The 53962-nt window shown below is 66.7% G+C and carries 61 protein-coding genes (2 of these 61 cut by a window edge); 37 read left to right on the top strand and 24 right to left on the bottom strand.

The window, feature by feature from the left end; genetic code table 11:
- A protein-coding gene (locus ACNKW1_RS08105; protein WP_418364071.1) for a primosomal protein N' crosses the window boundary here: on the top strand, window positions 1–789 show its final stretch. Its footprint begins 1392 nt before the window's first position; 789 of the gene's 2181 nt are visible here — the last part of the coding sequence; its start codon lies off the left edge, out of view; its stop codon occupies window positions 787–789.
- Window position 790: 1 nt separating this feature from the next.
- Here ACNKW1_RS08105 and ACNKW1_RS08100 read toward each other — a convergent pair whose 3' ends face one another.
- Window positions 791–1705, bottom strand: coding sequence for an ROK family protein (locus tag ACNKW1_RS08100; protein WP_418364094.1), 915 nt, complete (start codon window positions 1703–1705; stop codon window positions 791–793).
- A 13-nt stretch (window positions 1706–1718) separates the two neighbouring features.
- On the bottom strand, window positions 1719–2366 hold the full coding sequence (gene can, locus ACNKW1_RS08095; protein ID WP_418364070.1) for a carbonate dehydratase: 648 nt from the start codon (window positions 2364–2366) through the stop codon (window positions 1719–1721).
- 214 nt (window positions 2367–2580) lie between these two features.
- On the opposite strand from can, the gene ACNKW1_RS08090 reads away from it, so the two are divergent.
- The 9 genes from ACNKW1_RS08090 to ACNKW1_RS08050 all read left to right on the top strand — a co-directional run bounded on the left by ACNKW1_RS08090 (window position 2581) and on the right by ACNKW1_RS08050 (window position 10410).
- Window positions 2581–3570, top strand: coding sequence for a YcjF family protein (locus tag ACNKW1_RS08090; protein WP_418364069.1), 990 nt, complete (start codon window positions 2581–2583; stop codon window positions 3568–3570).
- A 125-nt stretch (window positions 3571–3695) separates the two neighbouring features.
- The gene (locus ACNKW1_RS08085; protein ID WP_418364068.1) at window positions 3696–4163 is read left to right on the top strand and encodes a hypothetical protein; all 468 of its coding nucleotides are present in this window, start codon (window positions 3696–3698) and stop codon (window positions 4161–4163) included.
- 15 nt (window positions 4164–4178) lie between these two features.
- The gene (locus tag ACNKW1_RS08080; protein ID WP_418364067.1) at window positions 4179–4541 is read left to right on the top strand and encodes a PepSY domain-containing protein; all 363 of its coding nucleotides are present in this window, start codon (window positions 4179–4181) and stop codon (window positions 4539–4541) included.
- Window positions 4541–5203, top strand: coding sequence for a response regulator transcription factor (locus ACNKW1_RS08075; RefSeq protein WP_418364066.1), 663 nt, complete (start codon window positions 4541–4543; stop codon window positions 5201–5203). Before ACNKW1_RS08080 ends, ACNKW1_RS08075 begins: the two co-directional genes overlap by 1 nt.
- 5 nt (window positions 5204–5208) lie before the next feature.
- Window positions 5209–6591, top strand: coding sequence for a sensor histidine kinase (locus ACNKW1_RS08070; RefSeq protein WP_418364065.1), 1383 nt, complete (start codon window positions 5209–5211; stop codon window positions 6589–6591).
- Window positions 6592–6676: 85 nt separating this feature from the next.
- On the top strand, window positions 6677–7279 hold the full coding sequence (locus tag ACNKW1_RS08065) for a TetR/AcrR family transcriptional regulator (protein WP_418364064.1): 603 nt from the start codon (window positions 6677–6679) through the stop codon (window positions 7277–7279).
- Window positions 7276–8475, top strand: a complete 1200-nt coding sequence (locus ACNKW1_RS08060; RefSeq protein ID WP_418364063.1) for an efflux RND transporter periplasmic adaptor subunit — start codon at window positions 7276–7278, stop codon at window positions 8473–8475. Before ACNKW1_RS08065 ends, ACNKW1_RS08060 begins: the two co-directional genes overlap by 4 nt.
- Complete coding sequence (locus ACNKW1_RS08055; RefSeq protein WP_418364062.1) at window positions 8472–9683, top strand: ABC transporter permease; 1212 nt, start codon at window positions 8472–8474, stop codon at window positions 9681–9683. The genes ACNKW1_RS08060 and ACNKW1_RS08055 overlap by 4 nt, the downstream gene beginning before the upstream one ends.
- Before the next feature lies 1 nt (window position 9684).
- Window positions 9685–10410, top strand: a complete 726-nt coding sequence (locus ACNKW1_RS08050) for an ABC transporter ATP-binding protein (RefSeq protein WP_418364061.1) — start codon at window positions 9685–9687, stop codon at window positions 10408–10410.
- Window positions 10411–10463: 53 nt separating this feature from the next.
- Here the strand turns inward: ACNKW1_RS08050 and ACNKW1_RS08045 are convergent, their stop codons facing one another.
- The 8 genes from ACNKW1_RS08045 to ACNKW1_RS08010 all read right to left on the bottom strand — a co-directional run bounded on the left by ACNKW1_RS08045 (window position 10464) and on the right by ACNKW1_RS08010 (window position 17656).
- Window positions 10464–11006, bottom strand: a complete 543-nt coding sequence (locus ACNKW1_RS08045) for a hemerythrin domain-containing protein (protein WP_418364060.1) — start codon at window positions 11004–11006, stop codon at window positions 10464–10466.
- 52 nt (window positions 11007–11058) lie between these two features.
- On the bottom strand, window positions 11059–12336 hold the full coding sequence (locus tag ACNKW1_RS08040; RefSeq protein ID WP_418364059.1) for a TRAP transporter large permease: 1278 nt from the start codon (window positions 12334–12336) through the stop codon (window positions 11059–11061).
- Window positions 12333–12833: a TRAP transporter small permease gene (locus tag ACNKW1_RS08035; protein ID WP_418364058.1), complete on the bottom strand. Its 501-nt coding sequence runs from the start codon at window positions 12831–12833 to the stop codon at window positions 12333–12335. Before ACNKW1_RS08035 ends, ACNKW1_RS08040 begins: the two co-directional genes overlap by 4 nt.
- 102 nt (window positions 12834–12935) lie before the next feature.
- On the bottom strand, window positions 12936–13916 hold the full coding sequence (locus ACNKW1_RS08030; RefSeq protein ID WP_418364057.1) for a TRAP transporter substrate-binding protein: 981 nt from the start codon (window positions 13914–13916) through the stop codon (window positions 12936–12938).
- Between the two features lie 55 nt (window positions 13917–13971).
- A complete protein-coding gene (gene maiA, locus ACNKW1_RS08025) occupies window positions 13972–14610 on the bottom strand; it encodes a maleylacetoacetate isomerase (protein WP_418364056.1) in 639 nt (212 codons plus the stop codon).
- 8 nt (window positions 14611–14618) lie between these two features.
- Window positions 14619–15812, bottom strand: coding sequence for a 3-hydroxybenzoate 6-monooxygenase (locus ACNKW1_RS08020; RefSeq protein ID WP_418364055.1), 1194 nt, complete (start codon window positions 15810–15812; stop codon window positions 14619–14621).
- Window positions 15813–15872: 60 nt separating this feature from the next.
- Window positions 15873–16583, bottom strand: a complete 711-nt coding sequence (locus ACNKW1_RS08015; protein ID WP_418364054.1) for a fumarylacetoacetate hydrolase family protein — start codon at window positions 16581–16583, stop codon at window positions 15873–15875.
- Between the two features lie 32 nt (window positions 16584–16615).
- Complete coding sequence (locus tag ACNKW1_RS08010) at window positions 16616–17656, bottom strand: cupin domain-containing protein (protein ID WP_418364053.1); 1041 nt, start codon at window positions 17654–17656, stop codon at window positions 16616–16618.
- A gap of 167 nt (window positions 17657–17823) precedes the next feature.
- On the opposite strand from ACNKW1_RS08010, the gene ACNKW1_RS08005 reads away from it, so the two are divergent.
- The gene (locus tag ACNKW1_RS08005; RefSeq protein ID WP_418364052.1) at window positions 17824–18744 is read left to right on the top strand and encodes a LysR family transcriptional regulator; all 921 of its coding nucleotides are present in this window, start codon (window positions 17824–17826) and stop codon (window positions 18742–18744) included.
- Window positions 18745–18756: 12 nt separating this feature from the next.
- Here ACNKW1_RS08005 and ACNKW1_RS08000 read toward each other — a convergent pair whose 3' ends face one another.
- From ACNKW1_RS08000 to ACNKW1_RS07985, 4 genes are all read right to left on the bottom strand, one after another.
- Entirely contained in the window at window positions 18757–19479 is a 723-nt protein-coding gene (locus tag ACNKW1_RS08000) for a uracil-DNA glycosylase family protein (protein ID WP_418364051.1), read from the bottom strand.
- A gap of 3 nt (window positions 19480–19482) precedes the next feature.
- Window positions 19483–19806, bottom strand: coding sequence for an AzlD domain-containing protein (locus ACNKW1_RS07995; RefSeq protein ID WP_418364050.1), 324 nt, complete (start codon window positions 19804–19806; stop codon window positions 19483–19485).
- On the bottom strand, window positions 19806–20609 hold the full coding sequence (locus tag ACNKW1_RS07990) for an AzlC family ABC transporter permease (RefSeq protein ID WP_418364049.1): 804 nt from the start codon (window positions 20607–20609) through the stop codon (window positions 19806–19808). Before ACNKW1_RS07990 ends, ACNKW1_RS07995 begins: the two co-directional genes overlap by 1 nt.
- Window positions 20610–20701: 92 nt before the next feature.
- Window positions 20702–21988, bottom strand: coding sequence for an AmpG family muropeptide MFS transporter (locus ACNKW1_RS07985; RefSeq protein WP_418364048.1), 1287 nt, complete (start codon window positions 21986–21988; stop codon window positions 20702–20704).
- 154 nt (window positions 21989–22142) lie between these two features.
- Between ACNKW1_RS07985 and ACNKW1_RS07980 the strand changes: the two genes are divergently transcribed.
- Window positions 22143–22460: a hypothetical protein gene (locus tag ACNKW1_RS07980; RefSeq protein WP_418364047.1), complete on the top strand. Its 318-nt coding sequence runs from the start codon at window positions 22143–22145 to the stop codon at window positions 22458–22460.
- A 57-nt stretch (window positions 22461–22517) separates the two neighbouring features.
- On the opposite strand, the gene metW is transcribed toward ACNKW1_RS07980, so the two are convergent.
- Both metW and metX read right to left on the bottom strand, forming a co-directional pair.
- Window positions 22518–23105, bottom strand: coding sequence for a methionine biosynthesis protein MetW (metW, locus tag ACNKW1_RS07975; RefSeq protein ID WP_418364046.1), 588 nt, complete (start codon window positions 23103–23105; stop codon window positions 22518–22520).
- Window positions 23106–23185: 80 nt separating this feature from the next.
- Complete coding sequence (gene metX, locus ACNKW1_RS07970) at window positions 23186–24313, bottom strand: homoserine O-succinyltransferase MetX (RefSeq protein ID WP_418364045.1); 1128 nt, start codon at window positions 24311–24313, stop codon at window positions 23186–23188.
- 194 nt (window positions 24314–24507) lie between these two features.
- Here metX and thiS point away from each other — a divergent pair, with 194 nt between their 5' ends.
- The 9 genes from thiS to ACNKW1_RS07925 all read left to right on the top strand — a co-directional run bounded on the left by thiS (window position 24508) and on the right by ACNKW1_RS07925 (window position 32443).
- Window positions 24508–24711: a sulfur carrier protein ThiS gene (thiS, locus tag ACNKW1_RS07965; RefSeq protein ID WP_418364044.1), complete on the top strand. Its 204-nt coding sequence runs from the start codon at window positions 24508–24510 to the stop codon at window positions 24709–24711.
- A 124-nt stretch (window positions 24712–24835) separates the two neighbouring features.
- The gene (locus tag ACNKW1_RS07960) at window positions 24836–25621 is read left to right on the top strand and encodes a thiazole synthase (RefSeq protein WP_418364043.1); all 786 of its coding nucleotides are present in this window, start codon (window positions 24836–24838) and stop codon (window positions 25619–25621) included.
- Window positions 25618–26424, top strand: coding sequence for a tRNA (guanosine(46)-N7)-methyltransferase TrmB (trmB, locus tag ACNKW1_RS07955; RefSeq protein ID WP_418364042.1), 807 nt, complete (start codon window positions 25618–25620; stop codon window positions 26422–26424). Before ACNKW1_RS07960 ends, trmB begins: the two co-directional genes overlap by 4 nt.
- A 30-nt stretch (window positions 26425–26454) precedes the next feature.
- A complete protein-coding gene (sppA, locus tag ACNKW1_RS07950) occupies window positions 26455–28296 on the top strand; it encodes a signal peptide peptidase SppA (protein WP_418364041.1) in 1842 nt (613 codons plus the stop codon).
- Between the two features lie 55 nt (window positions 28297–28351).
- Entirely contained in the window at window positions 28352–28984 is a 633-nt protein-coding gene (locus tag ACNKW1_RS07945) for a YbhB/YbcL family Raf kinase inhibitor-like protein (protein WP_418364040.1), read from the top strand.
- On the top strand, window positions 28984–29919 hold the full coding sequence (locus ACNKW1_RS07940) for a cobyrinic acid a,c-diamide synthase (protein WP_418364039.1): 936 nt from the start codon (window positions 28984–28986) through the stop codon (window positions 29917–29919). Before ACNKW1_RS07945 ends, ACNKW1_RS07940 begins: the two co-directional genes overlap by 1 nt.
- A gap of 16 nt (window positions 29920–29935) precedes the next feature.
- Complete coding sequence (locus tag ACNKW1_RS07935; protein WP_418364038.1) at window positions 29936–31075, top strand: toxic anion resistance protein; 1140 nt, start codon at window positions 29936–29938, stop codon at window positions 31073–31075.
- 23 nt (window positions 31076–31098) lie between these two features.
- Window positions 31099–31896, top strand: coding sequence for an alpha/beta fold hydrolase (locus tag ACNKW1_RS07930; RefSeq protein ID WP_418364037.1), 798 nt, complete (start codon window positions 31099–31101; stop codon window positions 31894–31896).
- A 118-nt stretch (window positions 31897–32014) separates the two neighbouring features.
- Entirely contained in the window at window positions 32015–32443 is a 429-nt protein-coding gene (locus ACNKW1_RS07925; RefSeq protein WP_418364036.1) for a BLUF domain-containing protein, read from the top strand.
- 192 nt (window positions 32444–32635) lie between these two features.
- On the opposite strand, the gene hemW is transcribed toward ACNKW1_RS07925, so the two are convergent.
- From hemW to ACNKW1_RS07900, 5 genes are read right to left on the bottom strand one after another with little or no spacing between them, the layout of a single operon-like run.
- Window positions 32636–33859, bottom strand: coding sequence for a radical SAM family heme chaperone HemW (gene hemW, locus ACNKW1_RS07920; protein ID WP_418364035.1), 1224 nt, complete (start codon window positions 33857–33859; stop codon window positions 32636–32638).
- 10 nt (window positions 33860–33869) lie between these two features.
- On the bottom strand, window positions 33870–34475 hold the full coding sequence (rdgB, locus tag ACNKW1_RS07915; RefSeq protein ID WP_418364034.1) for an RdgB/HAM1 family non-canonical purine NTP pyrophosphatase: 606 nt from the start codon (window positions 34473–34475) through the stop codon (window positions 33870–33872).
- A gap of 26 nt (window positions 34476–34501) precedes the next feature.
- A complete protein-coding gene (rph, locus tag ACNKW1_RS07910; protein WP_418364033.1) occupies window positions 34502–35233 on the bottom strand; it encodes a ribonuclease PH in 732 nt (243 codons plus the stop codon).
- Window positions 35234–35244: 11 nt separating this feature from the next.
- A complete protein-coding gene (locus tag ACNKW1_RS07905; RefSeq protein WP_418364032.1) occupies window positions 35245–36162 on the bottom strand; it encodes a PP2C family protein-serine/threonine phosphatase in 918 nt (305 codons plus the stop codon).
- A gap of 12 nt (window positions 36163–36174) precedes the next feature.
- Window positions 36175–37122 carry a serine/threonine protein kinase gene (locus ACNKW1_RS07900; protein WP_418364031.1) on the bottom strand — a complete coding sequence of 316 codons (948 nt, stop codon included), beginning with the start codon at window positions 37120–37122 and terminating at the stop codon, window positions 36175–36177.
- A 92-nt stretch (window positions 37123–37214) separates the two neighbouring features.
- Between ACNKW1_RS07900 and ACNKW1_RS07895 the strand changes: the two genes are divergently transcribed.
- From ACNKW1_RS07895 to ACNKW1_RS07880, 4 genes are all read left to right on the top strand, one after another.
- The gene (locus ACNKW1_RS07895) at window positions 37215–38081 is read left to right on the top strand and encodes a YicC/YloC family endoribonuclease (protein WP_418364030.1); all 867 of its coding nucleotides are present in this window, start codon (window positions 37215–37217) and stop codon (window positions 38079–38081) included.
- 75 nt (window positions 38082–38156) lie between these two features.
- A complete protein-coding gene (gmk, locus tag ACNKW1_RS07890) occupies window positions 38157–38771 on the top strand; it encodes a guanylate kinase (protein WP_418364029.1) in 615 nt (204 codons plus the stop codon).
- Window positions 38772–38773: 2 nt separating this feature from the next.
- The gene (gene rpoZ, locus ACNKW1_RS07885; RefSeq protein ID WP_418364028.1) at window positions 38774–38989 is read left to right on the top strand and encodes a DNA-directed RNA polymerase subunit omega; all 216 of its coding nucleotides are present in this window, start codon (window positions 38774–38776) and stop codon (window positions 38987–38989) included.
- A gap of 17 nt (window positions 38990–39006) precedes the next feature.
- A complete protein-coding gene (locus ACNKW1_RS07880; protein ID WP_418364027.1) occupies window positions 39007–41214 on the top strand; it encodes a RelA/SpoT family protein in 2208 nt (735 codons plus the stop codon).
- Window positions 41215–41242: 28 nt separating this feature from the next.
- On the opposite strand, the gene ACNKW1_RS07875 is transcribed toward ACNKW1_RS07880, so the two are convergent.
- Window positions 41243–42937 (bottom strand): diguanylate cyclase, encoded by a 1695-nt coding sequence (locus ACNKW1_RS07875; RefSeq protein ID WP_418364026.1) that lies wholly within the window; start codon window positions 42935–42937, stop codon window positions 41243–41245.
- 194 nt (window positions 42938–43131) lie between these two features.
- Between ACNKW1_RS07875 and ACNKW1_RS07870 the strand changes: the two genes are divergently transcribed.
- Both ACNKW1_RS07870 and ACNKW1_RS07865 read left to right on the top strand, forming a co-directional pair.
- Window positions 43132–43320, top strand: a complete 189-nt coding sequence (locus ACNKW1_RS07870) for a DUF3460 family protein (protein ID WP_418364025.1) — start codon at window positions 43132–43134, stop codon at window positions 43318–43320.
- A gap of 56 nt (window positions 43321–43376) precedes the next feature.
- A complete protein-coding gene (locus tag ACNKW1_RS07865) occupies window positions 43377–44825 on the top strand; it encodes an exonuclease domain-containing protein (protein ID WP_418364024.1) in 1449 nt (482 codons plus the stop codon).
- A 25-nt stretch (window positions 44826–44850) separates the two neighbouring features.
- Here ACNKW1_RS07865 and ACNKW1_RS07860 read toward each other — a convergent pair whose 3' ends face one another.
- Complete coding sequence (locus ACNKW1_RS07860; protein ID WP_418364023.1) at window positions 44851–45546, bottom strand: Crp/Fnr family transcriptional regulator; 696 nt, start codon at window positions 45544–45546, stop codon at window positions 44851–44853.
- Window positions 45547–45846: 300 nt separating this feature from the next.
- On the opposite strand from ACNKW1_RS07860, the gene narL reads away from it, so the two are divergent.
- The 10 genes from narL to ccmI all read left to right on the top strand — a co-directional run bounded on the left by narL (window position 45847) and on the right by ccmI (window position 53728).
- Window positions 45847–46491 carry a two-component system response regulator NarL gene (narL, locus tag ACNKW1_RS07855; RefSeq protein ID WP_418364022.1) on the top strand — a complete coding sequence of 215 codons (645 nt, stop codon included), beginning with the start codon at window positions 45847–45849 and terminating at the stop codon, window positions 46489–46491.
- A gap of 72 nt (window positions 46492–46563) precedes the next feature.
- Window positions 46564–47190, top strand: coding sequence for a cytochrome c biogenesis heme-transporting ATPase CcmA (ccmA, locus tag ACNKW1_RS07850; protein WP_418364021.1), 627 nt, complete (start codon window positions 46564–46566; stop codon window positions 47188–47190).
- Entirely contained in the window at window positions 47184–47852 is a 669-nt protein-coding gene (ccmB, locus tag ACNKW1_RS07845; protein ID WP_418364020.1) for a heme exporter protein CcmB, read from the top strand. Before ccmA ends, ccmB begins: the two co-directional genes overlap by 7 nt.
- A 57-nt stretch (window positions 47853–47909) precedes the next feature.
- On the top strand, window positions 47910–48698 hold the full coding sequence (gene ccmC, locus ACNKW1_RS07840; RefSeq protein ID WP_418364019.1) for a heme ABC transporter permease CcmC: 789 nt from the start codon (window positions 47910–47912) through the stop codon (window positions 48696–48698).
- Complete coding sequence (gene ccmD / locus ACNKW1_RS07835) at window positions 48698–48931, top strand: heme exporter protein CcmD (protein WP_418364018.1); 234 nt, start codon at window positions 48698–48700, stop codon at window positions 48929–48931. The genes ccmC and ccmD overlap by 1 nt, the downstream gene beginning before the upstream one ends.
- Entirely contained in the window at window positions 48928–49371 is a 444-nt protein-coding gene (gene ccmE, locus ACNKW1_RS07830) for a cytochrome c maturation protein CcmE (protein WP_418364017.1), read from the top strand. Before ccmD ends, ccmE begins: the two co-directional genes overlap by 4 nt.
- A gap of 1 nt (window position 49372) precedes the next feature.
- Complete coding sequence (locus ACNKW1_RS07825; RefSeq protein ID WP_418364016.1) at window positions 49373–51355, top strand: heme lyase CcmF/NrfE family subunit; 1983 nt, start codon at window positions 49373–49375, stop codon at window positions 51353–51355.
- Window positions 51356–51376: 21 nt separating this feature from the next.
- Window positions 51377–51970 (top strand): DsbE family thiol:disulfide interchange protein, encoded by a 594-nt coding sequence (locus ACNKW1_RS07820; RefSeq protein ID WP_418364015.1) that lies wholly within the window; start codon window positions 51377–51379, stop codon window positions 51968–51970.
- A gap of 40 nt (window positions 51971–52010) precedes the next feature.
- Entirely contained in the window at window positions 52011–52505 is a 495-nt protein-coding gene (locus ACNKW1_RS07815) for a cytochrome c-type biogenesis protein (protein WP_418364093.1), read from the top strand.
- The gene (gene ccmI / locus ACNKW1_RS07810; RefSeq protein WP_418364014.1) at window positions 52502–53728 is read left to right on the top strand and encodes a c-type cytochrome biogenesis protein CcmI; all 1227 of its coding nucleotides are present in this window, start codon (window positions 52502–52504) and stop codon (window positions 53726–53728) included. Before ACNKW1_RS07815 ends, ccmI begins: the two co-directional genes overlap by 4 nt.
- 51 nt (window positions 53729–53779) lie before the next feature.
- Here ccmI and alr read toward each other — a convergent pair whose 3' ends face one another.
- Window positions 53780–53962 carry the 3' end of an alanine racemase gene (gene alr, locus ACNKW1_RS07805; RefSeq protein ID WP_418364013.1) on the bottom strand. Its footprint extends 879 nt past the window's final position, so 183 of the gene's 1062 nt are visible here — the last part of the coding sequence; its start codon lies beyond the right edge, outside the window; the stop codon is at window positions 53780–53782.

The following is a 53962-nucleotide window of genomic DNA, read 5'->3' as shown; positions in this document are numbered from 1 at the left end:
GACGGGCCCATCCCGCATGTCTGCCCGAGTTGCGGCAATCAGGACATCCAGCCCTTTGGCCGCGGCACGCAGCGCATTGAGGCGCGCTTGGCCGAGCTGTTCCCGCAGGCGCGCGTGTTGCGGGTTGACCGAGATGCCGCGCGCACCCGCGCGCAATGGGAAAAACTGCTCGACACCATCGCTGCCGGCGAGGCCGACATCCTCGTCGGCACGCAGATGATGGCCAAGGGGCACGATTTCCCCAAGCTGACCTTGGTGGGTGTGATTGGCGCCGATGCCTCGCTGCATGCCGCCGATTTCCGCGCCCCTGAGCGCCTGTTTCAGCAGTTGATGCAGGTGGGTGGGCGTGCGGGCCGGGGTGCCCTGCCGGGCGAGGTGCTGATCCAGACCGAGTACCCGCTGCAGCCGCTCTATCAGTATCTCGCCCGCCACGATTTCGACGCCTTCGCGCGCATGGCGCTGCAGGAGCGTCGCGCGGCGGGCTTCCCGCCTTTCACGCACCAGGCCATGCTACGCGCGGATGCGCCGGCGCTGGAGGAGGCGGTACAGTTCCTGCGTCATGCCCGCCGCCTGGCGGAAGAGCGTGCGCCGGAAGGGCTGCGCATCTACGATCCAGTGCCGATGCGCATGACCCGGCTCGCGCGGCGCGAGCGTGCACAGCTGCTGCTCGAGGCAGATGGCCGCGGTGTGCTGCAGAACTTTCTTGCCGACTGGGTAGCCGTGCTCTATCGACAGCGAACTGTGCGTGCGCTGCGCTGGCAGCTCGACGTCGATCCGCTGGACGTCTGACTCAGGCGCCTGCTGCCGGCCACAGCCAGGCTGCACCGCGCACACCCGAGGCATCCCCGTGCCGTGCCGGCAGCAGGCGCGTGTCCACGCGGTCGGAAAACACATGCACGCGCCACTTCTCCGGCACATTGCGATAGAGCCGCCCGATGCATGACAGGCCGCCGCCCAGCACGATTACGTCCGGGTCGAGCAGGTTGATCACCCCCGCCAGCGCGCGCGCGAGCCGGTCCTCATAGCGGGCGAGGGTGGATGCGCACAGCCGGTCGCCGGCTTCGGCGGCGCGAACGATTGTGGGCGCATCGAAAGCTTCGCCGCCATGGCGCAGATGATCGGCCGCCATTCCCGGTCCGGAGAGATAGGTTTCGATGCAGCCCCGGCGCCCGCAATAGCAGGCGGGCAGGGGGAGGTCGTCGCCGGCAGGAAGCGGCAAGGGATTGTGCCCCCACTCGCCGGCGATCGCGTTCGCACCGGTGAGCAGCCGCCCATCCAGCACGATGCCGCCACCCACGCCTGTGCCGAGAATCACCCCGAACACCGTGCGGAGCCCGGCACCTGCCCCATCGGCAGCTTCGGACACCGTGAAGCAGTTGGCGTCGTTGGAAAGGCGCAGCGGACGGGCGAGCAGGGCTTCGAGGTCCTGCTGCAAGGGCCTGCCGTTGAGGCAGGTCGAGTTGGCATTGCGGATCCGCCCGTCTACCGGGGAGGGCGAACCGGGGATGCCGATGCCGACGGTCGCCCTCCTGCCCGTGCTGTGCTCGGCCTCCTCGACCAAGGCGGCGATGGTCCGCAGGGTCGCGGAGTAGTCCCCTTGCGGCGTGGGAACGCGCCTGCGCCAGCATGGCTCGCCGTCCTCACGCAGGACGACGATCTCGATCTTGGTTCCGCCCAGATCAATGCCGATGCGCGCGGGCCGCATGTTCAAGGTGCCCTCAGCAGGAGGAGGCGGAGATCTCCGCGTAACGGTCCATCGCCTCTTCCCTGCTGCGCGAGGTCACACCCAGATCCCGCACCAGGCCGTCCTGCAAGCTGTAGCACCAGCCGTGCACGCTGACGTCCTGGCCACGCTGCCAAGCCTCGCGGAGAATCGAGGTCTGACATACGTTGACGACCTGGTGCATGGCGTTGAGCTCACACAGGCGGTCGGCACGCATCGCGCTGTCTTCGATCTGGCCCAGCTGGTCGAGATGGCGGTCACGTACATCCTGGATGTGGCGCAGCCAGTTGTCGGTCAGGCCAGTGGAAACGTCGTTGATCGCTGCCTTGACGCCACCGCAGCCGTAGTGGCCGACGATCAGGATGTGCTTTACGCGCAGCACGTCGACCGCGTAGTGGATCACCGACAGCGCGTTGAGATCGGTGTGCACGATCACGTTGGCGATGTTGCGATGCACGAACACCTCGCCCGGCGCCAGTCCGACCACCTGGTTTGCAGGTACGCGACTGTCCGAGCAGCCGATCCACAGGTACTCGGGTGATTGCTGCTTGACCAACCGGCTGAAGAACTCCGGATCTTCCTCGCGCATGCGCTCGGACCATTGCTTGTTGTTGGCGAAGAGGTGTTCGATCGTCTTGGGCATCTCGGGCTCGGAGAAACGCGGGTGAATTGGGTTATTCATAATTATGAAGAAGTCGCTGTGGTCTTGCCAGCCAGCCGTGCCGGATCCGTGGTGCCGGAACGGATCTGCACCTGGCCCGGTCCATGACCGATAACGATGGTTCACATTGCTCACTGAATGCGCGAAAGTGCCTACCCCTACCCCTTTCCAGAACACGTCACCCAGGAGCCTACGCATGAACATCCGACACGCCCGTTCCCTCGTCGCCATCTGCCTGATGGCGGCCTTTGCCGATGGTCGACAGGACACGGGTGAACGCGAACATGTACGCAAGGTGGCAGAGTCGCTCGGTCGTGACATCGAGATTGATTTCATTTCCTTGTATCAGGAGGTGCTGCTTGGCCGCGTGAGTTTGGAAGATGTCGTGGCCGAGCTGGACGAACCGGGGTTGCGGCAGCTCGCGTTCGAGCTCGCGGTGGGTGTGTGCGAGGCGGATGGCCGCCACAGTGCAGAGGAAACCGCTTTCCTTGGCCGCCTGTCCGCGGCGCTTGGACTGGCGGCCGGCAGCGCCGAGGCTTTCATCCACGAGGCCGAGGCGGTGGCCGAGGCGCCCGAAACCGGGGCGTTGATCGAGCTGCCCGGCTTCGACCTGCAGGTCAGGCCCGATGCTGAAGGAGCCGGACCACGCGTCGCCGCTGCCGACGCGCCCGACGAGGCCGAACTGGACCGCATGATCCTCAACGCCGCCATCCTCAATGGCGCACTGGAGCTGCTGCCGCAGTCCATGGCCTCAATGGCGATCATTCCGCTGCAGGTCCGGCTCGTGTACCGGATCGGGCAGGCGCACGGTCAGGAACTCGATCGCGGCCATATCAAGGACTTTCTTGCCACCATTGGCGTCGGCATGACCGGGCAGTACGTCGAGCAGTTCGGCCGCAAGCTCATCGGCGGCCTGCTCGGCAAGGTGCTGGGTGGTGCAGGGCGCGCGATCGGTAGCCAGGCGACCGGTTCTGCGTTCTCCTTCGCGACCACCTGGGCGATCGGCAAGGTGGCGAGGCAATACTACGCTGGCGGGCGAACCCTGGACGCAGCAGGGCTCAAGCAGTCCTTCGCCGACGTGTACGCGCAGGCTCGGTCGCTGCAGGCGCGCTACGCGCCCGAGATCGCACAGCGCGCGCGCACGCTGGACCTCGGGCAGCTGACCGCCGAGCTGCGTGGACGATAACGCGGCCTGTGCTCGATCCGTTCATGTCCTGTTCAGATGCGGAGGGCTATATTCGAGGCAGGTGATCGCGGGTGGCTTCACGGCCGCCGTGATCGTGACGTGTAGCGATTCATGAGGAGTCGATCATGCTCAGAAGAACCATTGGATTGTCTGCGCTGCTCGTAACCCTGCTGGCTTCGGGTTCGAGTGTGCTGGCTGCCGAGCCAGTGCCCGAGGCGATGTTCGGTAGCCAGCTGATGACCGAGCAGGAGCGCACCGTGTATCGCGGGCGCATGTGGGCGGCGCAGAGTGACGAGGAGCGCGCAGCGATCCGTGCCGAGCACCACGAACAGATGCGTGCCCGTGCCGCAGAGCGCGGTGTAAGCCTGCCGGAAGTGCCGCCCGCGGTCGGCGCCGGAATGGGGCCCGGGCGTGGCGGCCCGCAGGGCCCCGCGCGCGGGCCGGGTCGGGCTGCAGCGCAAGGCGTTGATCCGGGTGCCGGAGCAGGTGTCGGCCCTGGCCGAGGCATGGGGCCGGGGCAGGGCATGGGACCTCGTCAGGGCGCTGGTCCCGGGGATGGCAGAGGGCCGATGGGGCCGGGTCGCAGCCGCTGAACACGGACGCCGCTGATGCCGCATCCGTGGGTACGCAGTCGAGCCCTGCACGGGACGTGCGCGGCCGCCTTCGCGGCGCTTCTGCCGTGGGGTGCGCTGTATGCGGGCGATGATGACCATGAGCGCGCTCGCCAGGCCTTCGAAGCGGGCGAGGTGATGCCGCTGCGCGCCGTGCTCGAGCGGGTTGAGGGCGCTTATCCGGGCGAGATCCTTGAGGTCGAGCTCGATCGTGAGGAAGGCGTCTGGGCCTACGAGATCAAGCTGCTGCGCAAATCCGGTGATGTGCTCGAACTCGAGCTCGATGCGCGTGATGGGCGGGTCTTGGGGGTACGTGGACGCGACGTGCGCCCGGGTGACAGAAACCGGAACGACGACTGATGCGCATCCTGGTTGTCGAAGACGAACCGACGTTGGCCGTGCAGCTCTCCACCGCGCTGGTGTTGGCTGGCTATGCGGTCGACAGGGCGGCTGACGGACGCGAAGCGGCCTACATGGGCGAGGCCGAGCATTACGACGCCATCGTCCTCGATCTGGGACTGCCTGTGATCGACGGGCTCACGGTGCTCAAGCGCTGGCGCGCGGAAGGGCGCACGATGCCCGTGCTGATCCTCACCGCTCGTGGTGACTGGGCCGAGAAGGTGGCGGGCATCGATGCCGGTGCGGACGATTACCTCACCAAGCCCTTTCACATGGAAGAGTTGCTTGCCCGTATCCGCGCGCTGATCCGTCGTGCGGTGGGTCAGGCGAGCGCCGAGATCCGGTGCGGCCCCCTGGTGCTCGATACGCGCAGCGGACGTGTCGCCGTCGAGGGCCAGCCCTTGAGCCTGACCAGCCACGAATTCCGCGTGCTCGCCTATTTGATGCACCACGCGGGTGAGGTCGTCTCGCGCACCGAGCTCACCGAGCACATCTACGCGCAGGATTACGACCGCGATTCCAATACGATAGAGGTGTTCGTGGCCCGCCTTCGCAAGAAGCTGCCGCTCGGCCTGATCGAGACCGTGCGCGGGCTTGGCTATCGCATCGCGGTGCCGGAGTGAGGGGCGTGTCGTCCGCGGCAGCTGGCTCTCTGCGTTTGCGCCTGCTTGCAGGCACGCTGGTGTGGGTGTTGCTCACCGTCGTCGTGGCAGGCTGGGCATTGGGGCGGCTGTTCGATGAGCATGTCGACCGCCAGTTTCGGGTTGAGTTGCGCATGCACCTGGCACAGCTCGCTGCGCAGCTCATGATCGACGCCGAAGGGCGCCCGGCGTTGCGGACCCCGCTCAGCGACCCGCGCTTCGTGCGTCCCTCTTCCGGGCTGTACTGGCAGGTGGATGTGCTGGTGCCCGAGTCACGGCAGGCTGTGCTGCGTTCGCGGTCGTTGTGGGACGTCGTCCTTTCCGTACCGCAGGACCTGCCTGCCGCAGGGGTGTTTCATTCGCACCGGATCGAGGGGCCGGATGGCGAGCCCTTGCGCTTGATCGAGCAGATGCTGTACCCAGCGGAGCAGCCCGAGATGACGCTGCGCGTCATCGTCGCGGCAAACGCCGCCCTCGTGGAGGAACCAGTGGCACGCTTCAATCGCCTGCTTGCGATTGCTCTCGGTGTGCTTGCGGGCGGGCTCGTGCTTGCGGCGCTGGTGCAGGTACGGGTCGGCCTGCGTCCGCTGGTGCGCCTGCGCGACGGCCTGGCCGCGGTGCGTGCAGGGCGTAGTGCGGCGCTCCAGGGCAGCTTCCCGGCCGAGGTCCAGCCCTTGGTTGAGGAGTTCAATGCCGTGCTCGCACGCAATGCCGAGGTGGTCGAGCGCGCCCGCACCCAGGCCGGCAACCTCGCCCATGCGGTCCGGACGCCACTCACGGTGCTCGCCAACGCTGCTGCGTCATCAGCGGATGAGCGCGGCGACCCCGCGCTTGCGCGGCTCGTGCGCGAACAGGTCGCGCTGGCCCATACCCAGGTCGACCACCATCTCGCGCGTGCGCGCGCTGCAGCGGCGGTCGGCGCGACCGGCCAGCGTACGCCCCTGCGTCCGGTACTGGAGGGGCTGTTGCGCCTGATGGCGAAGGTGCATGCAGAGCGAGGGTTACGGCTATCGCTGTCCTCCTGCGATGCGGCGTTGGCCTTTCGCGGCGAGACACAGGACCTGCAGGAAATGCTCGGCAACCTCATCGACAACGCCTGCAAGTGGGCAGCACACCGGGTCGAGATCAGCGCGGACGTGGACCTTGGGCGACTACGGGTCAGCATCGATGACGACGGCCCGGGCCTGGACGAAGCGGTCCGTGAGGCCGTGTTCGCGCGTGGTGTGCGAGCCGATGAGCACATCCCCGGCTTCGGCCTGGGGCTTTCGATCGTGCGTGACCTCGCTCAACTCTACGGGGGCGAGGTTCATCTGGAGCGCTCGCCGGCGGGTGGGGCGCGTGCGGTGCTGCACCTTCCCACCCCGATGTGACACTGGAGCGTCGAGGTCGCTTGCATACCGGCTTTAAAAGTGAGTAAATACTCACTCACTACGAACCCGATGCCGAGTATCGCCCATGAGCTCCCGACACCTTCCTGCAGACGAGCGCCGTAGCGTGACGGTCGAAACCGTGATTGAGCTCGCCGCGGAACAGAACCCCAGCGAGATCACCACCGCCGCGATCGCCGAGCGCATGCAGCTCACCCAGGGCGCCCTGTTCCGCCACTTCCCCACCAAGGAGGCGCTGTGGACCTCGGTGATGGAGTGGGTGGCCGATCGGCTGATGGCGCGTATCGAACGTGCTGTCGAGCAGGCGCCCGGCCCGCTTGCGGCGCTGCGTGCGATGTTCCTCGCCCATGTCGGCTTCGTGATTGAGCACCCGGGGGTGCCGCGCATGATGTTCGGCGAATTGCAGCGTGCCCAGGCGAGTGCGCCCAAGCGCATGGCGCAGGCCTTGATCCGGCGTTACGGTGAGCGTGTGCGCGCACTGCTTGAGGCGGGACAGCAGGCGGGCGAGGTGGCGCACGGTATCGACCTTGATGCGGCGGCCACGCTCTTCGTGGGCACCATCCAGGGGCTGGTGATGCAGTCGCTGCTCGCCGATGACCATGGGCACATCGACCGCCAGGCGCCGGCGGTGCTCGAACTCTATTTGCGCGCCATCCGGAGCGGATCATGAAGAACTGGTTCTCCCGCCACGCCCGCCTGCTCGGGCTGCTCGCGGTGCTGGTGCCGCTGATCGCGCTGCTGGCCTTCGTGGCGCTGCGCGCGGGGCCGCTCGCCGCGGTGCCGGTCACGGTGGCGAAAGTGGATGCGCAGCCCCTGGCGCCGGCCCTGTTCGGTATCGGTACGGTGGAGGCGCGCTTCACGCACCGCATCGGGCCGACCTTCGCGGGCCGCCTGCGCACGGTGGCGGTGCAGCCCGGTGATGTGGTCAGCGCCGGACAGGTGCTGGGCGAGATGGACCCGGTTGATCTGGAGGAGCGCCTGCTTGCCCAGGAGGCGGCGCTGCGCCGGGCGCAGGCCGGGGTGTTGAGCGCCGAAGCGCAGCTGCGCGAGGCGTTGGCGCGCAAGACCTTTGCCGAAGCGCAGGCAACGCGCTATGCGCGGCTGCTCGAGTCGAACAGCGTCAGCCGCGAGGCCGCTGCAGCCAAGCGCCAGGAGGGGGATGCCGCCCGCGCCGGGCACCAGGCGGCGCAGGCCGGGCTGGACGCCGCAAGGCACGAGCTCGACCGCCTGCGTGCCGAGCGCGATGCGCTGCGCACGCAGCGAGCGAACCTGCGCCTGCTCGCGCCGGTTGCCGGTCTCGTGGTGCGTCGCGAGGCGGACCCGGGCACCACCGTGGTTGCAGGCCAGGCGGTGGTGGAAGTGGTGGAGCCCGATCAGGTGTGGATCAGTGCGCGTTTCGACCAGCAACGCGCGAGCGGCCTCGCCGCCACGTTGCCAGCGAGCATCGTGCTGCGCTCGCGTGCCGATGAAGCATTGCCGGGCACAGTCGCTCGTGTCGAGCCGATGGCCGATGCGGTGACCGAAGAGGTGCTCGCCCGCATCGGCTTCGAGCGCCTGCCGGCGCCGCTGCCGCCGCTGGGTGAGCTTGCCGAGCTCACCGTGTCGCTGCCGGCGCTGCCCGAGCGGCCGGTGGTGTCGAACGCCTCGGTGCATCGCGTGGACGGCCGGCTGGGCGTGTGGACGGTGGACGACGCGGGTGCGCTGCGGTTCGTGCCCGTTCGCCTCGGGCGCAGCGATCTCGACGGTCGGGTGCAGGTGCTCGATGGCCTGTCGGGCGGCGAGCGAGTGGTGGTCTACAGCCAGAAAGCGCTCGCCGCCGGCACGCGTATCGAGGTGGTTGAGCGCATCCCGGGGCGCGCGTCATGATCAGCCTCGCCGGACGCGACATCCTGCATGGCTGGGGCAAGTTCGTGTTCACCGGTATCGGGCTGGGTCTGCTCATCGGCGTCACACTGACCATGGCCGGCGTCTATCGCGGCATGGTAGACGATGCCCGGGTGCTGCTCGACAACAGCGGCGCCGACCTCTGGGTGGTGCAGCAGGACACGCTCGGCCCCTATGCCGAATCGTCGAGCGTGCAGGACGATGTCTGGCGCAGCATCGCCGCCATGGAGGGCGTTGAGCGGGTGGCCAACATCACCTATCTCACCATGCAGGTGCGGCTGACCGGGCCGAGTGCGCGCGACGTGCGCGCCATGGTGGTGGGCGTCACCCCCGACGGCCCCGGACATCCGGGGCAGCCGGTGCATCTGGTTGCAGGGCGTCATATCACGCGCAGCCATTACGAGGCGGTGGCCGATGTCGCGACCGGTTTCGCGCTCGGCGACACCATCCGCGTCCGCCGCAACGACTACACGGTGGTGGGGCTCACCCGGCGCATGGTGTCCTCGGGCGGCGATCCGATGGTCTTCATCCCGCTCAAGGACGCCCAGGAGGCCCAGTTCCTCAAGGACAACGACGCCATCGTGCGCCAGCGTGCGCGCACCGCACGGAATCCGGCGCTCAACCGCCCCGGCGTACCCGGCCTGCTTGATGCGGTGATCGCCTCGCAGAGCACCAATCCCTACGTCAATGCAGTGCTGGTGCAACTGACGCCGGGCTACGACCCCGAGCGTGTCGCCGAACCCATCCGGCGCTGGCAGCGGCTTACGGTCTATACGCGGGCGCAGATGGAAGAGATCCTCATCGCGAAGCTGATCGCCACCTCGGCGCGTCAGATCGCGATGTTCCTCGTGATCCTTGCGGTCGTCAGCGCGGCGATCGTGGCCTTCATCATCTACACGCTCACGCTGGGCAAGATCCGCGAGATCGCGGTGCTCAAGCTCATCGGCACGCGCAATCGCACGATTGCCGCCATGATCCTGCAGCAGGCCGTGGGCTTGGGCCTGATCGGCTTCGTGGTGGGCAAGATCGCAGCGACCTTCTGGGCGCCGGCGTTTCCCAAGCACGTGCTGCTCGAGACCGGCGACACGGTGCGCGCGCTGGTCGCGGTGGTGGTGATCTGCGTGCTCGCCAGCGTGCTCGCGATCCGGGCCGCATTGCGGGTGGATCCGGCCGAGGCGATCGGAGGCTGAAATGAAACAGAATACCCAGGCCGCGCGGGGGATCCGCATCGAAGGCTTGCGAAAGCGCTACGGCAGCGGGGACACCGCGGTGGAGGCACTCCGGCAGGTCGACATGGCGGTCGCGCCCGGCGAGGTGGTCGGCCTGATCGGGCCGTCGGGGTCCGGCAAGAGCACCCTGCTCAAATGCCTGGGCGCGGTGATCGAGCCCACTGCCGGGCGCATGACGCTGGGCGACGAAACCATCTACGACGATGGCTGGCGGATTGGCGACCTGCGCGCGCTGCGCCGCGATCGCATCGGCTTCGTGTTTCAGGCGCCGTACCTGATCCCCTTTCTCGACGTCACCGACAACGTTGCCCTGCTGCCGATGCTGGCCGGGCGGCCGAACGCCGAGGCCCGGCGGCGCGCGGTGGAGCTGCTCGAGGCGCTGGACGTCGGCCATCGCGCCCGCGCCATGCCCTCGCAACTCTCCGGAGGGGAGCAACAGCGCGTAGCGATTGCCCGCGCCCTGGTCAGCCGCCCGCCGGTGATCCTGGCCGACGAGCCAACCGCGCCGCTCGATAGCGAACGCGCGTTGAGCGTGATCCGCATCCTGAACCGCATGGCGCGCGAGTACGACACCGCCATCGTCGTCGTCACCCACGACGAGAAGATCATCCCCACCTTCCGCCGTATCTATCACATCCGGGACGGGCGCACCCACGAGGAGACGGGCGAGGGACGGTCGGTCGAGTGATGGTTCGTTCGCGCGTGACGACGCTTGTGGCGGCGCGTGGCGGACGCTGTGCGCTAGATGTAGGTGGCTGGTCGCTTGGGTGCGTGGCGCGTGTGCAGTGAGAGGCCGAGGGCCGCCATGTGGTGTGAATTGCGCCCCAGAATGGTCTTGGACAGCGGGAGGAACTCGTTCTCCTCCAGTTCCGCGTGGGCCTTGTAGCGTGCGACCAAGCGTTCCACCTCGGCGATTTCCAGGCGGCTGTCCTGGCCCTTGGCAACACGCTTGAGTTCCGGTTCCAGGCGTTTCCAGCTCGCTTCCAGTTCGCGGTGCTCGTCGGTGAGGCGCTTTGCGAGCGCCTTCACCTGGTCGTACTCAGCGCCCTTTTCGGCGCTTGCCAGCACGGCCGGAAACAGTTCGCGCTCCTCGTCCTGGTGGTGCTCGAAGATGGCTTCGCGAAAGAACTCCAGTGCCTTGGCAGCGATCTCGCGAGCGCGCGAGGCGGCGTCGAGCAGTGCGGGCAGTTCGCCCAGCATGTCCAGCCTCTTGAGAATTCCCGAATGGCATTCGGAAAATTCGTTGATCGGTTGCTTGTTTGCATCGTCGGACGGGGTGGTCATGTGGGTCTCCCCAGAGTTCGTCGGGTCGTGGTGGCCAGCCGTGCCTGGCCGGTCAGTTGCGCGTCATCAGGTTCGGCAGCCAGGTCGAGATCTCCGGCACGGCCGCGATCAGCACCAGCACCAGCAGCACGACCAGAAGGAAGGGGACGGTTGCCTTGAACAACGGACCCATGCGGATGTCGGCCTGCACCATGGCGATGTAAAGGCCGGGGCCGACCGGGGGCGTCACCAGGCCGATCACCGTGGCCACCGTGCACACCACGCCGAAATGGATGGGGTCGATGCCCAGGCTGGTCACCACCGGCATCAGCAAGGGGACGACTACGATCAGCACGCTGATGCTCTCGAGGAACATGCCGAGCAGCATCATCAGCGCGATCACCAGCAGCAGGAACACGAAGGGTGAATCGGTCAGGCCCTGCATGAACTCGACGACCATGTCCGGCACGCCCTGGAAAGCGAGCACCCAGCTCAGTACCGAAGCGGCGGCGATCAGGCCGGTAATGGTTGCAGTGTTGACGCCGACATCGAGCAGGATCTTGCCGAGGTCCCGCACCTTGATCTCGCGGTAGAACAGGCCAAGGGTGAGCGCCATGACGGCAGCCACCGCACCGGATTCTGTCGGTGTCATCACGCCGGCCATGATGCCGCCGATCACCACCAGCGGAATCAGTCCGGGTACCAGACCCTCGATGAGGATCCGTATCGAGGCCGCCCTTCCGCTGCGTTCGCCAGCAGGCAGGCCGGGCCCGAAGAAGCCGAACAGCAGGATGACGAACGCAAGCCCTGCGATCAGGAGCATGCCGGGCACGATTCCGGCGATGAATAGAGGCGCGATCGGCTGCACCGCAACCACACCGTAGATGATCATCAGCATGGAAGGCGGGATGATGGGACCGAGCAGGCCCGCCGAAACGGTGACGGCGCCGGAGAATGCGCGGTCGTAGCCCAGGCGTTCCATCGCCGGAATCATGACCTTGCTCATCACGCCGATCTGGGCGACTGCGGAGCCGAGAATCGATGCGGCCATGGCGTTCGTAAACAGGTTGGCGTACGCCAGGCCGCCTTTGAGGCGCCCGACCAGCACTTCGGCTACGGCGATCAGGCGCTGGGTAAGACCGGCCTTGTTCATGATCTCGCCCACGAGCAGGAAGAGCGGGATGGCGAGCAGGCTGTTGATCTCGAGCGCGCCGTAGAGCTGGATCGGGATCGAATCGAACAGCACGGCAAGGTCGCTGGTCGCCATGAAGACCACCGCCGAGATCAGGATCGTGCCGACGATGGGCACGCCCGCGAAAAGCAGGATGAAGAAGACGATCAGGGTGGTCATCTGGCGGCTCCGGTGAAAGCTGCACGCGTCTCACGCAGGACTGCGGCGAACTGATGCAAGGTCATCGTTGCCATCGCGGCAGGTAGCACGGAATAGTTGTACCAGCGCGGCAGCTGGGTTGTGGCGCCCAGCTCCATGCGCACGTCCGGGCGGCTCACCCACTCCACGCCGAGCCAGCACAGGAATGCGAACAGGCCCATCATCACCACACCGGCGAGCGCAAGCAGCAGGTGGCGCATGCGCTCGGGCAGGGCCTGCGGCAGAAAGTCGATGGAAACGAGCTGGCTGTGGTGCACGAGTAGCGAGAGGCCGAACAGCGTCGCGAACACGAGCAGTTGGACCGAAATCTCCTCAGCCCAGAACAGCGGGGCGCTGAGGAAATAGCGCATGAATACCTGCGTGGTCATGATGCAGGCGATTCCGCTGGTGAGCGCGATCACGAGCCAGCGCTCGATCGTGGCCAGGCTGCGGTCGATTTTCTGTATCTGGGCAAACATCGCGAGAACTCCCGAGGGGGGTGCGATCGTGCGGAGCGTGCCCGGAGAGCCCGCTCCGCACCGTACATCACGGATCTGGCGCGTGTGCGTCAGACAGTGCGGTCAGAGACCCTTCGCCTGCGCGTAGAAGTCGGCAATGAGCGGGTTTCTGGCGATGTACTGCGCGCGGACCTTCTCCGCCACGGCCTGGAAGGAGCCGATGTCCGCCTCGACGATCATCGCGCCATCCGCCTTGGCCTTTGCCAGATTGCTCTCGTCAGCATCGATCGCGGTCTGGTAGCCCCATTGCTCGGCGTCGGCCACGACCTTGAGGATGAGGTCGCGATCCGCCTGGCTGCGACTGTCCCACCACTTCTTGGATACCACGATCACCGACGGGAAGGCCATGTGGCGGGTCAGGGTCAGGTTGGGCGCCTGCTGATGGAACTTGAGACCGACGAGGGCATCGAGGTCGATATCCACGGCATCGAGCAGCTTGGTCGTCAGCGATGGCGCGACTTCGGACAGCGGCAGGGCGGTGGGGGCCGCGCCGTTTGCGTTCCACCAGTCGTTGTATACCGGGCTCGGGAAGGAGCGGATCTTCTTGTTGGCGAGATCTGTGGCGGAGGCGACCGGCTGGAGCGAGAGCACGTGGCGCATGCCGGCGAACGCATAGCCCAGACCGACCAGCCCGTGTGCCTCGAGGCGCTTGAGCATCTCCTTCGCTGCAGGCGTGTTCGCGGCGCGGGTGGCGTGGGCAACGTCCTGGAACACATAGGGCAGCGACCAGGCGAGGAAGGACTCTTCGCGGTTGGATAGCCCGCCGACGGTGAAGATACCGAACTGCTGCGCGCCTGCCTGCATCAGGTTGATCATCTGCGCTTCGTTGCCGAGCTTCTGCAGCGGACTGACCGCGAGCTTCATCTTGCCGTCCGTGGACGCGGCGAGATCGGCCGAAATCTTCTCGCCCACCTGGTGCCAGACGTGGGTCGGCGGGGTGATGTGGCCGAGCTTGAGCGATTGAGCATGGGCGCCGACGGCGGCGACCGACAGCATGAGGCCGGTGATCAGGCCGCGGGTGAGTTTCTTGAACTGGGCTTTCATTGGGTGTCTCCTCGGGGGGCTATATATGTGTTCTAAATCCGTCCGGATGGCCGATTCACTTCGCATCCGGTTGTGCGGCGGGGGTCGCGCGGCGGAATGCATCGAGCTCGCTGCATGCGCGGTCGATCGCGACGATGTTCGGGTATGCGCTCAGGTCGACGTTGAAGCGGCGGGCGCTTTCAACCTGGGGGATCAGATACACGTCTGCGATCGTGGGCACATTGCCGAAGCAGAAGTCGCCGCGCTTGTCGTCGGCCGACAGCATCGCCTCCAGCGCGTCGAAGCCGGCCCGGATCCAGGTGTTGCACCATGCGAGCACGGCCGCTTCGTCGCAGTGCAGCGTCTTGCGCAGGTACTCCAGGATGCGGCGGTTGTTGATCGGGTGGATGTCGCAACCCACGATCGCAGCCAGCGCGCGCACGCGCGCACGGTCTTCGGCGTTCGCCGGCAGCAGCGCCGGGTCCGGATAGCGCTCTTCGAGCCACTCGATGATCGCCGGAGTCTGGATCAGGGTCATCTCGCCGTCGGTGAGCGCAGGCACCAGAGCCTGCGGGTTCAGCGCCCGGAAGGCCGCTCCGAGGTGCTCCTCGGTGCGGAGGTCGACCGGCACGTAGGCGTAGTCGATGCCCTTCAGGTTCAATGCGATGCGCAGCCGGTGCGAGGTGCCGCTGCGGAAGAAATTGTGCAGTTCCATGGGGCGGCTCAATCCTTGCTCAGGCAGTTGGTGACGTTCCAGCCGTACAGCCATTCCATGGCATCGTAGAAGCGCTCCTGGCTACGGCCCTTCCACAGGTCGTTGCGCACCAGGCGCTCGACACCCTTGGCGTGATACAGGCGGCCCATCTCGCGCGACGACAGAACGATGCGTGCGGTACGGGCAATGCGCGAGCGCTGGTAGAGGTCGAAAGCCTTCTCGAAGTCATTGTCATGCATCCGGAGCGCTTCGCCGAGCGTCACCGCGTCCTCCAGCGCCATGCAGGCACCCTGCGCCATGTACTGTGTGGTCGGGTGTGCCGCGTCGCCCAGCAGCGTGACCCGGCCGAAAGTCCATTGGCTGATCGGTTCGCGGTCGGCGGTCGCCCAGCGCTTCCAGGTCTTGGGCAGGTCGATCAACTGGCGGGCCTTGGCACAGATGCCCTGGAAGTAGCTCTGCACTTCCTCGCGGCTGCCTTCGGTGACGCCCCATTCCTCCTGCTGGCGGCTGTGGAAGGTCACCACGACGTTGTATTGCTCGCCGCCGCGCAGCGGGTAGTGCACGAGGTGACAGTTGGGCCCGGCCCACAGGCTCGCCGCGTTCCACTGCAGATCCGCCGGGAAGTCCTGCCTGTCGACCACGGCGCGGTAGACCACGTGGCCGGTCACACGTGCCGGGTCATTCACATACTGCGCGCGCACTACCGATTTCACCCCGTCGGCTCCGATCAGTGCGATGCCGCGGAAGGTGTTGCCGTGCTGGTCGTGCACCGTGACGCTGCTGGCATCCTGTTCGATGCGTTCGACGCGGGTCGAGGTGCGGAACTCGACGCGCCCGGTTTCCTGCGCGCCCTCGAGCAGGGACAGGTGCACGTCGACCCGGTGGATGACTGCATAAGGGTTGCCGAAGCGTTTGCGGAAGGCCTCGCCGGTGGCGATACGGCCGATCAGCTTTTCGTCGAGCGCATCGTGCATCACCATTTCGTCGGTATACACGGCGCGGCCGCGCGCCTTCTCTCCGACGCCGAGTGCGTCGAAGGCGTGAAAGGCATTGGGCCCCAACTGGATGCCAGCGCCGATTTCGCCGATCTCGTCGGCCTGCTCCAGAACCAGAACGTTGAAACCCTGGCGCACCAGTGCGAGCGCGGCAGCCAAGCCGCCAATGCCACCGCCGGCGACGATTACGGGTAGTTTCTCGGTCATGAATGTCTCCTCCTGCTCGATGGGTGGCGGCGGAGCGTTTGCTGCCCCGCCACGCGGGCTCTATTCGGCGGCGCCGATCGTCAGTTCGATGTCGCCGACCCGGTCGACATGGCCGGTGATGCGGTCGCCACTCTTGACTGCACCCACACCCTCCGGCGTGCCGGTGAAGATCAGGTCGCCGGGCTCAAGGTGGTAGAACTTCGACAGGTCGGCGATCAGCTCGGGGATGCTCCAGATCAGTTGTGACAGGTCGGCGGACTGCCGGGTCTCTCCATTCACCTGCAGCTTGATCGTGCCGGTATCGAGGAGGCCCAGGTCGCCGATCGGCACGATCTCCGTGCATACGGCGGAGAGCTCGAAGTCCTTGCCCAGGTCCCAGGGGCGGCCCTGTTCGCGGGCGACCAGCTGCAGGTCGCGGCGGGTCATGTCGAGGCCGGCGGCGTAACCGTAGATCAGGCGCTCAGCGTCCGCTTCGGCGACGCGGAAGCCCGGTGCGCCGATGGCAACGACCAGTTCCATCTCGTAGTGGTAATTGGAGGTTCCGGTCGGATAGGGCACGGTGGCGCCGGATTCGACCAGGGTGGACGCGGCCTTGGTGAAGTAGAACGGCTGTGCGGTGGATTTGTCGACCGGACGGCCCATCTCGACGGCGTGCGCGTGGTAGTTGCGGCCGACGCAGAAGATGCGCTTGACCGGATACCGCGGCTCGATGCCGCGTACCGGCAGGGAGTAGATGGGGGCGGGCGGGAAGAGGTATTGATTGTCGGACATCGTTTGTTCTCTGGGTGTGTTGGGGTCGGGGGTCAGGTGCGAACTTCGTAGACGCCGAGCTTCTTGTGCAGCGGGCTTTCGTCGGCGATGAAGATGAAGGCGGGTTCGGACGGGGACGGATTCTTCAGGGTGACCGGCACATAGCCCGGCGTGCAGCAGGTGTCTGCGGGGGCAAGGGAGAATGTCTTGTCGTCCGCCCAGACTTCGGCGCCTCCCTCGATGACATGGAACACCATCGCAGGCGACCGCGCCGGGAGCGGCAGGGTTTCGCCCGGGCGCAGCATCAGGGCCGAGAAACCGAGGATGTTCTGGCAGTCGCTGCCACTCTCGGGATTGACGTATGCGACCTGGACTGCCTCCACTTCGGGCTGCGCTTCGGCAAGGTTCAGCAGCGCGCTGCGGGCGTCGGCCCACGGGTAACGCAGCATTGGGTAGGTGCGGGCGCTGCCGCGGGTAAATACGGGCGACGGCACGACACCGCCACGAGCGTAGTTGCGCTCCAGGCGCGTGCCCGTGACGGCCTGTTCCCGGCCTTCGGTCGCGTAGGAGGTTTCGGTGTAATACACAAGCGGCAGATCGAGCACGTCGAGCCATACGACCGGATCCTCGCCGTCATGGCCGTGTTCGTGCCACAGGCCGGTCGGCGTCAGGATCAGGTCGCCGCGGTGCATCGGGCACTTCTCGCCGTCGACCGTGGTGTAGGCACCTTCCCCTTCGACGATCATGCGCACTGCGTTCGGGGTGTGCTTGTGCGCAGGCGCCCACTCGCCGGGCAGCAACAGTTGCATGCCGAGATAGATCGCGGCGCTGGCCTGCATCTTTTCGAGGCCGTGACCGGGGTTGGAGAGCACCAGCACGCGGCGCTCGGCTTTCTCGATCGGTGTGAGCTCGCCAGCCTGGATCAGCAGCGGGCGCAGCGCCGAGTACGACCATTTGACGGCTTGCGTGCGCCGTGCGGGTGTGCCTGGAGGGAGCACCGAACGCAGGCTGGGCCACAAGGGCACAAGATTCTGCGCTTCGAGAGACTCGCGGTACACGAGCGGTAGATCATCGAGACGACCGAGTTCCTGCATTTCTGACTCCTCCGTTCTGGACTCGTCGCCCCTCGATCAAGGCTTTTGCGTTAGATCAAAGCAAGCGGCGATGCGTTGTGGTGGGAGCCAATTTATAGGGCGATAAATATTGCGTCTACGCAGGTCGGAGAATAGAGTTAATTCGGATTTCGAATAGAGGTGTGCCGATGGGCAATCCCGACCAGCGTCTGCTGCAGATCTTCGATGCGGTCTACAAGACCTGCAGCGTGAGTCGTGCGGCCGAACTGCTCGAGATTGGCCAACCCGCGGTCAGCGTGGCGTTGGGCAAGTTGCGCGAGCATTTTTCGGATCCCCTGTTCGTGCGGACCTCTGGAGGCATGGCGCCGACGCCCCTGGCGGAGGAACTGGTTCAGCCGATCCGTCATGCACTCGATGCGCTCGAGGGCGCGTTTGGGCTCCGCAGCGTGTTTGACCCTGCGACTTCAGCGCGGCGCTTTCGCATCTGCATGACCGACATCACGCACCTCGTCCTGCTGCCGAGGCTGTGGGGGGCGCTACGCGCCGCTGCGCCAGGGGTCAGTATCGATATCGCCTCGCTGGACGACAGCGCGGGCCGCCAGCTGGAGTCGGGGGAGGCCGATCTGGCAGTGGGCTTCATCCCCGGTCTTGAGGCGGGCTTCTACCAGCAGGCGCTGTTTCGTCAGCACTACGTCTGCCTGGCCAGCGCGGATCACCCACGAATCCGGGGCGGACTCACGCTGGCGCAGTTCGAGGCGGAGGGGCATGCCGCCTTCCGTGCAACCGGAACCGGACATCAGATCATCGAGCAGGAGATCGCCCGTCAAGGGATCAAGCGGCGCATCGTGCTCGACATCCCCAACTTTCTTGGCGCCGCATTTGTGGTGGAGCGCACCGACCTTCTGATGACTGTGCCGCGCCGCTTGGGCGAACTGCTGCGCGGGCGGGGTGATTTCAGCATCCTGCCGGTACCCTTTCCATTGCCGGAGTACACGGTGAAGCAGCACTGGCATGAGCGCTTTCACCATGACCCCGGCAACCGTTGGCTGAGGGGCTTGATTGCCAGTCTGATGTCCGAAGCCGGCGGTCAGGTATCTCCGCCTGCTTGAGCGGCTGCGCCTTCAGTCTTTCCAGACCTGCAGCGCCAGCAGTTGCTTCGTTGCCGCCTCGGCCCAGCCACGGTTGGCGGCGGGGCTGGCAGGGCTGGGGTGCAGCACGCGGCCGAACTTCAGTCCGGGCAGGTCCGCGAGCGCTTCGGTGGCACGCTTTTCTGCCCAGTTGCCGATGCCGATCACCCACTCGGGCTGCAGGGCTCCGATCAGGGTGCGCAGGTGGGTGTCGCAGGCGGCAAGCAAGGGGCGCTGCTCGGCGACCGGCAGCTTGTCGGGGGTGAGGTTGCGGCCATTCTCGAAGAACACCAGCGGGCAGTAGTTGGCTACGAAATGCCCTGCGAAGAAGGCTTCGGGAGTGCCGAAGCGGGCCCGGAACAGGCCCCACAGGCGCTGGCCGCTGACCTCGGACCGGGTGCAGGCGAAGCCTTCCACGGGGCGCTTCGGGTTGGTGATGCGCGGCTGCCCGACCGGACCCTCTAGCCCCAGCCAGTCGCGTGCGCTGGCGATCTCGCCGAAGGGGACGCCGATCTGCGCCATGCCGAAGGGGCCGGGGTTCATGCCGATGAAGACCACCCGCTTGTGCCCCGCGCCGTAGCGTTCCAGATAGCGCCGATGCACGTTCCAGGCGTAGTCGAGCGGGTTGTAGACGTGGGTGACGGGAGGCGCAAAGGGCAGTGCATCGACTGCATCGGAGAGTGTGCGGGCGGCGTCGATCAGGGTCTGTGTGGTCATCGGTCAGAACAGCAGCTTGAAGAGGTAGAGCGCTGACATGCCGGCAGCGATGGTGGCCAGCACGCTGCGCGTGCGCCAGGCCACCAGCACCGCGACCAGCGCGGCCCAGGGGCGTGGCGTGTCGAAGGCGAGCACCACTTCCCCGCCGGCTACGAAGAGCCCGCTCGCGGTCAGTGCGGCGAAGCTCGCCGGTGCGATGTGGCGACACAGCGCATGCAGCCATCCGGGCAGGCTGCGGCTGGCAAAGAGGCCGATCATTGCGTAGCGGTACAGGTAGGTCAGCACCCCGACCAGCACCAGCAGCAGAACGAGGCTTGCCGTTCTCATCACGCGCGCTCCAGGCGGTGCACGGTCCACGCGCCTGCGGCCAGGCCGAGCAGGATCGCTGCGACTAGACCGAGCTTGTAGGGCAGGGCGGCGAAGACCAGCGCACCGAGCCCCGCGGCCAGTGCTGCGGCCTGGCCCGCACGCTCGCGCAGGAGCAGGGTCAGCAACGCGATGAAGGTCAGCGGCACGGCGAAATCCAGCTCCCACTCGGGTGGGATGGTGGCGCCGAACAGCAGGCCGACCGCGGTGGACAACTGCCAGCCTGCCCACAGCGTGAAGCCGGCGCCGAGAAAGTACCAGTGCCGCAGGTCTTCGGCAGGCGCCCGAGCCCCGATGGCCGCATCGCTGGCGCTGCATGCCGTGCTTGCCGCGGATGGGGGCGCTTCGTCAGGGTTTCCGGCCTGAGCGGCAGCGGGCTCCGGCCCGCGCCGCTGGTAGCGCAGCACCGCCACCGCGTAGGCCTCGTCGGTCAGCACGTAGGCCAGCAGCAGTCGCCAGCGTCGCGGCAGGTGGCGCACGTACTCGGCCATCGAGGCGCTGTAGAGCACGTGGCGCAGGTTGAGCAGGCCCGAAGTCAGTGCGATCGGCATGAAGCCCGCCCCGGCAGCGAGCATCTGTACGATCACCAGTTGTGCCGCGCCGGCAAAGACGATGGCCGAGGCGAGCTGTGCCAGCCAGGCGGGCACACCCGCGGCGAGCGCGGCGATGCCGTAGATCATGCCGAAGGGTGTGACGCCGAGCAGCAGCGGTGATTCGTCGCGACAGCCGGCGAGGAACTCCGTCAGTCTTGGACTATTGCGCATCGGTCAACGCGCCCGTCCTGTCGGGCCGACGCCCGCTGAGCGAGCGTGCGGCGTGCGCGCTCTCCCGGTGATGGCGGGCAGGCGTGCGCGCCTCATGTCTGGGTACGCTCCCCGTTCCACGGCGCGACCTTGAGCAGCAGCACCATGCCCGGCACCGCAAGCGCGAAGCACAGCCAGAAGAAGTTGGTCCATCCCAGCGCCTCTACCAGCCAGCCCGCGGTTGCGTTGATGAAGGTGCGCGGCACTGCCATCAGGCTGGTGAACAGCGCGAGCTGGGTAGCGGTGTAGGCCGGGTGGGTGGTGCGCGCCATGAAGGCGACGAAGGCGGTGGTGCCCAGTCCTGCACCCACGGCTTCGCCGGCGATCACGGTCGCGAGCACCACAAGGCGTGCCGGAGTCGAATCCCCCGGGCCCAGCCAGGCCATCCACACGAAGCCGAGGATGGTGACGAACTGCACCACACCAAAGATCCACAGCGCGCGGTTGATGCCGAGCTTGAGCATCCAGATGCCGCCCAGGATGCCGCCGATCACCATCGGCCACAGCCCGGCGTTCTTCGCGATCACGCCGATCTCGGTCTTGCTGTAGCCCATGTCGAGGTAGAAGGGCGTGGCGAGCGCGGTGCACAGCGAGTCGCCCAGCTTGTAGAAGAACAGAAAAGCCAGCACCAGCAGCGCCGACTGCACGCCGTGGCGGCCGAAGAACTCGCGAAAGGGCTCGACCACCGCGTCGCGCAGGGTGCGCGGGGTGCCGGCATCGGCGAGCGGCTCCTTCACCAGCAGTGTCATCGCCAGGCCGGGGATCATGAACGCCGCAGTAATGAGAAAGACCTGCGCCCATGGGAGGTGGTCCGCCAGGATCAAGGACAGCGACCCCGGCACCAGCCCCGCGATCCGGTATGCATTCACATGAATCGCATTCCCCAGCCCCAGCTCGGCGTCGGGCAGGATCTCGCGGCGGAAGGCGTCGAGCGCGATGTCCTGCGTGGCCGACAGCAGCGCGATCGTTGCGGTCAGGCCCACCACCATCGGCAGGTGATCCACCGGCGACACCTGCCCCAGCCAGGCGATCGCCGCCAGCAGGCCGAGCTGCGACACGAACATCCAGCTTCGCCTTCGCCCCAGCCAGGGGAGGATGCCGTAGCGGTCGAGCAGCGGCGCCCACAGGAACTTCCAGGTGTAGGGGAACTGGATCAGCGCGAAGGCGCCGATCGCCTTCAGCGACAGGCCCTCTGTCTTCAGCCAAGCCGGCACCAGGTTGAGCAGCAGGTACAGCGGGAGGCCGGATGCGAAGCCGGTGAAGATGCAGATCAGCATCCGCCGGTTGAGCAGGGCGGCGAGCCAGGCGGGCGTCCGGGGGGCTGCGGAGGGCGAGGACAAGATGCGGGGCCGGGGCGTTGCGGAGCCGCGCATTATCGCAGATCATCGCCACCCCCTTCCGTTTACACAATTCGATACTTTGCTTGCATCCGCTGCGCTCTGCGCCAACAATGCGGGCAAAGCAAAGATCCCCCAATCGAGGAGGTTGTTTTCCATGTCCTACACCGTGACCGTGGTATTCGGCGGTGACCGCGAGTACGAGTTCGCGTTGCACGACGCCGAGGTTGCCTCGACCACCAAGGAGCAGGCGCGTAGCTGGCTCGCGAAAGAGTTCGATGAGCTCGAGTGCTCGCCTTCCAACCCGATGGGCAAGGTGCTGGTGCTCGACATGATCCTCAACGTCGCCAAATACGGCGGCGAGAGTCGCTTCGAGCAGGGCGCTGAATGGGCGAAGAAATTCGCTATCGTGACTGCTGCAGCGCTCGAGCGCCCGGCCGTGCGCGTGGACGTCTCGTCCTTCGTCGTCGGCTGACGCCATGCCCGGGGGGACACCCCCGGGCTCGCCTGCCGGCCCGCATCCAGGCCGGTTTCAGGCTCTTCCCAGACGATACACCGCGACGCTGGCGAGGAAGTTCGGCTCGTCCAGCACCAGCTTGCCCTCGTCGAAGGCGAGGCGTTCGTGTACTGCGATGCCGTTCATCTCGCACAGCGCGTCGAAGTCGGCGATGGTGAAGAAGCGCACGTTGGGGGTGTTGAACCACTGGTGGGGCAGGCTCTCCGACACCGGCATGCGGCCGTTGAGGATGCTCTGGCGGTGGCGCCAGTAGCCAAAGTTGGGAAAGCTCACCACGGCCTCGCGGCCCACGCGCAGCATCTCGTGCAGGATGCCCTGGGTGTTGTGCATGGCCTGCAGCGACAGGCTCATGATCACGTGGTCGAAGAAGCCGTCCTCCAGGCCCACCAGGCCCTTCTCGAGGTCCATCTGGATCACGTTCACGCCGTTCTTCACGCTGCCCAGCAGCTTGTCGGGGTCGTTTTCGACGCCGTAGCCCTGCACCTGGCGCACTTGCATCAGGTGGCGCAGCAGATCGCCGTCGCCGCAGCCGAGGTCGAGCACCTTTTCGCCGGGCTCGATCCACTGGGTGATCACTTCATAGTCATAGCGGTAGGAGGTCATGTCAGTATGCGCCGAGCCGTCTCAAGCGTACTGGTGCCCCCTCGGGGGGCAGCGAACGCAGTGAGCGTGGGGGTTGTCATTCAAACCTCGATGCGGTCGAACCAGGCCGACAGCAGCTTGTGGTAGCGGGTCTCGTCGAGCAGGAAGGAGTCGTGTCCGGCCGGACAGTCGATCTCCGCGTAGCTGACGTTGCGCTTGTTGTGCAGCAGCGCGTAGACGATCTCGCGTGAGCGCTCGGGCGAGAAGCGCCAGTCGGTGGTGAAGGACACCACGAGGAAGTCCGCCGTGGCACGCGCCAGGGCGGCGGCGAGGTTGCCGCCGTACTCGAAGGCAGGGTCGAAGTAGTCGAGCGCCTTGGTGGTCAGCAGGTAGGTGTTGGCGTCGAAGTAGCCGGCGAACTTGTCGCCCTGATAGCGCAGGTAGGACTCGATCTCGAACTCGACGTCGTAGCTGTAGGTGTTGCGCCCATGACGCAGGCTGCGACCGAATTTCTCCGCCATCGAGTCGTCGGACAGATAGGTGATATGCCCCACCATGCGCGCCAGCTTGAGCCCGCGCGCCGGCACCACGCCGTGCGCGTAGTAGTGGCCGCCGTGGAACTCGGGGTCGGTGAGGATGGCCTGGCGGGCGACCTCGTTGAAGGCGATGTTCTGCGCGGTGAGTTTGGGCGCGGCGGCAATCACCGCGACGTGGCCCACGCGCTCGGGAAACTGCAGCGCCCACGACATCGCCTGCATGCCGCCAAGCGAGCCGCCCACCACCGCGGCGAAGCGCTGGATGCCGAGGCGATCAGCCAGGCGCGCCTGCGACTCCACCCAGTCTTCCACGGTCACGAAGGGGAAGTCCGCCCCCCACAGCGTGCCGGTGGTGGGGTTGATCTGGTTGGGTCCGGAGGAGCCGTAGCAGCCGCCGAGGTTGTTCACCCCGATCACGAAGAACTTGCGCGTATCCAGCGGCTTGCCCGGGCCGATCAGGTTGTCCCACCAGCCGACGTTGTGCGGCGCGTCGGCGTAGGTGCCGGCGACGTGGTGCGAGCCCGACAGCGCGTGGCAGACGAGCACCGCGTTGCTGCCATCGGCGTTGAGCGTTCCGTAGGTCTCGTAGACGAGATGGTATTTGTCCAGCGTACCCCCGCTACGCAGCGCGAGCGGCTCGGTGAACTCGGCCCGCTGCGGCGCGACGACGCCGACCGATTGGGGTGGGATCAATTTCGTCATCTGCAAACAAAAAACCCAGTCGGCTACAAACGCGGACTGGGTGCCCTCGCTTTAGCCGTATTTGTTGAGCGCCCGCAAGCTGTTGATCAAATCGGCGCTAGGTGGCAGGAAGTTAGCGCCGCGCCGGGCAAAAGTCAAACCCACGGCATGATAAGATTTTTCGCCTACGGACAGCCCCGAACGCCATGATCCAGGTCATTCTCAACGGCCAGCCCGAGACGCTGGCACCCGATTTCACCGTGCTTGCGCTGCTCGAGGCGCGTGGCCTCGTCGGCAAACGGCTCGCGGTCGAGCGTAACGGCGAGATCGTGCCCAAGGCCCGCCATGCCGACGTGAAACTCGCCGATGGCGATCGACTCGAAATCGTCGTCGCAGTCGGCGGCGGCTGAAGCCATCTCGGTGGATGCGGGTATGGTGGAAGCGGGATCGCCCGCTCCCGCCAAATCCGTTCCCGCAGGGTCGCCCCCCTGACGCACCTTCCTTCCAGACAACCCCGCACAACAGGTTCCCAACATGAACGACCCCCTGGTCATCGCCGGTAAGGCCTATAGCTCGCGCCTGCTCGTCGGCACCGGCAAGTACAAGGATTTCGCCGAGACACGCGAAGCCATCGACGCCAGCGGCGCCGAGATCGTCACTGTCGCCATCCGCCGCACCAATATTGGCCAGAACCCGGGCGAGCCCAACCTGCTCGACGTGTTGCCACCGGAGAAATTCACCATCCTGCCCAACACCGCCGGCTGCTACACCGCCGACGATGCGGTTCGCACGCTGCGCCTGGCGCGCGAACTCCTTGATGGTCACCCGCTGGTCAAGCTCGAAGTGCTCGGCGACCCCAAGAGCCTGTTCCCCAACATGCCCGAGACGCTCAAGGCCGCAGAGACTCTCGTGAAGGATGGCTTCGATGTCATGGTGTACTGCGCGGACGACCCCATCCAGGCGAAGATGCTGGAGGAGATCGGCTGCTGCGCGATCATGCCGCTGGCTTCGCTGATTGGCTCCGGCATGGGCATCCTCAACCCGTGGAACCTGCGCCTCATCATCGATAACGCCAAGGTGCCGGTGCTGGTCGATGCCGGCGTGGGCACTGCCTCGGACGCTGCGATCGCGATGGAGCTGGGCTGTGACGGCGTGCTGATGAACACTGCGATCGCCGCCGCCGGCAAGCCGGTCCTGATGGCGGGCGCGATGCGCAAGGCGGTTGAGGCCGGCCGCGAAGCCTTCCTCGCCGGGCGCATGCCGCGCAAGTTCTATTCGGCCGACCCGAGCTCGCCGACCCAGGGGCTGATCGGTTCATGACCAAGGTTCGCAACGAAGCCATGGCCGCGCCAGAGGTTCGGGAACGGGCGGGCGGAGCAGGCGTGCCGGTGTCTGCCGAAGTCAGCTCGCAGGCCGAGATCATCGGTCGCGACAGCCCTGAGCACCGCTTCTCCAGCCGCAGCATCCGCAGCTTCGTGCTGCGCCAGGGGCGCATGTCCGAGGCTCAGCAGCGTTCTCTGGATGAAGTGCTGCCCAGCGTCGGCATCGACTACCGTGTCGCGCCGCTCGACCTCGACGTCGCGTTCGGTCGCGAAGCACCGAAGATCCTCGAGATCGGTTTCGGTATGGGTGAGACCACGGCGCGGATCGCTGCTGCAATGCCCGAGAAGGACTTCCTCGGCATCGAAGTGCATACCCCCGGCGTGGGTGCGCTGTGCAAGCTGATCGCCGAGGGCAATCTGTCCAATCTGCGCATCATGCAGCACGATGCCGTCGAGGTGATGCGCGACATGGTTGCCGACGGTGCCCTGGCCGGCGTACATCTGTTCTTCCCCGACCCTTGGCGCAAGAAGCGCCACTTCAAGCGTCGCATCGTCCAGCCCGACTTCGTCGCCCTCGTCGCACAGAAACTCGCCCCGGGCGGATACTTCCACTGCGCCACCGACTGGGAGGACTACGCGCACTGGATGCTCGAAGTGATCTCCGCCGAGCCACTGCTGCAGAATACCGCTGACGGTTTTGCGCCGCGCCCGGACTACCGCCCGCTGACGAAATTCGAAAACCGCGGTCTCAGGCTCGGACACGGTGTCTGGGACCTGGTGTTCCGCCGCCGTACCGATTGACCACCGCCTGACCGACGAGGAAACCGCCGCGTGATCCGAGGCCTGTTCCGCTTCATCTACAACGTGCTGCGCATGTTTGTGCGCCTGTTCGACCTGCTCGTGCGCGGCGTCTTCTACGCATCGCTGATCTTCGGCCTCGGCGTGCTGGTGTCGCTGTTCTTCCGGCCCGCACCCGAGGTGCTGGCCGGGTCTGCGCTGGTACTGAGCCCCGTTGGCACGCTCGTCGAGCAGACCGAACTCGAGCCGCCGCTCGCGCTGTTGCGCGCAGGTGGCGCGCCCGCTGGGCATGTGCGCCTTGCCGACCTGGTCGAGGCGGTGCGTAGCGCGCGCGACGACCACCGCATCGCGGCGCTGGTGATCGAGACGGACGAGCTCATCGGTGGCGGTCTATCCAAGCTCGCCGAGCTGCGTGCCGCGATCGCCGACTTCAAGGCCTCGGGCAAGCCAGTGCTGGCGCGCGGCGAACGCTTCACCCAGTCGCAGTACTACCTCGCCTCGGTGGCTGATGAGGTGCACCTGTCACCCGACGGCTTCGTCCTGCTGCGCGGCCTGGCACGCTACGGAACCTATTTCCGCGATGCGCTCGACCGGCTCGGCGTGAAGATGCACGTCTTCCGCGTCGGCGAATACAAGTCCTTCTCCGAGCCTTTTACCCGCAACGACATGTCCGACGAAGACCGCGAGGCCACGCGCGACCTGCTCGGCGGCCTGTGGCGCATCATGCGCGACGACATCGCCGCCAGCCGCAAGCTCCCGGCCGAGGCGGTCGATGCGCACGTCAACGACATCCGCGGCGCCCTCGCCGCTGCCGGGGGGGACGCTGCGAAGGCCGCGCTCGATGCGGGCCTGGTCGACCGCTTCAGCACTCGCGACGAATGGCGTGCGCGCCTGATCGAGGCCGTGGGCAAGGCCCCGGATGGCGAAGAGCCGCGCCGCATCGACATAGACCACTATCTGGCGGTGGTCGCCGGCCAGCAGGAGGCCTCGCCCGCGAGCGTGGCGGTGATTGTCGCCCAAGGGACCATCGTCGACGGGGCCGAACCCACGGGCGTGGTCGCTGGCGACACTTTCGCCCACTTGATCCGAGCGGCGCGCGAGAACGAGCGCATCAAGGCCGTGGTGTTGCGCATCGACAGCCCGGGCGGTAGCGCGTGGGCGTCCGAGCTGATCCGCCGCGAGCTCGAGCTCACTCGCCAGGCCGGTAAGCCGGTGATCGCGTCGATGAGCTCGGTGGCGGCCTCGGGGGGCTACTGGATCGCCTCCGGCGCCGACGAGATCTGGGCTGCGCCGGCCACGGTGACCGGCTCCATTGGCATCTTCGGACTCTTCCCCGAGTTCTCCGAGCCACTGAGGCGGCTGGGCATCGGTGTCGACGGCGTGGCCACCGCCCCGCTCGCCGGGGCGCTCGATCCCCGTCGCCCGCTCGACCCTGCAGCGGCCGAGGCCATGCAGCTCAGTATCGAGCATGGCTACCGCCGCTTCCTGGACGTCGTCGCCAAGGCCCGCAACATGACGGTGGACGAGGTCGATACCGTTGCGCGCGGGCGGGTGTGGACCGGCGAGGCCGCGCTTGGCCTGGGCCTGGTGGACAAACTTGGTGGCTTGCAGGGGGCGATCGATGCTGCGGCCGCCCGCGCCGGCCTCGCCGACTATGAGGTGGTGTGGCCCGAGGCGATCGAGTCCCTCGAACAGCGCCTGCTGCGCCGGCTGCTGCGTACCGGCGAGGATCTCGGCCTGGAGTTTGCCACCCGAGGCCTGGCGACCGGTCCGCTCGCTGGGCTGGTCGGCGAGGTGCAACGCTCCACCGCCGATCTGCTGCGCTGGAACGACCCGCGTCACCTGTATCTGCACTGCCTGTGCGAGACGCCCTGATCGGGCTGCCGTGCAGGCTTCGACCACGTCCCGTTCAATCCGCGAGGAGAATGCCTTGAAACTCACCAGCCAGAGCTTCACCGACGGCGCCCGCATCCCGGGCGAATTCGCCTTCTGCATTCCTGCAGAGGAAGGTCACGTCTGCCTCGGCGGGAACCGCAACCCGCAACTGGCGTGGAGCGACGTACCCGCCGGCACGCAGTCCTTCGTGCTCATCTGCCATGACCCCGATGTTCCGAGCAAGGGCGACGACGTGAACCAGGAGGGGCGCACGGTGCCGGCCAGCCTGCCGCGGGTGGATTTCTTCCACTGGGTGGTGGTGGATCTGCCCGCCGACCTGCGCACCATCGACGCTGGCCACTTCTCCGGTGAGGTCACGCCCGGCGGCAAGCCCGGGCCGGAGACGGCGCTCGGCGCGCGCCATGGCGTCAACGACTACACCGCCTGGTTCGCCGGCGACGATGCGATGAAGGGCGACTACCACGGCTACGACGGCCCCTGCCCGCCGTGGAATGACTCGATCATCCACCACTACGTGTTCACGCTGTACGCGCTGGACGTGCCGCGTTGCGCGGTGGAAGGTCGCTTCACCGGCCAGGACGTGCGCGCCGCGATCGCCGGCCATGTGCTCGGCGAGGCGAAGCTCACCGGCACCTACACGCTCAACCCGGCGCTCGGCGCCACGTAATGTTCGATTTCCTCCAAGGGCTTGCGTTCGGGCTGCTGGTGTCGTTCATGCCCTGGTTCATGGCCGGGCTGTACGACCCGCGGCTGGTCGTGCCCGAGGAGGTGGCCTCGCGCTGGCAGGTGATCCTGCGCTACGCGGTAGCGATGCCCACGGTGGCGATGCTGTTGCTGATGACGTCCTTCTGGGGTGGCTTCGGCGCCAGCCTCGGCGGCTGGCTCGTCGGGCTGGCCGCGGTGCCGATCGAGCTGTCCGTGGAGAAGCGCTGGCGCCGCTGGCGTGCCGCGCGTGCCGGGCGTGAACGTGCCGCCGCCCGCGAACGTCAGCGCCACGAGGTCGCCAACGCGCGCCGCGAGCGCAACCTGCTGACGCTGGACCCCGACCTCGCGCCGACCGATGCCGATGTGGTGGTGCTCCAGCTGTGGGAGGTCAAGCGCGAACTCGTTGATCTGCGCCGCCCGGACCTCGCGGTGCAGGCCGATCGCCTGTTCACCCGCTACCAGCGCGCGCTCGACGTGCTCGATGACAAGTTCGACGCGCGCGAAGTGACCTACGAGCGCGCCCGCGGGCTGGTCGGCGAGGTTGGGCGCGAGGCGGCCGCCGGGCTGGGCGCAATGGTCGAGCTGGTGCACGGCAGCGCCGGCCTGGATGCCGATTTCGTCCGTGCGCGGCTCGAAGGTGAGGCCGCGCGCCTCAACCCCACCGAGCGCGAGGCGCTGCGGCGCCGGCTGGCGATCGCCGACGAGACCGAGCGCCGGCTGGGTGAGATCGCCGCTGGCAACGAAGCCGCGCTGACCGCGCTCGATGACGTCGCGGTCGCCGTCGCCCGTATCGACACCGGCCGCAGCCAGGGTGCCGCCGCCGGCAACATGGAGCAGGCGCTGCAGGAACTGCGCCGCTTCGCCGAGCGCGCCGGCCTGTACGGCCGCAAGCCGTAGAACAAGGAATGTTGCAATGAGCCTGTCACTGCCCCCGATCGAGGACATCGCGCGCGAAACGGTTCCGCCGCAGCCTGTGGAGAGGCCCGAAGACCCCGAGCTTGCGGTCACCGCCGACGCCTTCGTGCGCGATGCCCTTGCCGCCGATGAGGCCGAACTCCAGCGCCAGCGCGAGGCGGTGGACACCATGGGCGTCGAGCTGCAGCGCCAGGCGGCGTGGCGCAGCGAGATGCTGCAGGCGCCGATCCGCAAGCTTGCCCACCAGGGCGACGAAGGCGGTCCGGTGGCGCAGGCGTTGATCGCACTGCGCGACAAGATGCAGGACCTCGACCCCGCCCGCCAGCAGCTGAGCGGCGAAGGATTGTCACGCGCGCTGTCCTTCATCCCCGGCGTCGGCAAGCCGATGCAGCGCTACTTCCAGAAGTACGAGAAGGCGCAGGACGCGCTCGACGCAATCATTCGCGACCTGCAGGCCGGCGCCGACATGCTGCGCCGCGACAACCTTACCCTCGCCGACGATCAGCAGTCGCTGCGCGCCATCCTCGCGCAGCTCGAACGCCAGGTCGAACTCGGTCGCATGATCGACCGCCGCCTGGCCCGCGAGGCCGCCTCCGCCAGCCTGCCCGCGCCGCGGCGCGCCTTCGTCGAGGAGGAGCTCCTCTTTCCGCTGCGGCAGCGCATCGTCGACCTGCAGCAACAGGTGGCGGTGAGCCAGCAAGGCGTGCTCGCGCTCGAGGTCGTCATCCGCAACAACCGCGAGCTCATCCGCGGCGTGGACCGCGCCATCAACGTCACCGTGTCGGCGCTCAACGTCGCCGTCACCGTGGCGCTCGGCCTGGCCAACCAGCGCCTGGTGCTCGACCGCGTCGCCGCGCTCAACGAGACCACCTCCGCGCTCATCGCCGGCACCGCGCAGGCGTTGCGCACCCAGGGCGTGGATATCCAGAAGCGTGCGGCCTCGACCATGCTAGACATGGGCCAGCTTGAGCAGGCCTTCGCCGACGTGATCGGTGCCATTGATGACCTGTCGCGCTACCGCCAGGACGCCCTGCCCAAGCTCGATGCCCAGATCGACCGCCTCGCCGCGCTGGCCAGCCAGGGCGAGCAGGCGATCCGCCGCATGGATGATGGCAATCGCGTCGAGCCGAAGCCCTGACAACCCGCCCCAAGCCTCCTCGCATGAACACCCGATTGCCGCACACCACCAGCCAGGACGCCTGGGTCGAGGGCCTCCACGGCCGCCTTTTCGTCCGTAGCTGGACGCCGACCGAGTCCTTGCCGGGGGCGCCCATTCTGCTGCTGCACGACTCGCTGGGGAGTGTCGAGCTCTGGCGCGGGTTTCCCGCAGCGCTGTGCAAGGCCACCGGGCGCCGGGTGGTGGCCTATGACCGCTGCGGCTTCGGCCATTCCGACCCGCATCCCGGTACGCTCGCGCTCGACTTCATCGCCCGCGAGGCGGAGGGCGACTTCGCAGCCGTCATCGACCAGCTCGGCATCGCGCGTTTCATCGTCTTTGGTCACAGCGTCGGCGGTGGAATGGCGGTGAATTGCGCCGCGCGCCACGGCGCGGCCTGCGTCGCCCTGATCACCGAATCGGCCCAGGCCTTCGTCGAGGACCGTACCGTTGCCGGGCTGGAGGATGCGCGCGCCCTGTTCAGCGACCCGGGCCAGGTTGAGCGTCTCAAGCGCTACCACGGGGACAAGGCGCGCTGGGTGCTCGACGCCTGGATCGAATCGTGGCTGCACCCGGACTTCGCGGCCTGGTCGCTGCGCGCCGTGCTGCCGCAGGTTACCTGCCCGAGCCTGGTCATTCACGGCGTCGATGACGAATACGGTTCGCCCGCTCACCCGCAGCTGATCACCGAACTCAGCGCCGGCCCGGCGCGGCTGGAGTTGATGGCCGATACGTGCCACGTCCCGCATCGTGAGCGCGAGGCGGACGTCGTCGCCATGGTCCGGTCCTTCGTCGCCACGTAGGGCTGGTTGCGGCGCTTGCAGCGAACTCATACATTCGACCAGAAGCTGTCTATCATCGTCTCCGGCCCCCGGATGCACGATAGGCGCATAAAAAATTAACACTCAGAAAGCGAAAATTATGCCAACTCCAATTTATCGCGTTGTATATGTGAGTGCAGCCTCGGAGCTGTTCAGTAAGTCGGCGTTGCTTGAGTTGCTTTCAAAGGCCCGTGAGAAGAACAATCGCCTGGGCGTGACCGGGATGCTTCTTTATAAAGACGGGGATTTCATTCAGTTGCTTGAGGGTGAGCGAACCGTCGTGCAGGCGCTGTATCAGACTATTTTAAGGGACCCTCGCCATCACGGTGCGACAATGCTTCTGGACGGCGAGGCCGATGCGCGGATGTTTTCGGACTGGTCGATGGGATTTCGAGATTTGTCTGATCCAGCCGTACAAGCGACGCCGGGATTCTCGCAGTTCATGAATAGCAGATTGATTGCAGAGAGCTTTGCCGACGATCCAACGGGCTGCCTTGGGCTGTTGGCTCTCTTCAAACCGAAATTCTAGTAGGTATCCTGAATGGCGCGCTGGCCGTGCATTACGCGCCAGACATCGATGTGATCCGGTCGTTCGATGCAGAAGACGAGGTTGGGGTAGGGCGACAGCGCCCCCGCTCGCCGACCTGCTCATCGGCGCGGGATTTCAGGCTGTTGGGCAAGGAAATATTCCTCGACGCTCCCCTCGCACGCTGCAGGGTGTTCAATCCTTCAGAAACACCTGCAGCAATTCGTTCAGAAACCGCCGCCCCTGCAGCGTCGGCTGCAGCCGTCCCGCCACCCTCTCCAGCAGCCCGCGTTCGCGCGCCTGCGCGAGCTCGTCGGCGATCGCCTCGATCGGCACGCCGGTGCGTGCTGCGAACAGCTTCGCCGGCACGCCTTCAGTGAGGCGCAGCGCGTTCATCATGAACTCGAAGGGCAACTCCGCCACCGACACCTCGCGCGCTTCCTGGATGAAGTCGCCGCGCGCCGCGCCTTCGAGGTAGCGCCCGGGGTGCTTGTGGCGCATCTCGCGGCGGATGCCCTCGTGGCTGGAGAGCTTGCCGTGGGCGCCGGGGCCGATGCCGAGGTAGTCGCCGAAGGCCCAGTAGTTGAGATTGTGGCGGCTTTGCTCGTGCGGGCGGGCGAAGGCGGAGGTCTCGTAGTGTTCGAAGCCGGCCTCGGCCAGGCGGGCTTCGATCGCCTCCTGCATGTCGGCGGCGCTGTCGTCGTCGGGCAGCGGTGGCGGGTTGTGCGCGAAGGGGGTGTTGGGCTCGAGGGTGAGGTGGTAGCAGGACAGGTGCTGCACGCCGAAGCTGATCGCGGTCTCCAGGTCGGCGAGCGCCCTGTCCAGGGTCTGGCCGGGCAGGGCATACATCAGGTCGAGGTTGACGCGCTCGAAGTGGGTGCACGCCGCGTCGATCGCACGCCGCGCATCAAGGCCGCCGTGGATGCGGCCTATCTTTGCCAGCATGGTGTCGTCGAAGCTCTGGACGCCGAGCGACAGGCGATTGACGCCGGCGGCGCGGTAGTCGCGGAAGCGTTCGGCTTCCACTGTTCCGGGGTTGGCTTCCAGGGTGATCTCGGCGAGCGGGTCGAGCGGCAACAGCATGCGGATGCCGGTGAGCAGGCCGTCGAGTGTCTGCGCCGACATCAGGCTGGGCGTGCCGCCGCCGATGAAGACGCCGTGCACCCGTCGGCCCCACACCTGGGGCAGGGCGTGCTGCAGGTCGGCGAGCACTGCGTCCAGCCAGGCCTGTTCGGGGATGCCGCCCTCGCGTGGAGCGTGCGAGTTGAAGTCGCAGTAGGGACACTTCTTCACGCACCAGGGGAAATGCACGTACAAGGACAGCGGCGGCGGTGCCTCGAGTTGTGGGCGTTCGGGCAGCGGCAGGGCGCGCGCCGGCGTGGTGAGTGGCGTCAGCGGGATGGTGCGGCGGGTGGTCACGGCGGCGGGGTCAGAGCGGATGTGCGGCAAGGCGGTCGAGCAGGTGGCGCATGGCGGCGCCACGGTGGCTGAGGGTGTTCTTGAGCGCGGAGTCGAGTTCGGCAGCGGTCTGCTCCAGTTCGGGGACCCAGAACAGTGGGTCGTAGCCGAAGCCGCCCTCGCCGCGCGCGGCGGTGAGGATCTCGCCATGCCATTCACCGTCGGCGATGAGCGGGCGTGGGTCTTCGGCGTGGCGCACCAGCACCACCGCCGAGTAGAAGTAGGCGCGGCGCTGGGCGGGCTCGGTGAGATGGGCGAGCTTGTCCAGCAGCAGGGCGTTGTTGCGCGCGTCCGACTTGGGCTCGCCGGCGAAGCGGGCGGAGATCACGCCCGGCGCGCCGCCGAGCGCCTCGACGCACAGGCCGGAGTCGTCCGCCACCGCGGGCAGGCCGGTGGTGGACGCGGCGTGGCGGGCCTTGGCGAGTGCGTTCTCGACGAAGCTGGGGTGCGGCTCTTCGGCCTCGCCCACGCCGAACACGGACTGCGGGACGACCTCGATGCCGAGCGGGGCGAGCAGGGCCTGCATCTCTGCGGCCTTCTTGGCGTTGTTGCTTGCGAGGACGAGTCGTTTGCTCATGCGATGGTGCTCCTGGCGCGAGGGGGTCAGGCCTTGGGGATGGCGGCGTGCAGCACCGCGCGCTGCAGTTCGAAAAGCTGACGCCCGCCGCGTTCGGCGAGGTCGAGCAGGGCGTTGAGTTCGGTGCGCGAGAAGGCCGCGCCTTCGGCGGTGCCCTGGACTTCGATCAGGCCGCCGCTCTCGGTCATCACCACGTTCATGTCGGTGTCGCAGTCGGAGTCCTCGGCGTAGTCGAGGTCGAGCACGGGCACACCCTGGTGGATGCCCACCGACACTGCGGCGACGAGCTCGCGCATCGGGTTGTGGGCGAGCTTGCCGGCGGTGATCAGGCCGACGAGCGCGTCATGTACGGCTACACAGGCGCCGGTGATGGCGGCGGTGCGGGTGCCCCCGTCGGCCTGCAGCACGTCGCAGTCGACGACGATCTGACGCTCACCTAGCGCGACCAGGTCAACCACTGCGCGCAGGCTGCGACCGATCAGGCGCTGGATCTCCTGGGTGCGCCCGCTCTGCTTGCCCTTGGCGGCCTCGCGCGCGCTGCGGGTGTGGGTGGCGCGCGGCAGCATGCCATATTCGGCGGTTACCCAGCCCTGGCCCTTGCCGCGCAGGAAGGGGGGCAAGCTCTCTTCGACGCTGGCGGTGCACAGCACGCGTGTGGCGCCGAACTCGACCAGCACCGAGCCTTCGGCGTGGCAGGTGAAACCGCGGGTGAGGCGGACGTCGCGGAGCTGGTCGGGGTGTCGCTGGCTGGGTCGCATGGGGATTCCTGTCAATTCTGGTCGAACTTGCGGATGGTTTCGTTGATCTCGCGGATGGCGCGCTCGATCTCGTCCTCGTCGAGATCGGCGCCGCCGTTGCTGGCGCTGCCCGAGCCGAGGCGGGTGCTGAACATGTCCATCTCCATGGTGCGCGTGGAAATTGCGTCTACCGTTGCCGGGCCGAGGTTGTTCTCGTCGTGCCAGCACATCGCCACCATGGAGAGATTGTCTGCACTCGGGCCAGCGATATGCTCAGCCTGGTCCATGAGCTGAGGTGCAGCCTGACCGAGCGGGCCATTGGTGAGCCCGGTGACGAGGCGGTCGTCCCCCACGGGCCCCCACACGCCGTCGCTGCACAGGGCGATGATGTCGCCATCGCACAGTGGCGTGCGCGGCGAGTGCTCGACCTGGGGCTGGTGCGTGCCGCCCAGACAGGAGTAGACCCGATTGCGGCCCGGGTGGTGCTGTGCGTCCTCGGGGCGCAGCAAACCCTGATCCACGAGCATCTGCGTGCGCGAATGGTCGCGCGTGCGTGTGACCATGTGGCCGCGGCGCAGCAGGTACAGCCGGGAGTCGCCCGCGTGCGCCCAAAATGCCGCACCGTGCTGGATCACGCAGGCGACGATGGTGGTCCGGGGCGCCTCGGCCAGGCCGCGATCGAGCGTATGGTCAAGGATGGCATGGTGCGCGTTGGTGAGCGCCCGTGACAGGAACAGCGAGGGGTCGGCGAGCATGGGCCGCGCTTCGCGCTGGAAGGCGAGCGCGATGTGCTGTACCGCGACGTGGGCGGCCAGCTCGCCGTGCTGGTGTCCGCCCATGCCGTCGGCTACCACCAGCAGCAGCGCATCGCGCGAATAGCAGTGCGCGATGCGGTCCTGGTTGTTGCTGCGCTGGCCGACTCGGCTTTCCTGATAGATGGTGAAGCGCATGGTTACACGGCCTCAGTTGCGGGCGATGAAGGACTTCAGGCGGCTGCCGAGGTCCGAAAACCACTTCTCCGGCCGGTCCGCTCCGCGTTGACGGTGAACCAGTGCCTTCTGCAGCGCATATACGCTTTGCGGGCGTTTGAGCGGATCAAGCAGCAAGGTCCAGTCGATCAGTTCGAGCAGCTGGTTCTGGTAGCGGCCCGCGTGGGTGCGGACCAGGGGCTGCAAGGTGTCGTGCTGGGTACGCTCGTCGGCGCGCGGCGGGGCGCTGCCGGTGACGCAGGCGTACAGGCTGGCACCCACGCTGTAAATGTCGGTCCAGGGGCCGAGTTGGGCGCCCTTCTCGTACTGCTCGGGCGCGGCGTAGCCCGGCGTGTACATCGGCTTGAGGACGGGCTGGTCGGTGAGCAGGGTCTGGCGGGCGGCGCCGAAATCGAGCAGAACCGGGGTGCCGTCGGTGCGCAGGTAGATGTTCGAAGGCTTGATGTCCAGGTGCAGCAGCTTGTGCGAATGCACCTCGCGCAGGCCGTTAAGCATGCGCGCGAACACCGCGCGAAGCATGCCTTCCTTGATCTCGCCGCGGTGCTTCTGGATGTACTCGTGCAGCGTGCGGCCGCGCTCGAACTGCATGACCATGTACACCGTGCCGTTGGCGCGGAAGAAGTTGAGCACGCGTACGACGTTGGGGTGCATCAGCTTGGCGAGGGCGCGGCCTTCCTCGAAGAAGCACTTCATGCCGTAGCGGAAGGCCGCGCGGTGCTCCTCCGGGACCTGCGGTTCGGTCTCGCCTTCCTTGCGCAGCGCAAGGGAGTTGGGTAGGTATTCCTTGATCGCGACCGGGGTGCCTTCGGTGTCGTAGGCGAGGTAGACGATGGAAAACCCGCCCAGCGACAGTTGTCGCTCGATGCGGTACTGGTCGAGCTGGAAGCCCTGTGGCAGCGCGCAATTGGCTTGAGGCGGCATCTTCGGGGGCGCTAGAATCGGAACCTTCGCGGTTTCATTTCACAGAGGAACGCCCAGTTTAATCGATGGGGCGGTGTTCCCGGAGCGCTTCAATGGTCCAAAGCATGACAGGTTTCGCGGTTCAGACGCGAGACTTGGGCAGTATCAGCCTTCATCTCGAGCTGCGCAGCGTCAATTCGCGTTATCTCGACCTGGGATTCCGCATCGTAGACGATCTGCGTGCGGCCGAGCCGGCCATTCGCGAGCGGATCACGGCCCGCCTCGGGCGCGGCAAGGTCGAGTGCAGGCTCAATCTCCAGGCCGGGCACAGTGCGCCGCGCAGCATGGCGCTCAATGCCGCGCTCCTCGATCAACTGGCCGAGGCCCAGGCGACCCTGCGCGCGCGCTTCGCCGACGCCGCGCCGCTCAGCGTAAACGAACTGCTGCGCTGGCCTGGCATGCTCGCTGACGACAGCCTCGGCTTCGACGAGATGCTGCCGGCGATCGTCCAACTCGTCGAAGCCGCGCTCGACGACATGGTGGCGACGCGTCGTCGCGAAGGCGAGAAGCTCGCTGACATGATCCGTGAGCGGGTGGCGCGCATGCGCGAGCTGGTCGCCCAGGCGACGCCGCGCATGCCGGCCGTGGTCGCCGAATACCAGGAGCGCCTCACCGCACGACTGCGCGACGCGGTCGCCAGCCTGGACGAGGAGCGTGTCCGCCAGGAGGTCGCGCTCTACGCCCAGCGTATCGATGTCGATGAGGAGCTGACCCGGCTTGCGACGCATCTCGACGAGGTTGAGCGCATCCTCAAGGCTGGCGGCGCAGCCGGCAAACGGCTCGACTTCCTGATGCAGGAACTGAACCGCGAAGCCAACACCCTGGCCTCCAAATCGCCTGCGACCGACATCACCGGCATCGCCATGGAGATGAAGGTGCTCATCGAGCAGATGCGCGAGCAGGTGCAGAACCTGGAGTGAGCGCTCGCGCTCCAGCCAGACCGCGCCGCACAGCGCGCGCGGGCGACCGCCCTAAGCCAAACGAGGACACGCACCATGCCGGGAACCCTCTTCATCGTCACCGCACCGTCGGGCGCCGGCAAGACCACGCTGGTGCGCGGCCTGCTGCAGCGCGATCGACGCGTGCAGCTGTCCATCTCCTACACCACGCGCGCACCGCGGCCGGGCGAGCACGATGGGCGCGAGTATCACTTCGTGGATGTGCCGACCTTCCGCAGCCTGCGCGATCGCGGGGAGTTCCTCGAGTGGGCCGAGGTGCACGGAAACTACTACGCCACGTCGAAGGTCTGGTTGAAGGAGCAGATCGCGGCGGGGCGTGACACCTTGCTCGAGATCGACTGGCAGGGAGCGCAACAGGTTCGCAAGCATTTCACCGATGCGGTGGGCGTGTTCATCATGCCGCCGTCGATGGAGGCGCTCGAGTCCCGCCTGCGCGGGCGTAACACCGACAGCGACGAGGTCATCAGCCGCCGCCTGCTCGGTGCGCGCGGAGAGATGCGCCATGTCGCCGAATTCGACTACGTTATAATCAACGACGAAATCGATGCCGCGCTCGACGATCTGGTCGCCGTAGTGCGCGCTGCGCGTTTGCGTTATGCGAACCAGCATTTGCGGCATCCCGAATATTTCGCCTTTCTCGAACAGGACTGAACATGGCCCGCATCACCGTAGAAGACTGCCTGAAGAAGATTCCGAACCGCTTCCAGCTCACGCTGGCGGCGACCTACCGTGCCCGCCAGCTCACCGCCGGCGGCACGCCGCAGATCGAGCTCGACCCGCAGGACAAGGACAAACCCACCGTCGTCGCACTGCGTGAAGTGGCGGCAGGCAAGGTCGGCCTCGAGATGCTCAACCGCGGTCAGGCCTGATTCCGCCCGGGGGTTGCATGAAAGCCGCAGACGCGAGCCCAGCCCCCCAATCCTTCCGCCCGCCGGTGTCGAGCGTGCTCGCGCTCGACTTCCAGCAACTCAAGGCCAAGCTGCAGACCTACCTCAAGCCCGAGGACGTTGGCCGGGTCGAAGCGGCCTATCATTTTTCCGCCGATGCCCATGCCGGGCAGTTCCGCGTCAGCGGTGAGCCCTATGTCAGCCACCCGGTGGCGGTGTGCTCGCTGGTGGCGGACTGGCACCTCGACTCGCAGGCGCTGATTGCGGCGCTCCTCCACGACGTGATGGAGGACACGCACATCAGCAAGGCCGAGATCGCCGAACGCTTCGGCAAGATCGCCGCCGAACTGGTCGATGGGCTCTCCAAGCTCGACAAGATCGAGTTTCGCTCGCACGAGGAGGCGCAGGCGGAGAACTTCCGCAAGATGCTGCTGGCGATGGCGAGCGATCTGCGCGTCATCCTCATCAAGCTCGCCGACCGCCTGCACAACATGCGCACGCTGGACCACATGCGTCCGGCCAAGCGTCGCCGCATCGCCAACGAGACGCTCGAGATCTATGCGCCGATCGCCAACCGGCTCGGCCTCAACGACCTCTTCCGCGAACTCCAGGAACTGTCGTTCCAGAACAAGTACCCGCTGCGCTACGAGGTGCTCGCCAAGGCGATCCGCGCCGCACGCGGCAACCGCCGAGAAGTGGTAGGCAAGATCCTCTCCAGCATCGAGGAGCGCCTCGCGCAGTGGGGCATCGCCGCGGAAGTGCAGGGGCGCGAGAAGCACCTCTATGGCATCTACCGCAAGATGGTCGAGAAGCACCTGTCCTTCTCGCAGGTGCTCGACATCTACGGCTTCCGCGTCATCGTCAATGATGTGCCCAGCTGCTATCTGGCGCTGGGCGCGCTGCACTCGATGTACAAGCCGGTGCCGGGCAAGTTCAAGGACTACCTGGCGATCCCCAAGGCAAACGGTTACCAGAGCCTGCACACGACACTGATCGGCCCCTTCGGCATGCCGGTCGAGGTGCAGATCCGCAACCGCGAGATGCACCACATCGCAGAGACCGGCGTGGCCTCGCACTGGCTGTACAAGGAAGACGAGAAAACCCTCACCGAACTGCAGCAGAAGACGCACTCCTGGCTGCAGTCCCTGCTCGAGTTGCAGTCCACGTCGGGCGAGGCCACCGAATTCCTCGAGCACGTAAAGATCGACCTGTTCCCGGGCGAGGTATACGTGTTCTCGCCGATGGGCAAGATCTTCTCCATGCCCAAGGGCTCGACCCCGGTCGACTTCGCCTACGCGGTGCACACCGACGTGGGCAACCGCTGCGTGGCCTGTCGCGTCAACGGCGACCTCATGCCCCTGCGCAGCGAGTTGCGCAACGGAGACCAGGTCGAGATCATCACCGCAGCGCATGCCAACCCCAACCCGGCCTGGCTGGCCTATGCCCGTACCGGCAAGGCGCGCGCGCAGATCCGCCATTTCCTTAAGAACGCGCAGCAGGACGAGGCGGTTGCGCTTGGCGAGCGCCTGCTCAACCAGGCGCTGCGTCCGCATGGGCTTACGCTGGGGCAGATTTCCACCTTTGCCTGGGACCGCTTCCTGCGCGACCGGGGCGTACGGCACAAGCGTGACCTGTTCTCCGATCTCGGTCTGGGCAAGCGCCTGCCTGCGATCATCGCCCGCCGCCTTGCCGAGGCGCAGGACATGGAGTCGGGGCGCCCGGACGTCGTCAAGCCCAAGCCCGCCGGGGCGATCACCATCCGTGGTTCGGAAGGGGTGGCTGTTCAGCTGGCGCGCTGCTGCCATCCGATCCCGGGAGATCCCATCATCGGCACCCTGCGCAAGGGGCAGGGCCTTGAGGTGCATACGCACGACTGCCCCAATGTGGCGCGCCTGCGTGGCGACCGTGGACGCTGGGTCGATGTCGAATGGGAGCACTTGACCGACGACCGCCTGTTCGACGTCGGCATCCGGGTGCTCAGCCGCAATGCGCGTGGTGTGCTCGCGCGCGTGGCCAACGCCATCGCCGAGGAAGACTGCAATATCCAGGGCGTGTCCATGGAAAGCGAGCAGGGCGACTACACGGCGCTGAGCTTTACCGTCCAGGTTCGCGACCGCATGCACCTGGCGCGGGTGATGCGCGAGGTGCGGCGGCTGCCGGATGTGGTGCGAATCGGTAGGGTGAAGGGCGACGGTCGCGTGGGCTGATCCTGCGCGAGCGTCCCCGTCGGCTGTTTCAGCCGCTGACCACGACCCGGTTGCGTCCCTGATTCTTTGCCCGGTACAAGGCCTCGTCGGCGCGGAGCAGGGCGTGTTCGTCGCTTTCACCCGGCTGGGCCAGATAGGCCCCGATGCTGAGCGTGATTGGCCGGCCATTGGCCAGGCTCAATGTGTGCTCGGCCTCGGCGCGTATGCGTTCGCTCAACGTGACCAGCGCCGTACGATCGCAGGGCGTCAGCAGCACCAGGAACTCGTCGCCACCCCAACGCGCCGCACTGTCGTAGGGGCGGATCTGGCTACGCAGGAGCTGGGCGACGCTGGTCAGCGCACGATCACCCTCTGCATGGCCCAGCATGTCGTTGATCTGCTTGAAGTGGTCGACGTCGATCCAGATGATGCCGAGCGCGCTGTGCTGGCGAGCGCTGCGGCTAAGCTCTTCGACGATCAGCTCGGTCATGCCGCGCCGGTTGGTCAGGCCGGTGAGGTCGTCGATGCGCGCAAGGCGGTTGAGCGCCTCGGTCCTTTCCTGCACCCGGTGTTCGAGCTCGGCGTGGGTGCTGCGAACCGCGTTGGCCATGGCCTCAAAATGCTGGATCAGCTTGCCGACCTCGCCCTTGCCCGAGGGAAGGGCGACGGGGTCCGGGTCGCCGTCGCGTACCTGCAGGATTGCGCGCTCGAGTGCGCCGATGGGTCTGAAGATCAGGCGGGTCATGCTCAGATGCACGATGGCCAGCGTTACCAGCAGCGCAGCGCTGAAGGCGAGCGCCGCCACGTTCAGGCTGCTGACCGGCATCAGTACGTCGAGGTCGAGCAGCGTGATCTCGAACCAGTCGAGCTCGGGAAGGTAGGCGATCCCCGCCAGATTGCGCTCGCCACCCACCTTGACGAAGTGGCTCAGGACGGTCATGGGCAGGGCTCCACTTGCGCGCAGCTGCGCCATCATCGCACGCAGCTGTGCGCGGTCCTCCTCGCGCTCGAGGAGCCGGTCCACCGTCTTCTTCTCTGCTGCCTGCTTGACGATGCTGGCGTAGTCGATCAGCTCACGGTCGCGGAAGAGCTGGATGGCCCCGCTATGATCGACAAAGAGCGTGCTGACGCCCGGAGGCGAGACGTCGATCACATCGCGGATGAAGCCGTCGAGCTCCAGGCCCGTACCGACCACGCCGAGAATGTGGCCGTCATCGCCGCGGATCAGCACATCGATCCAGAGTTTGGTGACGCCGAGCGGGACGTCCGGATTGATGTTGAGGTGAAAGTCGCGCTGTTCGCGGATCAGGGTGAAGAACCAGGCGTCGGCCGGCTCGCTCTCCTTGAGGTGGTAGCGCAGCGGCGCCTCCCCGAATTCGTTGGCCGCATTATTGTGGTAGTAAGCCCCCGTTTTGCGCAGGGCGACGAAATAGCTACGGTCCTGGAAGTTGTTGCGGAAGCTCTCCATCTCCGCCAGAGCCTCGGTGTATAGCGCGACATCGTCCGGATTCTGCGCCCAGCGGCGCAGCACCTGTGAGTGCGCCATCTGGCGGGCAAGCGCAATCTCACGCCCGATCGGCTGCAGCAGGCGCGCGCTGTCGTAGCGCACCTGGGTCTCGGCCAGGCGGACGCCCCAGTGCTCGATGATGCGCTCGGCCGCGCGCTGGAACAACGCGAAGGCTACGGCTGACGCTGTCAGCATGAGCAGCGCGGTAAGCAGCAGGAATCGGGTTCTCAGGTTCATGTATGCGAAGTCTGTGGCGTGACGGGCGCTGTTGGATCCGGCCAGGTCCGTGAGGCGTGGCGCTGGAGCATGCTGTCCGCGTGGCGGCGCAGTATGCGCTGGGTCGAATATAACTAGCCTATCATCAAGCCGGTATCCCGTGCCCTGCCTTCTGCGTGCTGCTAAAATCGCGGTCCAACCTCGAGGACCCGATCATGGCGATGTACGAATCCGAGCACACCAAATTCATGCGCGAATGGATGGAGAAGCATCCCGAAGAGCGCGCAGAGCAGAAGACGGGCCGTGCCTTGTGGTGGGACAAGCCGCAGAGCGTCGAGGAGCAGGAGCGCCTGGCGGCCGCGCGTGTGCCGGTGAAGTCGTACTATTACGACGCCAACCACTGAGCCGCGGCCTGAAGGATTCGCTTGCGGCTGTTCGATTCCGTCTGCGGCCCTGACGCATGAGTCTGCCGCGGCGATTCGCCATCATCGATGTCGAGAGCACCGGTGCGCATCCGGTGCGCGACCGCATCACCGAGATCGCCATCCTGCGCGTGGAGGACGGAGAGGTGCGTGCGCGCTGGGAAAGCCTGATCGCGCCCGGCCAGCCGATTCCGCCACTGATCGAGGAAGTCACCGGTATCTCCGATGCCATGGTCGCCGATGCGCCGACCTTTGATACGGTGGCGGACAAGGTTGCAGGACTACTCGAGGGCTGCGTCTTTGTCGCCCATAGTGCACGCTTCGATTTTGGCTTCATCAAGAACGCGTTTGAGCGCATCGGTCGGAGCTTCGACGCCGAGGTGCTGTGCACGGTGAAGCTCTCGCGCGCGCTATACCCACAGCATCACAAGCACGGACTGGACGCACTCATCGAGCGTCACGGGCTGGTGTGTACGATCCGCCATCGTGCGATGGGCGATGTGGATGTGCTGTGGCAGTTCGTCCGTCAGGTGCAGGCGGCGTTTCCGGAGGAGATCCTCGCGCGTGCAGTGGCGCGAGCCATGAAGGCGCCTGCCCAGCCGCCGGGGCTGGCCGAAGGCGAGTTGGAGGCCATACCCGACGTGCCCGGGCTGTACCTGTTCTACGCCGAGCCTGAAGCCATGGCCGGGCGGCGCGAGGTGCCGCTGTTCGTGGGACGTGCGCAGAGCCTGCGCGCACGGGTGCGCGAGCATTTCGGTGCGGCGGCGCGCAAGGGTCGGGACGCGGAACTGGCTGCGCGGGTGCGTCGCGTCGAGTGGGTCGAGACGGCCGGCGAGCTCGACACGTCGCTGCGCGAAGCAGCTCTGCTGCGCAATTTCCAGCCCCGCTTCAACCGCCCGCATGAGCCCGCGGATGGCGCTTTTGCGCTTCGCCTGCTGCCCAACCGGAAGCGTCCGCCGATCTTCGAGGCCGTGCCGGTGGCCGGCACGGATCCGGCCGCATGGAGTGGTCAATATGGTGTGTTCCGCAATCGGCGCGAAGCGGACAATGTGCTGCGCGAGCTTGCGATGCTGTACCGCCTGTGCCCGCAAAGGCTGGGCCTGGAGGGCGGGACGGGGCCGTGTTCCGCGCACGGGTCCCGGCGCTGTGCGGGCGTTTGTGCACGGCGTGAAAGCGCCGCCGAGCACGACGCGCGCCTGGCAGGTGCCCTCGAAGGGGTCGGGCCGAGGGCTTGGCCGTGGGGTGGAGCAGTGGCGGTCGAGGAGACGCATGCAGTGAGCGGGCGGCACCGACTTCAGTTGTTCGACCGCTGGTGCCACTTGGGCAGCGTGGATGCCGAAGCGGGCGAAGTCGCACTACGCGAGCGCGCTGTCACCACGCCGCGCTGCTTCGATGTCGACCTGTGGCGCATGTTTGCTCGCTGGCTCGCCGTGCCGGCACACCTGGCTCAGGTCCGGCCGCTCGAGCCGTCCGCGGTGGCGCGCTGAGGCGTGCTGTGCTCCAGATTGTCGTTCAGTGTGCCGCGCAGTCGCGCAGCGCCGACAACTTGTTGAGGACCATGCTGCGTCGACCGCGCTGCTGGATCATGCCGTCGCGCGCGAGCTGGGCGAGGATGCGCGAGAGGGTCTCCGGGGTCAGGTTAAGCTGCGCGGCGATGGTCTGCTTGTCGGTGTCGAGCCGGATCTCGCAGCACTCAGCGTCGTCCGGGGCCAGCCGGGTCAGGTAGTGCGCTACCCGTTGTGTGCCGCTGAGCTGGAACTGAACCTGCATCGTGGACATGAGGTCGTAGCTCGCAGCGGCGAGATGAGCCGCCATGGACACCGAGAAGGCCGTCGAGGTCACCATCGCCTCTCTCAGCGATGCGGTAGGTACGAGCAGAAGCTCGCTTGTGCACATGGCCTGGGCGTTGGCGAGGTGTGGACGGTTGAGCAACGCCGCCTCCTCGCCGAAAAAGCTGCCCGGCTCAGCGAGGCGAACAATCTTCTCGCCACCGGACGGTGACAGGATGAAGCATTTCACTCTGCCGGAAAGCACGATGTGGATGCCGCGCGGACAGGACTCCTGTTGGGTGAGCAGTTCGCCGCGCGCAGCATGAATCGGGCGTGTCGCGGCCTGGATGCGGGCGCGCTCCTGGCTGTCGAGCATGTTGAAGGGCGCGCAGCGTGCGAGAAGGTCGGTCGTGTCGATGTAGGGGACGGTCTGTGCCATGCGGGTCTCCTGCGGACGGCTACGAACTCTCTGTAGATTAGACGACCATCGCTTGCGTGTACGTCAAATGCGATTGGTATAAAAGCAGAGCGTGATGTAATGCATACCTCTTTGGAGGTATGTATATGTAAAGTCAAGACTATGAATAATTGGCGTTTATACAATTTGGCAGGCGCATGAGCCGGCCTGAACAGGTGAAAGGGGTATGTCTACAGCGCCAGCAAAAAGGGTCGTATGCCACTGCGCGAAGGTCCCGTCCTGTACCGGCCGTCGTTCCATGGACGCTGGAGGCCTCGCCTGATGCTCCGCTGCAGAAGCGTGCTGATCCTCGACGACCACCCCTTGTTCAGGCAGGGCATGGTGCAACTCCTTCATCAGGCTCCTGACATGCATGTCGCGGCCGAGGCCGCCGGCAGTACGGACAGCCTGAACCTTGCCTTGTCTCTGGATCCGGATCTCGTCCTGCTCGACCTCGCGATGCGGGAACTGAGCGGTCTCGAGGCCCTGCGGGCCATGCGCGCAGCGCGACTGAGGGCGAAGGTCGTAATCGTTACCGCCTCGGACTCGGGTGAGGACGTGGTTGCGGCCCTGCGCTGCGGAGTGGACGGTTACCTGCTGAAGGACATGGCGCCGGAAGCCATGCTTGAGGCGCTGCGGGCGATAGTTGAGGGGCGGGTGGTGATTCCCGAGCAGTTGAATCAGCTTCTCGTTGCCGCGCTGCGCAGCGAATCGCGCCCGCAGTCGCCCGAGGCTGCGGGTCTCACCGAGCAGGAAACGCGTATCCTCGAGAAAATCGCCACGGGCCTGTCCAACAAGGAGATCGGCCGCGAACTCGACATCACCGAGGGCACAGTGAAGGTGCATGTGAAGCACATCCTGCGCAAGCTGGCATTGCGTTCGCGCGTGGAGGCGGCGGTGTGGGCCGTGGAGCGGATGCGGGTGTGAGGCCATGTTCCCGCTCCCCGCAGGGCCGGCAGGATGGCGCGACCGGCCACGCCTGTGGTTCAATCCGTCCCCATGCTCGAAGTCGCTGATCTCGCCTGCCTGAAGGGTGACCGCCTGCTGTTTCGCGAACTCGCCTTCCGCCTGCAGGCGGGCGGGTTGCTGCGCGTCGCCGGTCCCAACGGCGTCGGCAAGACCAGTCTGTTGCGACTGGTGACCGGGCTCGCAATGCCTGAGGCGGGGGAGGTGTGCTGGCGTGGCGCTTCGATCCGCCGCGAGCGAGAGGCCTTTCATGGCGAGTTGCTCTATCTCGGACATGCGCCCGCGCTCAACGACCTGCTGACTCCGCTCGAGAACCTCCGCTTTGCCTGTGCCGCATCGGGTGACCGGGTCGAAGCGCAGGCCTGCATCGACGCGCTGGTGCGCATCGGGCTGGAGGACCAGCTCGACCTGCCCGCTCGCGTGCTGTCTCAAGGCCAGCGCCGGCGCGTGGGGCTGGCGCGACTCTTTCTGTCCGCCCGCCGTCCGCTGTGGGTGCTCGACGAGCCCTTCACCGCACTCGACGTCCATGCGGTGGCCGACCTTGCCGCGACGCTTTCGGATCACTGCACTGCGGGTGGCATGGTGATGCTCACCACGCATCAGGATGCGCCCTTCGCGCGCCCGCCCGAGGTGCTCGACGTGGGGGCCTTCGCATGCTGAGCACCTTCTTTGCGGTGCTGCGCCGCGACCTACTGCTCGCCTGGCGCGGCCGTGCCGACGTGCTGGTGACGCTGGCCTTCTTCGTCATCGTGGTGTGTTTGTTTCCCTTCGGCGTGGGCGCCGAGCCCAACCAGCTGCGCGCGATTGCGCCGGGCGTGCTGTGGGTTGCTGCACTGCTCGCCTGCTTGCTGTCGCTGCACCGGCTGTTCGCCCAGGACTACGTGGACGGAACTCTGGAGCAACTTCTCCTGTCCAGGGAACCGGCTGCCCTGTGGGTGATGGCCAAGGTGTTGGCTTTCTGGGTCAGCACTGGGCTGCCGGTGGTGGCGGTGGCGCCGGGCATGGCTTTGCTGCTTGACCTGGAGCAAGGCGGTTTGCCAGTGCTGGTACTAAGTTTGGCGCTCGGTACGCCGATCCTCGCACTGCTGGGTGCGGTGGGCGCGGCGCTGACCCTGGGCCTGCGTGGCGGCGGCATGTTGCTGGCGTTGCTGGTGCTGCCGCTGTTTGTGCCAGTGCTGATCTTCGGCGCTGGGGCGGTTGAGGCGGAGCTTTCCGGTACGGGCGCGGCGGCACACCTGCTGCTCTTGGGAGGTGGACTTGCGGGTGCGCTGGCACTGGCACCGCTAGCCTGTGCCGCTGCATTGAGAATATCGACCGATTGACGACTGGGTCGGGGCGCCGAGGCGGCCCGACCGACCGAGTGAGCGAAGCATCCGAGCATGACAAGACCCGAACGCGGCCGCAGCCTCTGGCGCTTCGCCGCGCCGCAACACTTTTATCCCCTCGCGGGCCGTCTCGCGCCTTGGTTCGCTGCGCTCGCGGTGGCGCTCACGCTCGTGGGTCTGTGGCTGGGGTTCTTCGTCGCTCCCACCGATGCGACGCAGGGGCAGGTTTATCGCGTCATCTTCATCCACGTGCCGGCGGCCTGGATGTCCATGTTTATCTACCTGATCATGGCCTTCTGGTCGGCGGTGGGGCTGATCATGAACACGCGGTTGTCCTTCGTGATGAGCCAGGCGCTGGCGCCCACCGGGGCCATGTTCTGCTTCGTCGCGTTATGGACGGGAGCGCTGTGGGGCAAGCCCACCTGGGGCGCGTACTGGGTGTGGGACGCGCGACTTACCTCGCAGTTGCTGCTGCTCTTCCTTTATTTCGGCTTCATCGCGCTCACGCGTGCCATCGAGGACCCGCGCCGCGGCGACCGCGCTGGCGCCATCATCGCCCTGGTCGGTGCGGTGAACGTGCCGATCATCTATTTCTCGGTGCAGTGGTGGAACACCCTGCACCAGGGCGCCTCGGTGAGCCTGAACAAGGCGCCGTCGATGGCCGCGACCATGCTTGCCGGCATGCTGGTGATGGCGATCGCTTCGTGGATGTACACGATCGCGGTGGTGCTGTGGCGGGTGCGGCCGATGATCCTCGAGCGTGAGCGCCACACCGAATGGGTGGCGACCGAGCTCGACAGGCTGGCGCCGGCCGGTGCCCTCAACAGCGGAGGACGTGCCTGATGCAGTGGCAGTGGGAGAGCTGGTCCGCGTTCTGGGACATGGATGGCGCCGCCTTTTTCGTCTGGGGCAGCTATGGCGTCACTTTTGCTTTGATCGCGCTGGAACTCGTGCTCGTGTTCCAGCGTCGGAAGGACACGGTTCGCCGCCTGCTGCGCTGGCGGCGTGCGGTCGGCAAGGATTCAGCAAAGCGTAACGGCGAAGGCCTCGTGCCCGCCATGGAGTCGGAACAATGAAAGCTCGTAGCAAGCGTCTGATGCTCGTGGGTGGAGGCGTCGCACTGCTCGTCGCCGCGGTGGCCCTCGTGCTGAGCGCCTTCCAGCAGAACCTGGTGTTCTTCCATACGCCGTCCGAGGTTGCCGAAGGCAAGGCGCCGGTGGGCAAGACCTTCCGTATCGGCGGCATGGTCGAGGATGGCTCGATCGCACGCGAGGCCGATGGCGTCACGGTGCGGTTCGCCATCACCGACACTGCCAAGGTCATCCCGGTGACCTACAAGGGCACGCTCCCCGACCTCTTCAAGGAGGGCAAGGGCGCCGTGGTGCAGGGCAAGCTCGAGGCCGGCGTGTTCCGCGCCAGCGAGGTGCTCGCCAAGCACGACGAGAACTACATGCCGCCCGAAGCTGCGCACGCCGTGGAGCAGGCGCAGAAAGCCGCACAGACGCTGAGCCAGTGACATGATTCCCGAACTCGGACATTTCGCCCTCATCCTCGCGCTGGTGCTCTCGCTGGTGCAGGCGGTGGTGCCGCTGGTCGGCGCGCATCGCAACAGCATGGCCCTGATGGCTGTCGGTCGCCCGGCAGCGCAGGGCCAGTTCTTCTTCATCGTCTTCAGCTACGTCTGCCTGACCTGGGCCTTCATCACCAGCGACTTCTCGGTCCAGCTTGCGGCGACCAACTCGCACAGCGCCACGCCGCTGATGTACAAGATCACCGGCGTGTGGGGCAACCACGAGGGTTCGCTGCTGCTGTGGGCGATGTCGCTGGCGCTGTGGACGGTGGCGGTGACGGTGTTCTCACGCCACCTGCCCGAAGCCTTCATGGCGCGCGTGCTCGGCGTGCTCGGCTGGGTCAGCGCGGGCTTCATCTCCTTCACGCTGGTCACCTCCAACCCCTTCGACCGCCTGCTCCCGGGTGCGGGCGAGGGGCGCGACCTCAACCCGCTGCTGCAGGACCCGGGGATGATCATCCACCCGCCGCTGCTCTACATGGGCTACGTCGGCTTCTCGGTGGCTTTCGCGTTCGCGATCGCGGCGCTGCTCTCGGGCCGGCTCGACGCCGCCTGGGCGCGCTGGTCGCGGCCGTGGACCACGATCGCGTGGGTGTTCCTCACCGCCGGCATCGCGGTCGGTTCCGGCTGGGCCTACTACGAGCTCGGCTGGGGTGGCTGGTGGTTCTGGGATCCGGTGGAGAACGCTTCCTTCATGCCCTGGCTGCTCGGCACCGCGCTGATGCACTCGCTCGCCGTCACCGAAAAGCGCGGGGCCTTCCGCAGCTGGACGGTGCTGCTGGCGATCGGCGCCTTCTCGCTGTCGCTGCTCGGCACCTTCCTTGTCCGTTCGGGCGTCATCACCAGCGTGCATGCCTTCGCAACCGACCCCAAGCGTGGCCTCTATATCCTCGCGTTGCTGGTGATCGTGATTGGCTTTTCGCTGCTGCTGTACGCGATGCGCGCGAACAAACTGACCGGCGGTGGCAGCTTCGCCCTGGTGTCGCGAGAGACCTCGCTGCTGGCGAACAACGTGCTGCTCACAGTGGCCTCGGCATCGGTGCTGCTCGGCACGCTCTATCCGCTCTTCCTTGACGCGCTCAACCTCGGCAAGATCTCGGTCGGCCCACCCTATTTCGAGGCGGTGTTCGTGCCGCTGATGACACCGGTGGTGGTGCTGATGATGTTCGGCCCCTTCCTGCGGTGGAAGGACGACGACCTGCTTGCTGCCGTGCGCAAGGTGGCGCCGGCATTCATCGCCAGCGTGATCATCGGCGTCGGCACGGCGGTGGCGGTGGATCATCTGACCTGGCGCACGGCGCTTGGCCTGTCGCTTGCGGCCTGGGTCGTGCTTGCCAGCCTCCAGTTGCTCGCGCGCCGGCTCAAGGACCGCGCCGGCGCATCCGCCGGGGTGCGCCTGCGCTTGATCACCGCGTCGTGGTGGGGCATGTGGCTGGCGCACCTGGGTGTGGGCGTGTTCATCATCGGCGTGACGATGGTCGGCAGCCTGGATCGTCACATCGACGTGAAGATGCTCGAAGGCCAGCATGCCGAACTTGCTGGCTATACCTTCGTTTTCCGCGGCGCCGAGGAGATCGAGGGGCCGAACTACACCGCCGCGCGCGGGCGGATCGAGCTGGTGCGAGACGGCGAGGTCATGGACACCCTGACGCCTGAAAAGCGCCTGTACTGGGCGCAGGGCATGCCGATGACCGAGGCCTCGCTCAACATTGGTCCCTTCCGCGACGTCTATGTCTCGCTCGGCGAGCAGCTCGAGGACGGCGCCTGGATCGTCAGCCTCTACTACAAGCCCTTCATCAGCTGGATCTGGCTGGGCTGCGTGCTGATGGGTCTGGGCGGGATCTTCGCCGCCGCGGACGTCCGCTACCGTCGCCTTGCCGCGCGTGATGCAGGGGCGGTTGCGGGACAACGCGTTGCGGCCTCGGCCTGAGCGCGATTTGCAAGGACTTCCATGAAAGCCAAGTTTCTCGTTCCTCTGCTGCTCTTTTTCGGCCTGGCCGGTTTCCTCGCCTTCGGCCTCACCCTCAATCCGCGCGAGGTGCCCTCGCCGCTGATCGACAAGCCTGCACCGAAATTCAGCCTCGCACGCCTCGATGCCCCCGAGACCCAGTTCTCCCTCGAGGAGATGCGCGGCGAGGTGTGGCTGCTCAACGTGTGGGCATCCTGGTGCGTGGCCTGCCGGCAGGAGCACCCGCTGCTGGTGCGCATGGCGCAGGACAAGGTCGTGCCGGTGGTGGGGCTGAACTATAAGGAGGTGCGCGGTGACGGCGCGATCAACGCTCGTGGTCTGTCGCTCGAGGCCGAGACCTCCATGGCCGTGGAGCGCGCGCAGCGCTGGCTTGGCGACCACGGCAATCCCTACATGGTCTCGGTGATGGACATCGATGGCCGGGTCGGTATCGACTTTGGCGTCTATGGCGTGCCCGAGACCTTCCTCATCGACCGCGAAGGTCGCATCCGATACAAGCACATCGGTCCGATCACGCCTGATTCGCTACAGAACGTGTTGATGCCCAAGATCGAGGAGCTGCGCCGTGCGGGCTGAGCACATGCCGTCCTTCCTGCGTCGTTCCCTCGCCTGGCTGATGCTGGGCGCCGCGCTGGGCCTCGCTCCCGCGAGCCACGCGGCCGACGCTGATCCCTCGGTAGCGCCTACGGTGGCTGCCGATCCGCAACTGGAAGCAGACACCATGGAGCTGTCGCACAAGTTGCGCTGCCTGGTGTGCCAGAACCAGTCCATCGCCGAATCCAACGCCCCGCTCGCCGTCGATCTGCGCAACCAGGTGCGTGAACAGCTCGCCACTGGCAAGAGCAAGGATGACGTGGTCGAGTATCTCGTCGAGCGCTATGGCGACTTCGTGCTCTACGAGCCGCCTTTCAAGGGCACCACGTTGTTGCTGTGGCTTGGTCCCCTCGCGCTGCTCATCGGCGGCGCCGCTTGGCTGGCGTACCGGCTGCGTAGGCGTAGCGTCGAGCTTGCGGCCGACCGCGGCCTGTCGGCAGCCGACCGTGAGCGCGCGCGTGCGCTGCTCGAGCGCGCCGACGAGCAAGATAACGCATCTCCGGAGTCCCGTTCGTGACCGCTTTCATCGTCTTTGCCGGCCTGCTCCTGGCCGGCGCTCTGCTATTGGTCCTGCCGCCGCTGCTGGGCGTGGGCGCGCGACGCCGCCGCGAGGAGGCGCGCCAGAGTACCGTGGCGCTCAGGGTGCTGCGTGAGCAGCTTGCCGAACTCGACGCCGAACTGGTCGCAGGACAAATCGATGCCGCCAGCCACGCCAAGAGCCGCGAGGAACTCGAGCGCCGCGCGCTGGAAGAGGGTGAGGCCGCGGTCGAGGTAGCGGAGGCCGCAGATACCCGCCCAAGCCGCGCCTGGGCGGTGATGGTGGGCCTGGCCATTCCTGCTGCGGCCATCGGCGCCTACCTGGTGATCGGCGAGCCCGATGCGCTGAACCCCGAGAACGTCGCCACCCAGCAAGGCTTCACGCAGGACCAGATCCAGGACATGGTGGGCTCGCTCGAGGCGCGCCTGAAGGAAGAGCCGGATAACGCCGAAGGCTGGGCCATGCTCGCCCGCACCTATCTGGTGCTCGAGGACCTGCCCAAAGCCTCCACTGCCTATGAGCAGCTCGACCGCGTGGTGCCGAACAATCCCAATGTACTCGCCGACTGGGCGGACGTGGTGGCCGCGATGGAAGGCTTCGATGGCAAGGCGGCCGAACTGGTTCAGCGCGCGCTTGCGGCCGCTCCCGGCCATCCCAAGGCGCTCGCACTGGCCGGCACGGCCGCCTACCAGCGTAAGGACTTCAAGGGGGCGGCGGAGTACTGGGAGCGGATCCTGGTTCAGATCCCCTCCGGTGACGAAGCCGCGGCTGGCGTGCGTGCCAGTATCAACGACGCGCGCGCCAAGGCCGGGATGCCGCCGCTGGGTGAGAACGAAGGTACAGCGCCGGCGGCGGTCGGTGCCTCCGCGCTCAGAGTTGCCGGACGGCTCGAACTCGCCGGGGCGCTGGCGGACCAGGTTGCGGCTGGGGACACAGTGTTCGTCTTCGTGCGCGGCGAGGCGGGCGGTCCGCCGCTGGCTGCGCTGCGCTTCACCGGCGGGGAGTTGCCCCTGGCGTTCGACTTCGACGGCGCCACACTCATGATGGGCGATGCAGCGGTGCCCGAGCGCGTGGTGATCGCGGCGCGGGTGGCCAAGGGCGGTGACGCCACTGCGCGTGCGGGTGATCTCGAAGGGGAGAGTGCGCCGGTTGCCCCCGACGCCTCCGGAGTGACGGTGGTCATCGACCGCGTGCGGCAGTGATGCCTGCCGGGATGGCCGCGCCGTCGCCGGCACGGTCATTCCGGAATACCTTCAGTCGCGGTACTCGAAGCGTACGCGCTTCACGTTGCACAGCAGCTCGTAGGCGATCGTGCTTGCGGCCTGCGCCACGGTGTTGACCGCAACCTCATTGCCCCATAGTTCCACCCGGCTGTCGATGCGTGCGCCGGGGTGGTCCGTGAGGTCGACCGTAAGCATGTCCATCGACACCCGCCC

It is taken from the genome of Thauera sp. WH-2 (genome assembly GCF_048321015.1).
GTDB lineage: Bacteria > Pseudomonadota > Gammaproteobacteria > Burkholderiales > Rhodocyclaceae > Thauera.
This window is presented reverse-complemented; position numbering and strand designations above follow the sequence as displayed.

What these genes read in the sequence shown, in the direction of transcription:
- ACNKW1_RS07815 (WP_418364093.1), top strand. Translation starts at nt 52,011, where the DNA reads ATGCTGGGCGCCGCGCTGGGCCTCGCTCCCGCGAGCCACGCGGCCGAC.
- ACNKW1_RS08020 (WP_418364055.1), bottom strand. Translation starts at nt 15,812, where the DNA reads ATGACCGAGAAACTACCCGTAATCGTCGCCGGCGGTGGCATTGGCGGC.
- rdgB (WP_418364034.1), bottom strand. Translation starts at nt 34,475, where the DNA reads ATGAGCAAACGACTCGTCCTCGCAAGCAACAACGCCAAGAAGGCCGCA.
- ACNKW1_RS07895 (WP_418364030.1), top strand. Translation starts at nt 37,215, where the DNA reads ATGGTCCAAAGCATGACAGGTTTCGCGGTTCAGACGCGAGACTTGGGC.
- rph (WP_418364033.1), bottom strand. Translation starts at nt 35,233, where the DNA reads ATGCGACCCAGCCAGCGACACCCCGACCAGCTCCGCGACGTCCGCCTC.
- metW (WP_418364046.1), bottom strand. Translation starts at nt 23,105, where the DNA reads ATGACCTCCTACCGCTATGACTATGAAGTGATCACCCAGTGGATCGAG.
- ccmD (WP_418364018.1), top strand. Translation starts at nt 48,698, where the DNA reads ATGCAGTGGCAGTGGGAGAGCTGGTCCGCGTTCTGGGACATGGATGGC.
- ACNKW1_RS07990 (WP_418364049.1), bottom strand. Translation starts at nt 20,609, where the DNA reads ATGCGCAATAGTCCAAGACTGACGGAGTTCCTCGCCGGCTGTCGCGAC.
- ccmA (WP_418364021.1), top strand. Translation starts at nt 46,564, where the DNA reads ATGCTCGAAGTCGCTGATCTCGCCTGCCTGAAGGGTGACCGCCTGCTG.
- ACNKW1_RS07995 (WP_418364050.1), bottom strand. Translation starts at nt 19,806, where the DNA reads ATGAGAACGGCAAGCCTCGTTCTGCTGCTGGTGCTGGTCGGGGTGCTG.
- ACNKW1_RS07875 (WP_418364026.1), bottom strand. Translation starts at nt 42,937, where the DNA reads ATGAACCTGAGAACCCGATTCCTGCTGCTTACCGCGCTGCTCATGCTG.
- ACNKW1_RS07820 (WP_418364015.1), top strand. Translation starts at nt 51,377, where the DNA reads ATGAAAGCCAAGTTTCTCGTTCCTCTGCTGCTCTTTTTCGGCCTGGCC.
- ccmE (WP_418364017.1), top strand. Translation starts at nt 48,928, where the DNA reads ATGAAAGCTCGTAGCAAGCGTCTGATGCTCGTGGGTGGAGGCGTCGCA.
- ACNKW1_RS08040 (WP_418364059.1), bottom strand. Translation starts at nt 12,336, where the DNA reads ATGACCACCCTGATCGTCTTCTTCATCCTGCTTTTCGCGGGCGTGCCC.
- thiS (WP_418364044.1), top strand. Translation starts at nt 24,508, where the DNA reads ATGATCCAGGTCATTCTCAACGGCCAGCCCGAGACGCTGGCACCCGAT.
- ccmC (WP_418364019.1), top strand. Translation starts at nt 47,910, where the DNA reads ATGACAAGACCCGAACGCGGCCGCAGCCTCTGGCGCTTCGCCGCGCCG.
- ACNKW1_RS08035 (WP_418364058.1), bottom strand. Translation starts at nt 12,833, where the DNA reads ATGTTTGCCCAGATACAGAAAATCGACCGCAGCCTGGCCACGATCGAG.
- ACNKW1_RS07865 (WP_418364024.1), top strand. Translation starts at nt 43,377, where the DNA reads ATGAGTCTGCCGCGGCGATTCGCCATCATCGATGTCGAGAGCACCGGT.
- ACNKW1_RS08090 (WP_418364069.1), top strand. Translation starts at nt 2,581, where the DNA reads ATGAACATCCGACACGCCCGTTCCCTCGTCGCCATCTGCCTGATGGCG.
- ACNKW1_RS08075 (WP_418364066.1), top strand. Translation starts at nt 4,541, where the DNA reads ATGCGCATCCTGGTTGTCGAAGACGAACCGACGTTGGCCGTGCAGCTC.
- ACNKW1_RS08030 (WP_418364057.1), bottom strand. Translation starts at nt 13,916, where the DNA reads ATGAAAGCCCAGTTCAAGAAACTCACCCGCGGCCTGATCACCGGCCTC.
- ACNKW1_RS07825 (WP_418364016.1), top strand. Translation starts at nt 49,373, where the DNA reads ATGATTCCCGAACTCGGACATTTCGCCCTCATCCTCGCGCTGGTGCTC.
- ACNKW1_RS08060 (WP_418364063.1), top strand. Translation starts at nt 7,276, where the DNA reads ATGAAGAACTGGTTCTCCCGCCACGCCCGCCTGCTCGGGCTGCTCGCG.
- ACNKW1_RS07935 (WP_418364038.1), top strand. Translation starts at nt 29,936, where the DNA reads ATGAGCCTGTCACTGCCCCCGATCGAGGACATCGCGCGCGAAACGGTT.
- ACNKW1_RS07870 (WP_418364025.1), top strand. Translation starts at nt 43,132, where the DNA reads ATGGCGATGTACGAATCCGAGCACACCAAATTCATGCGCGAATGGATG.
- rpoZ (WP_418364028.1), top strand. Translation starts at nt 38,774, where the DNA reads ATGGCCCGCATCACCGTAGAAGACTGCCTGAAGAAGATTCCGAACCGC.
- ACNKW1_RS07900 (WP_418364031.1), bottom strand. Translation starts at nt 37,122, where the DNA reads ATGCCGCCTCAAGCCAATTGCGCGCTGCCACAGGGCTTCCAGCTCGAC.
- ACNKW1_RS07880 (WP_418364027.1), top strand. Translation starts at nt 39,007, where the DNA reads ATGAAAGCCGCAGACGCGAGCCCAGCCCCCCAATCCTTCCGCCCGCCG.
- ACNKW1_RS07960 (WP_418364043.1), top strand. Translation starts at nt 24,836, where the DNA reads ATGAACGACCCCCTGGTCATCGCCGGTAAGGCCTATAGCTCGCGCCTG.
- ACNKW1_RS08005 (WP_418364052.1), top strand. Translation starts at nt 17,824, where the DNA reads ATGGGCAATCCCGACCAGCGTCTGCTGCAGATCTTCGATGCGGTCTAC.
- ACNKW1_RS07940 (WP_418364039.1), top strand. Translation starts at nt 28,984, where the DNA reads ATGTTCGATTTCCTCCAAGGGCTTGCGTTCGGGCTGCTGGTGTCGTTC.
- ACNKW1_RS08085 (WP_418364068.1), top strand. Translation starts at nt 3,696, where the DNA reads ATGCTCAGAAGAACCATTGGATTGTCTGCGCTGCTCGTAACCCTGCTG.
- ACNKW1_RS07980 (WP_418364047.1), top strand. Translation starts at nt 22,143, where the DNA reads ATGTCCTACACCGTGACCGTGGTATTCGGCGGTGACCGCGAGTACGAG.
- ACNKW1_RS08045 (WP_418364060.1), bottom strand. Translation starts at nt 11,006, where the DNA reads ATGACCACCCCGTCCGACGATGCAAACAAGCAACCGATCAACGAATTT.
- ACNKW1_RS08100 (WP_418364094.1), bottom strand. Translation starts at nt 1,705, where the DNA reads ATGCGGCCCGCGCGCATCGGCATTGATCTGGGCGGAACCAAGATCGAG.
- ACNKW1_RS08000 (WP_418364051.1), bottom strand. Translation starts at nt 19,479, where the DNA reads ATGACCACACAGACCCTGATCGACGCCGCCCGCACACTCTCCGATGCA.
- ACNKW1_RS08065 (WP_418364064.1), top strand. Translation starts at nt 6,677, where the DNA reads ATGAGCTCCCGACACCTTCCTGCAGACGAGCGCCGTAGCGTGACGGTC.
- ACNKW1_RS07905 (WP_418364032.1), bottom strand. Translation starts at nt 36,162, where the DNA reads ATGCGCTTCACCATCTATCAGGAAAGCCGAGTCGGCCAGCGCAGCAAC.
- maiA (WP_418364056.1), bottom strand. Translation starts at nt 14,610, where the DNA reads ATGGAACTGCACAATTTCTTCCGCAGCGGCACCTCGCACCGGCTGCGC.
- ACNKW1_RS07930 (WP_418364037.1), top strand. Translation starts at nt 31,099, where the DNA reads ATGAACACCCGATTGCCGCACACCACCAGCCAGGACGCCTGGGTCGAG.
- ACNKW1_RS08050 (WP_418364061.1), top strand. Translation starts at nt 9,685, where the DNA reads ATGAAACAGAATACCCAGGCCGCGCGGGGGATCCGCATCGAAGGCTTG.
- can (WP_418364070.1), bottom strand. Translation starts at nt 2,366, where the DNA reads ATGCCCAAGACGATCGAACACCTCTTCGCCAACAACAAGCAATGGTCC.
- ACNKW1_RS08015 (WP_418364054.1), bottom strand. Translation starts at nt 16,583, where the DNA reads ATGTCCGACAATCAATACCTCTTCCCGCCCGCCCCCATCTACTCCCTG.
- ccmB (WP_418364020.1), top strand. Translation starts at nt 47,184, where the DNA reads ATGCTGAGCACCTTCTTTGCGGTGCTGCGCCGCGACCTACTGCTCGCC.
- ACNKW1_RS08080 (WP_418364067.1), top strand. Translation starts at nt 4,179, where the DNA reads ATGCCGCATCCGTGGGTACGCAGTCGAGCCCTGCACGGGACGTGCGCG.
- ACNKW1_RS08055 (WP_418364062.1), top strand. Translation starts at nt 8,472, where the DNA reads ATGATCAGCCTCGCCGGACGCGACATCCTGCATGGCTGGGGCAAGTTC.
- ACNKW1_RS07860 (WP_418364023.1), bottom strand. Translation starts at nt 45,546, where the DNA reads ATGGCACAGACCGTCCCCTACATCGACACGACCGACCTTCTCGCACGC.
- narL (WP_418364022.1), top strand. Translation starts at nt 45,847, where the DNA reads ATGCTCCGCTGCAGAAGCGTGCTGATCCTCGACGACCACCCCTTGTTC.
- trmB (WP_418364042.1), top strand. Translation starts at nt 25,618, where the DNA reads ATGACCAAGGTTCGCAACGAAGCCATGGCCGCGCCAGAGGTTCGGGAA.
- ACNKW1_RS08010 (WP_418364053.1), bottom strand. Translation starts at nt 17,656, where the DNA reads ATGCAGGAACTCGGTCGTCTCGATGATCTACCGCTCGTGTACCGCGAG.
- gmk (WP_418364029.1), top strand. Translation starts at nt 38,157, where the DNA reads ATGCCGGGAACCCTCTTCATCGTCACCGCACCGTCGGGCGCCGGCAAG.
- ACNKW1_RS07925 (WP_418364036.1), top strand. Translation starts at nt 32,015, where the DNA reads ATGCCAACTCCAATTTATCGCGTTGTATATGTGAGTGCAGCCTCGGAG.